Source organism: Bradyrhizobium sp. UFLA05-89, assembly GCF_059803475.1.
This window is the reverse complement of record NZ_JBANBA010000001.1, coordinates 1-57,671: the sequence shown is the minus strand read 5'-3', so window position 1 is coordinate 57,671 and position 57,671 is coordinate 1. Positions and strand designations below refer to the sequence as shown.

The window sequence follows — 57,671 nt, the reverse complement described above, 5'->3', positions numbered from 1 at the left end:
GCACGCACCACATCCGTTCCCCTTTCCGATGGCGAACGGCGTCACGACCTATCCTCAATGGCTTTACGGCAACGAGATTACACCGGACCCACAGCGGATGACCATGACGCGCTGGGTCATGGGCACGGCGGCGCCGACGGAGCAGCTCGATGTCGCCACGGTGTCGCAGCACTGGCTGTACGGCAGCAATGCCGTACGCTTCTTCCTGACGCGCAACGACAAATTCGACGTGCGTACCTATCGTCCGGAAGACTTTCGGGCCCGCGTCGAGGAAGTGTCGAAGATCCTCGATTCCACCGATCCGGACTTGTCGGCCTTCTTCGCCCATGGCGGCAAGCTGATCCTGCGCGAGAACATGGCCGACCTCGCACAAAGCCCGCTCGCCGGGATCAACTATTTCCAGTCCGTCGTGGCGCGGCTTGGTGAGGCGACGGTCGAGGCTTCAGCACGGCTCTATGTCTCGCCCGGCTCGACCCACACGGGGCAAGGCACGAGCGTGCTGGACGGCTCCGCGATCCCGACCATGGTCGACCTGCTCGAACCGCTCGACCGCTGGGCGAGCGACGGCGTCGCGCCGGCTGACGCACTGGTCCAGACGTCGAAGGAGCCGGCGCCACCCTTCACGCTGAAAGCAGCCCGGCCGATGTGCCGCTATCCGAACTATCCGCACTATACCGGCGGCGAGAAGGCGGCGGCCGAAAGCTACATCTGCAAGGTATCGACGCCCTGACAAACGGGCGGGCGGCGATCGGCCGCGGGCGCCTTCTCGCTCTAGTCATACCGCCGCCGGCGCGCTCTACCTGGCGTTGACGCAAAGTTTGCACGGGCATATGCTACGATATGTAGCGCTACTTGATGTGACGCGCCGAACCACGAGAGACGTCAGATGTCACCTCGTCCCCTGATCCCGCGCCGAAAGCTGTTTGGCAATCCGACCTACGTCGGCGCCAAGTTATCGCCGGATGGCAAATTGCTGTCCTGGCTCGCCCCTGTCGACGGCGTTCTCAACATCTGGGTCTCGCCCGTCGATAGCATTGCGGCAGGACAGCCCGTGACGCGCACCAGGGGCAGACCGATCAACTGGCAGGATTGGAGCCCGGACGGCCGCTACATCATGTTTCTCAACGATGAGAACGGTGACGAGAATCTGCACCTGTTCGTCGTCGATCCCAACACTCTGGAGCTCAGGGATCTCACGCCCTTTGCCAATGTCCGCGCTTTGCCGACCTATTGGTCGCGCGTCGTCCCCGACAAGATCGCCATTGGTCTCAATGATCGCGACGTGCGATGGCACGATGTCTTCCTGCTCGACCTTGCAACCGGCGAGCGCACCCTAGTCTGGGAAAATCGCCAGGAGTTCGACCACGTGGGGCTCGACTGGCAGTTGAGGCCCCGCCACGGCCGCAGCAACGCGCCCGACGGAGGCACGCGGCTTTGGCGCCTCGATGACGGGAAACTCACGCATTGGCGCGACGTCCCGTTCGAGGCCTTTGCGAGTACGCGGCTCTGGACGTTCGATGCTGCCGGCGGCCACCTTCATATGAGCTCGAGCCTGGAGCGCGACAAATCGGCGCTGGTGCGGATCGACTGGGCGACGGGGGAAGAGCGCGTCCTGTTCAAGAGCGACAGCGCCGACGTAACCGGCGCCATCTTCAACGCCCGAACGTTCGAACCGGAAGCGGTTTGCATCGACCCCGGCCGGCAGGAATGGACGGCCTTGACACCGGCGGTGACGAGCGAACTCGACCTGATCCATGCGGAGCTTCCCAGGCATGCATTTCACCTCGAGAGCCAGAGCATTGACGGCCGTCGGTGGATCGTGGGCAGTCATGCACCGGAGCAGCCGGTCACCTATCATCTCCTTGACCGCGACAGGCAATATCTCACCGAGCTGTTCACCGCGCGGCCGGAGCTGAAGTCGTATCGGCTGGCGCCGATGCAGGCGGTGCAGGGCAAGTCGCGCGACGGCCTCACCCTGGTCTCTTACCTAACGCTGCCCGCGGATATCGACGGCGACCGCCCACCCCGGCCGCTGCCGATGGTCCTCGTCGTCCACGGCGGTCCCTGGGCTCGCGATATCTATGGCTATCGTCGCGATCACCAGTGGCTGGCCGATCGCGGTTACGCCGTGCTGTCGGTGAACTATCGCGGCTCGACCGGCTTCGGCAAGGCGTTCGTCGCAGCCAGCGAAAAAGAGCACGCCCGCAAGATGCACGACGATCTCATCGACATGGTCGATTGGGCGATCGCGGAGGGCATCGCGCAGAAGGACAAGGTCGCGATCTTCGGAATGTCCTACGGCGGATTGGCTTCGTTCGTCGGCGCGACCTTCACGCCGGAGGCGTTCTGCTGCTCCATTCCGGTCGTCGGCATTTCCAATCTCAAGACGCTGCTGGAATCGATGCCGCCCTACTGGGCCGGCTTCGCAGAATTCATGTATCGCAGCTACGGCGATCCGCGCACCGAGGAAGGCCGCAAGCTGCTTGCGGAGCGCTCGCCGATCAACAAGGTCGACAACATCAAGAAGCCGATGCTGATCTTCCATGGCGCCAATGACGTGCGATGCAAGGTGGCCGAAAGCGACACCATCGCCGCTGCCATGCAGGCCAAGAACATTCCGGTGACCTACATCGTCTATCCCGACGAGGGACACGGCTTCCAGAGACCCCCCAACCAGTTTTCCCACCTCGCCATCACCGAGGCCTTTCTCGCACGCCATCTCGGCGGCGCCTGCGAGCCGGTCGGGCAGGATTTCGAAGGATCAAGTCACGAGGTTCGCGCGGGGGCTGATATCCTCTCCGATCTGGGCGTGGCCTGAAGAAAAGCGGCCGGGCGACATGGCGCCACCCGGCCGCGATCATGCTGGCTAGTGCCTACTCCGCAGGCGCTGCCGACATCTCCGGATGTGAGGCGTAGTGTTCACTTGTACGCCGGCTGAGAGCATAAAATCCAGCCGCCACTACGGCATAGGAGAGCGCGACTGCCGGCGTGACGCCGAAGCCGCCGCCAACGCCGACGGCCTCGCCGTGCATGAAGCCGAAATAGGTCAGGACCGCACCGACGAATGCGAAGGCTGACGCCTTCTCGAAGTCGCGCTCGATGATGAAGACGCCGATCGCCCCCAGGATCAGGCCCGCGAGGATCGAGCCGCCACCCATTACCTCGAGGCCGTGATAGAAAACGCCCTGCTGCGGCAGCGCGGCGATTGCGGCGGCCTTGACGGCGTCCGCCTTGTCGCCGGCCATGCCGCCGACGGTCGCCGCCGCCGTCATGGTCGAGGCCAGCATCGTGTCGATCTGGAGTTTTGCCCAGGCGGCCAGATGCGGCGTCAGCGCCAGCACGATCGCAGGCGCATGCTTGACTGGCGTGGTCTGAAACGCCTGCGCACCGATGAGCATGCCGATATAGAGCAGGATCGGCGAGATCGCGACCACAGGCACCAGCGCCAGCAGCACCGAGATGATGCCGAACCACGACAGCACGACGACCATCACGCCGGTCGCGGCGGAATAGCCGATGCGCCCACCCATCGCCTTCCAGCCGGGATGACCGATATAGACCGCGTTGATGAAGGGATTGCCCATCAGGCAGCCGATCAGGCTGACGACGCCATCGGCAGTGAGCACACGCGTGGTCGGATATTCGTCTCCGGCGGCCTCCGCGCTCTCGACATTGTCCATGGCCTCGACGAGGTCATAGATGCCGAATGGAATCGCGGTGACGAGGATGACGCCGAGAAACTCGAAGCCGGAGAACACGTGACCCACGGCAGGAAGTGGCACCGAGAAGCCAAAATTGGCGAAGGCATCGCCGACGCCCTTCACACTCAATCCGCCGAGACCAAGCCCGAACAGGTTCGAGCCCCAGGCGATGACCATGCCGACTGCGATGGCGACGAGGCCTGCCGGAATGCCGCGCGGATATTTCACGCCGCCGAACCAGCTCACCAGGATGATGGCGAAGCAGACAAGACCAATCTGCGGCGTCATGTACATCTCGAGTGCCGGACGCATCGAGATGAAGGTGATGGAGACGCCGGCGAGCGTGCCGAGCAAAGCCGCGCGCGGCGTGATCCTGCGGATGAACGGCGCGATGAAGCCGCCGATCATCAGGATAAAGCTTTGGAAAAACACCCAGACCAGCCCCGCCGACCATCCCTTCAGCGGATCGCCCGTCCGAAGCGTGATCGGCAGCATGATCACGAAGGTGACGATGAACATGTGCGGCACGCTGACGCCCGAGGGCAGCGCGCAGACGTCGCGACGACCGCTCTTCTGCGCCAGGCGGTAGGCGAGGAACGCGTAGTAGAAGGTCGACAGGCACATCATCAGCCCGAGCGCGGGCAGGATGCGGCCGAAGACGAGGCTGTCCGGCATCTTCAGCACGAAGCGCAACAGGCCAGTGAGCACGAGCATGTTGACGAGGATGTTGGTGCCGAAGCCGAAAAACGCGTTCCAGTCGCCCGGTGTCCATAGTGCCGGCTTGAACTCGGACTTATCGATCTCAGACTTGCCGGCCGTCCCCGTCAATGTGCTCATGGTGATCCCCTAAATGGTCGAAGTCTTCAACGCCTCCAGTACTGCGGCAGAGTCAGCGACCCAGCCGAAGATTCCGCCCTGGGCCTTGATCATCTTCAGGCCCATCTCGTGAAACTCGGGGAAGTAGGACGCGCAGCCGTCCGAGATGACGACGCAGCGATAGCCGCGGTCATTGGCCTCGCGCACGGTGGTGTTGACGCAGACTTCCGTCGTGACGCCGCACACAAGAAGATTCTCGATGCCGTATTTCTCCAGCACGTCGCTGAGCTCGGTGGCGTAGAATGCGCCCTTCCCGGGCTTGTCGATCACGACCTCGCTGTCGAGCGGATAGAGCTCGGAAATGATGTCGTGGCCGGCCTCGCCGCGGATCAGGATGCGGCCCATCGGGCCGGGATCACCGATGCGCAAAGACGGCGCACCGCGCTCGATCTTCGCGGGTGGCGCGTCGGAGAGGTCAGGCAGATGGCCCTCGCGAGTGTGGATGACCAGCATGCCGCCCTCGCGCGCCGCCGCAAGCACCGCGCCGATCGGCTTCACTGCGCGCGCGAGCTGGGAGACGTCGTTGCCAAGCGTCTCGCCGAAGCCGCCCGGCTCCATGAAGTCGCGCTGCATGTCGATGATGACGAGTGCCGTAGTCGACCAGTCGAGCTTGATCGGCGCGGGCTCGGCGTCGATGACGCCAAGTGTCGGCTTCGCTGAGTTCAACATGCACGTCCCTCGCGAGAACACCCGTTGCCAGGAGTTCTGCAAGCGCCGTGCCATTGTGTACAATAGCGACGGTGCGGGATGAGTGCAGGATTTTGTTGCGCTTTCAGTACGTTATGAGAGAAGCCGAGGTCTGCCCATTCCCTGTGCGGCGGCTTTGCGACGGGCATCTGCTCAAGGCTTGGGCGGAGGAACGCTCCACTCGTCATTCCGGGGCGACGCGAAGCGTCGAGCCCGGAATGACGAGCGGAGGGATTGGCGCCTATCGCGCGCTCCCATACAACCGCCGATACTCTTCCTCATACGGCGCGTACGAGTCCTTGATCGTCGCCATGTTGAGCAGCATGGTCGCGACTATCGCATTCGCCTTGTCGAACACGCGGGTCTTCACCCAGGCGCTCTCGGTGCGGCGGCTGGCGGAGAGCGCGACCACCTCGCGTTCGACTTCATAGTCTTCGCCGACGAAGAGTGGGCCCTTGATCAGCCGGATCTCCTGGTCGGCGAACAGCCCGACAGCCGGGCCCTTCGACGGGAGCGGATCGTCCTTCGCACGGTACTGGAAGAGCACGCTCAGCATCTCCATCGGGATGATGGCTTTCTGCCAGGGATTCTCTCCGCTCGAATAGAACGCCGAGTTCTCCGTGATCACCGCGAGCTTCTGCCGCAGCGAGAATGGATAGAGGTCGCCCATGTTCTGGTCGAGGCCCATTCGCACGGTCTGACGCTTGCCGGTCTTCGCCACCTTCACGTCGCGCAGAATCACGGGATCAGCGAGTGGCTTGAGCTCAGTGAGGCGCGTCTCGAGCGCGGTCGCAACCTGCGGATCGCCGACCGAGGCCGAGCCGCGCAGCACTTCCGTGCCGTCGCGCTTGACCATCTGGATCTGGCACTGGCTCGTACCGGGGAGAGGCTTCGACAGGATCGCCTGCACCTCCTCGCCTTCGAAGCAGGCGTTGCGATAGTGCGCGGAGAGGCAACCCGTTTCGAACCACGTCCGTCCCCACAGCCGCGCGCCGAGCGGCGCGAACTGGCTGAAGTGGGTCGGGCCTTCGATGGTGCCGCCCTTGAAGCCGAGCTTTTGCGCGGTAGCATCATCGTGGATCGAGGCATGCGCATCGTAGACTTGCGCCTGCAACATCTGGCGCGGCTGGCGCCATGGCCCGATCAGGGCGCTGTCGGTTTCAGTGATGTCGGTGTCGAACGCTTGTGCCGTCATGTTTTCCTCCGCAACAAGATATCAGTGGGAGACCGAGGCCGCAGCAGCACTCGGCGTGACCACCGCGCCCTCCGCCAGATGCCGACCCGCAATGTACCCGAACGTCAGCGCGGGCCCCAGCGTGATGCCCGGGCCGGGATAGTTGCCGTTCATGATCGAGCCCATGTCGTTGCCGCAGGCGTAGAGGCCGGCGATCGGCGTGCCGTCCTCGCGCAGCACGCGGGCGCGGGCGTCGACCTTCATGCCGATGGCAGTGCCGAGATCAGCCGGATGGATGCGAAGCGCGAAGAACGGCGCGCGCTCGATCGGCGCGACGCACGGATTGGGCTTGTGGCTGACATCGCCGAGATGGCGCTGATAGACGGTACTGCCGCGGCCGAATTCGGGATCGCGGCCCTCGCGCGCATGGGCGTTGTAATCGGCGATGGTCGCGGCGAGCGAGGATGGCACGACGCCGATCCGCTCACCGAGACGCGCGATGCTTTCGGCCGCGATCAGCTCGCCGCTCCTGACGTAGCGGCGGTAATTCCAGGTGAACGGCTCGATGCGGCCGAGGCCGTAGGTCCACAGGAAGTCGCGGTCGCAGATCAGATAGAAGGGCCGATCAGGCTCGCCATTGCCGTCGCGGAGCATGCCGAGCACGAACTCGTGGTACGACAGCGCCTCGTTGACGAAGCGCCGGCCGGCCGCGTTGACGGCGATCACGCCCGGCTTGGCGCGGTCCGTCACCGTGTGCGGGAACACGCCGCGGCTGCCATCGGCGCGGCGGAACAGCGAGGCCGGCACCCAATTGGCCGGGCTCGTCGCGTCCGCGTTCAGCGCGGCTCCGCCTGCTATCGCAAGCCGGAGCCCGTCGCCGGTGCCGGCCGGCGTGGTCGCCGAGACATATCCTGCGGCGGTGGGAAAGAAGCGCTTGCGCAAGGGCGCATCGTGCGAGAAGCCGCCGGTCGCAAGCACCACGCCGCGGCGCGAGGCGATCAGGCGGTCGCGCGAGCCATGGCGGAGGGTCACGCCACTGACACGGCCGCCCTCGACGACGAGGTCCTCGACATCCGTGCTGAAGAGGATTTCGACCTGCCGCGCCAGCAGCGAAGCGTAGAGCCGCGCCGCGAGCGCGTTGCCAAGATGCAGCGTCGTGCCGCGTGGGCTGCCAAGCCGCTGCAGCGCATATTGCGAGATCAGGCGCAGCGACCGCAGCGTCGAGCCAACGGACTTTCCAATCTTGCGCAAATGCGGAATGTCGAGCCGGTTGACCATCATGCCGCCGAACAGCATGAATTCCGGCAAAGGCGGCCGCAACCGGGCGAAATGAGCACCCAATCTGGTGCCATCGAACGCCACCGGCTCCAGCACGCGCCCGCCCGCCGTCGCGCCAAGCCGCTCGGGATAGTAGTCGGGATAAGCCTTCACCGGCTGGAGGCGCACTTCCGTGTTCGCTTCGAGATAGGTAATCGCCTCCGGCCCGCGGGCGAGGAACGCCGCACGCAGGCCGGCATTGGCGGGCTCGGGTACGGTGCTCGCGAGATACTGGACGGCATCAGTGACGTTGTCGGAGAGCCCCGCCTCTTTCATCTTGCCGTTGGCAGGAATCCAGACCATGCCACCGGACCAGGCGGTGGTGCCGCCGACGAACGCGGTCTTTTCGATCACCAGCACACGCAAGCCCTCGGCGGCAGCGACGGCCGCCGCCGTCATGCCACCGGCGCCGGCGCCGATCACGATGACGTCGTAGATCTCATGCGCCGGCATCATGCGGCGGGGTTTTCCGGGCAAGGCATGACGCAGTCATACTCGCCCGGTTGGTCCCAGGCTAGCGCGCCGGCTTGCGCTCGATGGGGTCAATGTCGATCGCTCGCAGGCGCCCGAGGCGCAGCACATCCATGGCGAGCCGCCGGCCGATCCGGTCGCGGTCGAGCACGCGGATCAGATCGTCGACGCCGTTGATTTCGACGCCATCGAGCTTGATCACGACATCGCCGGGGAGCAGCCCCGCCTTCGCCGCCGGCCCGTCCGGTTCGATCTGGGCGAGCAGCGCGCCCATCTCGTTCTCGACGCCGGCAAGCACAGCATGGCGCCGCGGGATCGGCGCGGTCTGGCCGGCGACGCCGATATAGGCGCGGCGGACATAGCCGTGACGGATGATCTCCGACAGCACGAACTGCGCGGTGTTGCTCGCAACCGCGAAGCAGATGCCTTGCGCGCCGCTGATGATCGCGGTGTTGATGCCGATCACCTCGGAATTCGACGAGACCAGCGGCCCGCCCGAATTGCCGGGGTTGAGCGCGGCGTCGGTCTGGATCACGTCCTCGATGGTCCGGCCACTCACCGAGCGGATCGAGCGGCCGAGCGCCGAGACCACGCCGGCGGTCACGGTGGACTCGAAGCCCAGGGGATTGCCGATCGCGATCACGAGCTGGCCGCGCCGCAGGCCCTTCGAATTTCCGAGCGAGGCATAGCGGAGGTCGCGGGCGCCGTTGGCGCGGAGCAGCGCCAGATCCGTGTCGGGATCGACGCCGAGCACTCGGGCGTCGCCGACATTCCCTTCGATATCCCGCAGCCGGATCTCCTTGGACGAGCCGACGACGTGGCTGTTGGTGAGCACCAGTCCATCCGGCGAGATGACGATGCCAGAGCCGAGGCCGCCGCGCTCGCGGCCGTTCGGGACCTTTGGCCCGGTCTCGACACGCACCACGGCCGGCCCGACGCGCTCCGTCACGCCAATCACGGCATTGGAATAGGCATCCAGCAGGTTCTGGTCGTCGACCGGGGTGGATTGGATAGGTTGCGATGACAGACTGGCATCGCTGAGATCTGAGGTAAAATCTAACATGGCGAAATTCCTTCGCGCGTCAGATGGTTACCTCGAACTTATAATGCAAGCCGGCCGCTCTTCACGAACTGCTTAACTGACCTGACGCATCGCGTGAGCTCGGTCCTTGACCGGGTCGAGCAGCGACCAATCGCCGTCCTCCAGCACGTGCCCTTTCGGGAAAGGCGCGCGCGGCTCGAGCCCCAGCGAGCGCAGCACGCGGTCGTCGCGGTAGTAGCATTGCAGCACGACGCGGACGAGCGTTGCGGCCGGCGCGCCGCCCTCGGCGCGGAATGTGCTGATCACGCTGTCCCGCGCCGCAGCATCGAGTTCGGCGAGCGGCATGCCGGCAAGCCGCGCGAGATGATCGAGCGCGGCTGCAACGAGCTTGGCATCGCGGCCGAGGGTCGCGAGGATGTCGGCCTGGATGAGGTCGTCATCCGCGCCCGGCACACGGTACTCCTCGCTCGCCGGGATGATCATGGCGGCAATGGTGCGCAAGTCCTGGCGCTGTCGCGACGTGAGGGTGATCTGGTCGGGCATGAGATCCTCTAATCGAACAAATTGGCGAGGCGCTGCTTCATCTGGTCGGCGACGTAGAGCGCGATGGCCTGGATGGTGGAGGTCGGGTTGACGCCGCCCGAAGTGACGAAGACGCTGCCGTCGACAATGAACAGGTTCTTGACGTCATGCGAGCGGCCCCATTCGTTGACGACGGAGCGCTCGGGGTCGGTGCCCATCCGCGCGGTGCCGAGCAGGTGCCAGCCGCCCCAGGGGATCGGACTGTTGACACAGATGTCCGTGGCCCCCGCGGTTTCGAGAAACTCGCGGCCGCGAGCCAGCGCATGCTCCATCATCTTCCGGCTGTTCTCGCTGATGGTGTAGTCGATCCTGGGCGCGGGAATGCCATGGCTATCCTTGAGCACCGGGTCGAGCGTGACGCGATTATGCTCTTCCGGCAGGTCCTCGCAGATCGCGGAGAATCCCAGCCGATGGCCGTTGAGCTTGCGGAACACGCGGTGATGATCGGCACCCCAGGGAAGAATGCCTTTCTGCTCGCTCACGACCGCCTCGAACACCGGTCCTGCGCCGCGCACGAACTGGACACCGTAGCCCCGCACGAAGCCGCGGGACAGGTCGGTGTCGTAGAACTCCTTGCTCCACAAACAGGTCGGCGGCGCGCGATTACTGTCAGTCGGCTCCGTGACATAGCCGTAGATCTGCGCGTAGGGGTGGAACATGAGGTTCTTGCCGACGAGCCCTGATGAATTGGCAAGGCCATTCGGGAAACGCCCCGACGCGGAGTTGAGCAGCAAGCGCGGCGTGCCAACGCCGTTGCAGGCGATGATCACGACATGCGCGCCCTGGAACTGCTCGACGCCGTCCTTGTCGTAATAGACCACGCCCGAGGCCATGCCGTTCTCGTCGGTCGTGATCTCGCGCACCCGGCAATGGGTGCGCAGCTCGACGCCGGCGCGGATCGCCTGCGGCCAATAGGTGATGTCGGTCGAGGCTTTGGCACCTTGCGCGCAGGCCGGGGTGCAATGGCCGAGATTGATGCAGCGCGCCCTGCCCTCGTAATCCATCGTCGCGACCGTGGTGTCCGACGGCCACCAGTGCCAGCCGAGCTTGTTCATGGCCTTGGCGACGAGGGGACCGGAGAGCCCAAGCGGCTGCGGCGGCATCGGCGGATGCGTCAGCGGCGAGAGCGGATCGCCTGATAGTCCCGATGTGCCCATGATCCGGTCGTTCTCCTCGAAGAACGGCACCAGCCTGTCGTAGTCGATCGGCCAGTCGTCGGCGACGCCGTCCAGCGTCTTCACCTTGAAATCGGACGGATGCAGCCGCGGCCAGTGCGCGGTGTACATCACCGTCGAGCCGCCGACCGCGTTGAAATTGACGACCTTGATCGGCGAGTTGTCGTCGTTGATCGGATAATCCTCGGGCCGGCCGCGGATGTTCGGACTGGTCGACCATTCACCGTAGAACCTGGCCTCCCAGTCCCGACCGGTGCTTGGATAGTCCGCCGGCTTCATCCAATCGCCCTGCTCGAGGCAAAGGATGTGCATCCTGGTCTCGGCGAGTGACCAGGCAACCGCGGCTCCGGAGGCGCCGGCGCCGATGATCAGGACGTCCACGGGTTCGTTTGCCAAAGTCATCCTCCCGCTCTCGCCGCTTCCCGGGCGATTGAGCCTTGCGTGCAGCGTCAAACGATAGGGTCAGAGCGGCGGGCGAGTAAAGCTGCAGGGAACGAATGTCAGGCTTCGCTGGGCGCAGACCATTGGTGTTGCAATGTCGAGATGCTAGAGAACCCTCGCGAAAGAGCCAATCGATAGCGAGAACGTATGTCCTTCCAAGATTCCTTTGCCGCCGCCCGCGCCGCCGCGCTCGTCTTGTTTCTCGCTATCCTCGGCTGTGTCGCCGATACCGAGCCCAGCTTCGCCATAGCGGCCAGCGCAACGGTGCGGGACGGCAACTCGATCCAGCTCGGCGATGCGACTTACCGTCTCGACGGAGTCGATGCGCCGGAACTTGACCAGGTCTGCATCGACGACCACGCCGATCCCTGGACCTGCGGGCTCGAGGCGCGCGATCAGCTTGCAAAGCTGATCAACGGCCGCAACGTACGCTGCGACGATGTCGGGCCGGAGAAGAGCTTTGGCAAGCGTCACCGCGCCATCTGCACGGCCGAGGGCGACAAGACGAGCCTGAACGAGCAGCTCGTCGGCCTCGGCTTCGCCGTCGCGCGCGAGCCGATCAAGGCGAACGTCAAGCCGGCCGCCGCCGAGGCCCAGACGAATTCGGCCGGCATCTGGAAGGGCTGTTTTGTTGCACCGCAGGAATTCCGCACCGGCAAGAAGGACGGCACACTGCTCGGCGCCGCCTGCCGCGCCGACCGCGACAAGGAGATCCGCGCGGTGCTGTTTCCTGACGAGCTGACCATGCCGCCGAATTGCAGCATCAAGGGCAAGCTCGCGGTGCGCGCGCGCGTCACCGGCAATATCGGCATCTATCACTTGCGGGGCTGCCCGAGCTATCCGGCGACGACGAAGCCGGACCGCTGGTTCTGCTCGGAGGACGACGCGTTGGCCGCAGGCTTCCGCAAGGCGTACAATTGCCGCCGGCCGAAATGATCTGAGCGAGGGGGCGGCCTCTTACTGCATCCGCATGATCTGGTCCATCGCCGGCATGTTCTCATTCAAATGCGACATGATCCAGACCGAGCCGCCGACCACCAGGAAGACGATCAGGAGGCCGAACGCCAGCGCCAGCACATTGTTCGTGTTGTCGGGGCCGGTGGTGATGTGCAGGAAGAACACGAGATGCACGCCCATTTGCGCAATCGCCAGCACGATGATGGCGATTGGGATCGAGGGCTGCCAGACCAGGTTGGTGCCCGCGATGAAGAACGACGTCGCCGTCAAGAGCAGGGCAAGGACCAGGCCCACGACATAGCCGAGAATCCGCTCGCCGACGCTGTGTACCTCTTCCTCGCCGGGTGCGAGGTCATGTTCGACCGGCTGGTGCGTCAGATCGCTCATACGCCACTCCCAAGCAGGTAGACGACGGAAAAGACGGCGACCCAGATGATGTCGAGCGCGTGCCAGAACAGCGCAAAGCACATCATGCGGCGCAGGATGTCGGCGCGAAAGCCCTTGGCGAAGACCTGGGCCATCATCGTGAGCAGCCACAGCACCCCGGCCGAGACGTGCAGGCCGTGGCAGCCGACGAGCGAGAAGAAAGCGGTCAGGAACGCGCTGCGCGATGGTCCATAACCGCGGGAAACCAGGTCGGCGAATTCGCGGAACTCGATGCTGAGGAACGCAAGCCCCAGCACGCAGGTCACCGCCATGCCGAGGTAGAACCAGAGCCGGTTTCGGACGTCGGCTGCAATGCTCGCCATGCCGCATGTGAAGCTCGACAGCAGCAGGCAGACTGTCTCGATCGCCACGTTCCGCTGCTCGAAAATCTCCGAGCCCTTCGGGCCGTCGGCGGTTTGTCCGACCAGCACCGCATAGGCCGCGAAGAAGCAGGAGAACATCACGATGTCGGAGAGCAGGAAGACCCAGAAGCCATAGGCCGTCACAATTCGTTTCGACGCAGGTCCGGGATGCTCGACAACGAGTCCGATGTGATGGGGATCGGCATGCGCGTGGCCAACGGTCGCGGTCATCGCCATCAGACCACCCCCGCCATGCTGACGAGGTTGCGACGTTCCTCGATATTGATGCGATCGATGCGTGCGACTTCGGCCGCCGGAATGACGTATTCGTCATGGTCACGCCAGGCGAACACGACGAAGGTCGCCCACGCACCAATGACACCCAGAACGACCATCCACCAGATGTGCCAGATCAGCGCAAAGCCCATGATGGATGCAAAGAACGCGCAGACGAAGCCGGTCGGCGAATTCCGGGGCATCTCGATGTCCTCGTATTCAACCTCCTGGTGCTCGAACTGCTGCTGCTTGGCCTTCGCCTTCATCTCCCAATAGGCATCTTCGCCGCGCACATCGGGATGGAACGCGAAGTTGAACGCCGGCGGAGGCGACGACGTCGCCCACTCCAGCGACCTGCCATCCCAGGGATCGCCGGTACGGTCGCGGAGCTGCTCGCGGTTGCGGATGCTGACGACGAGCTGCATGACCTGGCAGGCCACCGCAACGCTCAGGAGCGCCATGCCGACCGCGGCCACGAGCATCCAGGGCCGCCACGCCGCAACGTCGTAATGCTGCATGCGCCGGGTCATGCCCAGCAGGCCCGCCGTATAGAGCGGGAGGAAGGTAACGTAGAAGCCGACGAACGTGAACCAGAACGCCGCCTTGCCCCAGGCCTCGTCGAGGCGGAAGCCGAACGCTTTCGGAAACCAGTAGGTGAACCCGGCGAAGGCACCGAACAGCACGCCGCCGATGATGACGTGGTGGAAGTGCGCCACCAGGAACAGGCTGTTGTGCAGGAGAAAGTCGGCCGGCGGCACCGCGACCAGGACTCCGGTGAGGCCGCCGGTGATGAACGTCACCATGAAGCCGACCGACCACAGCATCGGAGTCGTGAAGCGGATACGGCCGCCATACATGGTGAACAGCCAATTGTAGATCTTCACGCCGGTGGGCACCGCAATGATCATGCTGGCGATGCCAAAGACCGCATTGACGGTCGGCCCCGCACCCATCGTGAAGAAGTGATGCAGCCACACCATGAAGGAGATGACGCAGATCGCCATGGTGGCGAGCACCATGGAGCGATAGCCGAACAGCGGTTTTCCGGAGAAAGTCGACACCACTTCCGAGAAGATGCCGAAGGCCGGCAGCACGAGGATGTAGACCTCGGGATGGCCCCAGGCCCAGATCAGATTCATGAACATCATGACGTTGCCGCCGGCTTCGTTGGTGAAGAAATGGAAGCCGAGGTAGCGATCGAGCAGGAGCATGGCGAGCGTCGCCGTGAGGATCGGGAACGCCGCGACGATCAGCAGGTTCGAGGCAAGCGTCGTCCAGCAGAACATCGGCATGCGCAGATAGTTCATGCCCCGGGTGCGCAGCTTCAGAACCGTGGTGACCAGATTGATGCCGGCGACCAGCGTCCCCACGCCGGATATCTGCAAAGACCAGGCATAATAGTCGACGCCGACGCCGGGCGAGTAGGTCAGCTCCGAAAGCGGCGGAAATGCGAGCCATCCGGTGCGCGCGAACTCGCCGACCACGAGAGAGAGGTTGACTAGCAGCGCACCGGTGGCTGTCAGCCAGAAGCCGACCGAATTGAGGGTCGGAAAGGCGACGTCGCGCACGCCGAGCTGCAAGGGCACCACGAGGTTCATCAGACCGATCACGAACGGCATCGCCACGAAGAAGATCATGATGGTGCCATGGGCAGAGAAGATCTGGTTGTAGTGCTCCGGCGGCAGATAGCCCTGCGACTGGTAGGAGACCGCCTGCTGGATCCGCATCATGATGGCGTCGCTGCCGCCGCGCAGCAACATCACGGAGGCAAGCAGGACGTACATGACGCCGATGCGCTTGTGGTCGACGCTGGTGATCCATTCGTGCCAGAGATAGGGCAGATATCCCTTGACCACGACCCAGACCAGCACCGCGAGGATCGCAACCAGCACGACCCCGCCCGCGACAAGCGGAATCGGCTGGTCGAACGGGATCGCAGACCAATCGAGCTTACCGAGCATCGTGATCTCCACTATGCGGCCGCGAGGCATTCGAGGTCAGTTGCGGGCCTGGCCCCGGCGGGATGTGCTGGGTTGCGATCATGTCGAACAGGCGGGGATCTTCGAGCCGATAGATCGGCCTGCCGCGCTCGACGGACTGTTGCATCAGCTTCTTGTAGCTATCCTCGTTCAGCACCTGATCGGTCTTGGCTGTGCTCGCCACCCAGTCCGGAAAAGTGAGCGGCGAGATCACGTTGACGTCAAACATCATCTCCGGAAAACCATCGCCGGAGAAATGCGCCGACAGGCCCTGGAGCTTGCCCTCATTGTCGGCACGCAGATTGAGTCGCGTCACCATGCCGTTCATGGTGTAGATCATGCTGCCGAGCTGCGGGATGAAGAACACGTTCATCACGCTCGACGACGTGAGCTGGAAGTTCAGCTCGGCGCCTGCTGGGACCGTCAGCGAATTGACCGTCGCAATGCGCTGATCGGGATAGATGAAGAGCCATTTCCAGTCGAGCGACACCGCCTGGATGCGCACCGGGCTGCCGGTCCCGGGCACTGGCGCTCGGGGATCGAGCTGATGCGACCCGATCCAGGCGACGCCGCCGAGCAGGATGATGGTGAGCGCCGGGATCGCCCACACCACCATCTCGACGCGGCCTGAATAGACGAAGTCGGGTTGATACTTCGCCTGCGGATTGGAGGCGCGAAACCACCAGGCGAAGGCGAGGATGGCGACGATCGTCGGCACCACGATCGTCAGCATGATGAAAACGGAATCGACGAGAATCGTACTGTTGGCGACAGCAACAGGCCCTTGTGGATCGAGCAGATTCATCGGCAAGCCACTGGCGGTTGGGGAAGCCCCTAACGAGAGCCTAGCGCGGAATGGTACCGGCAACAAACGTCATTCGCGTGACCGGGTTCCGGCGCAATCACAGGTCATCGCGCGTCCGCACACTTTGGCTTGTTCAACGGAGCCATGCAGGTTTTGCGGGACATGGCGCGTTGCACGCGGGCATGCGGCGCAGCGCTGATCTTCTCCGATCCCTGGACGATTGCTATCGTGATGAAAAAGCAGGGAGAAAACGTCATGCGCTTGAAGAACAAGGTCGCCATCGTGGTGGGAGCCGGGCAGAGCCCCGGCGAGGGCATGGGCAATGGCCGCGCCACCGCGCTGACCTTCGCACGCGAGGGCGCGAAGGTCGTCTGCGTCGATCACAATCTCGAATCGGCACAGGAGACCGTCGCGATGATCGCGGCGCAGCAGGGCACGGCCAACGCCTTCAAGGCCGATGTGACCAGGACAGACGACATCAAGGCGATCGTGGCGGACGCGCAGGCGCGCTGGGGGCGGATCGATATCCTGCACAACAACGTCGGCGTCAGCCTCGGCGGCGGCGACGCCGAACTCCTGAAGCTGACCGAAGAGGCATTCGACCGCGTGGTCGCCATCAATCTGAAGAGCTGCATCCTTGCGGCAAAGGAGGTGATCCCGATCATGCGGACGCAAAGAAGCGGCGCGATCATCAACATCTCCTCGATGGCCGCGATCACCACCTATCCCTACGTCGCCTACAAGGCGACAAAGTCGGCGATGATCGCCTTCACCGAGCAACTCGCCTACCAGAACGCCGAATACGGCATCCGCGCCAACGTCATCCTGCCGGGCCTGATGAACACGCCGATGGCCGTCGACACCCGCGCCCGCGAATGGCACAAGACCCGCGCCGAAGTCGAAGCCGAGCGCGACAGCAAGGTGCCACTGCGCAGGAAAATGGGTACGGCATGGGACGTGGCGAATGCCGCGCTGTTCCTCGCCTCGGATGAAGCGAACTTCATCACCGGCGTGACGCTGCCGGTTGACGGCGGCGCGAGCGTGATCAGGGGGTAAGCTGAAACAAGCACGCTGTTCCTTCCCTTGCGGGAGAGGGTGCAGTGTCATCGCGCCGCGAATGTCATTGCGGCGTGTGAGTCACGCGCCAGATGGTGCCGTTGCCGTCTTCCGAGATCAGCAGCGCGCCGTCTTTCGCAACGGCAACACCGACCGGCCGTCCCCAGACGTCGTTGTCGTTGACGACGAAGCCGGTGACGAAATCCTCGTACTCGCCCGTCGGCTTGCCGTCCCTCATCCGGATACGGATCACCTTGTAGCCGGTGCGCTTGGACCTGTTCCATGAGCCATGCTCGGCGGCGAAGGCGTCGCCTTGATACTCGGCCGGGAAATTGCTGCCCTGATAGAAGGTCATGCCGAGCGACGCGGAATGCGACTGGAGCAGCACGTCGGGAATCGTGATCTTGTCCTTCAGGTCCGGCCGCGCGCCGGCGTGGCGCGGGTCTTGGTTGGCGCCGATATAGAACCACGGCCAGCCGTAAAACGCGCCTTCCCGCACGCTCGTGACGTAATCCGGCGCGAGATCGTCGCCGAGGCCGTCGCGCTCGTTGGTCGAGCACCAGGGCAGACCGCTCTGCGGCTCAATGGCAAGGCCGACGCAGTTACGGATGCCGGTGGCGTAGAGCTTTCTGTTCTTGCCGTCCGCATCGAAGGCCAGCACCGCTGCGCGCTCGGTCTCGTAGCCCCAGGACGCACCGAGAGCTTGCGCGCGTGACCATGCCTCGATGCCGCCGGGCGGATTGCCCATGCCTTCGCCGGCATTGCCGGCCGAGCCGACCGAGACGAACATCCGCTTGTTATCCGGCGTGAAGACGATGTCGCGGGTGGAATGGCCGGTGCCGTGCGCGAGGTTCGCGACCACCGCCTCGGGCTTGCCGGATGCCTTGAGATCGCCGCTGCGATAGGCGAAGCGGACGACGCTGTCGGTGTTGGCGACATAGACCCATTGCGGATTGTCGCCGTTCGGGAAGAAGGCGATGCCGAACGGACGGTTCAGCCCGCTGGCAAAGATCTCATTCGCCACGATCTTCGCGCCGTCCGCACGCAGCACGCGGATGCGCCCTGCCCGCGTCTCCGCGACGAAGATGTCGCCATTCGGCGCAACGCGCACGATGCGGGGGCCGGAAAGGCCCTCGGCCAGCAGCTCGATCTTGAAACCATCTGGCACGACCGGCGTCGCTTCGGCGGGCCGCGCCACCACGGACGACGTATTGGCGACCGATCGCGACGCGCCCGGCGCAGGAAGATCCTGCGGCCGGATCAACCTGACGGTGCCGGGCTTGTCGGATTGCCAGCTTCCGAAGGCCTCCTTGCCTTGCAGCACTGGTTCAGCCGACGCGGTCGTGCCGATGACAGCCGCGAGCAATGCGGATGTCAATGCGGGCCTGGCCGGGCGTCCAAGATGCTTCGTCACGAGTTCCTCCGCAGCCTTCGAGTGCCGAATCGCACATCAGCTCATGCCCGCAGGATGTGCAATGCGTAATGCCGTCCTGCTGGAAAATCTCGGCGATCGGTGCGACACATTGTAAGGGCGCGGCCGCCGGTTGCGGTCATCAAAGCTGCGGCATCGACGTCGCGACGGATGGGGTAAGCATGTGGGGATCCATCATCTCGGAATGGGCGAGCCTGCTCCTGCGCTGGCTGCATGTGGTGGCGGCGATCGCATGGATCGGCAGCTCCTTCTATTTCATCCATCTCGATCTCAGCCTGAAGCCGAAGCGCGACCTGCCTGATGGCGTGCAGGGCGAAGCCTGGCAGGTGCACGGCGGCGGCTTCTACCGGATCATGAAATATCTGGTGGCACCAAGCCAGATGCCGGAGGAGCTCACCTGGTTCAAATGGGAAGCCTATACCACCTGGCTCTCCGGCTTCGCGCTGATGGTGGTGGTCTATTATCTCGATGCCGATCTCTTCCTGGTCGACAAGTCGATCCTCGACCTCACGCCGATCCAGGCAGGCCTGTTCAGCTTCTGCAGCCTCGCACTCGCCTGGCTGCTATACGAGATCGCCTGCCGCACGGGCCTTGCCCAGCGCGAGCTCGGCTTTGCGATCGGTGGCTATTTGTTCCTGGTCGCGCTGACCTACGCCTTCACCCACGTCCTGAGCGGGCGCGGCGCGTTCAACCAGATCGGCGCGATCATCGGCACCATCATGGTCGCCAACGTCTTTGCGGTGATCATCCCGAACCAGAAGAAGATCGTAGCTAGCCTGATCGCGGGGCAATCGCCCGACCCGAAGCTCGGCAAGACCAGCAAGGAGCGCTCGGTCCACAACAACTATCTGACGCTCCCCGTCGTCGTACTGATGATCAGCAACCACTATCCCCTGCTCTACGCAACGCGCTTCAACTGGATCATCGTCGCGATCGTGCTGGCGCTGGGGCCGGTGATCCGGCACTTCTTCAATGAGCGTCACGCTGGACGCAAATCGCCGTGGTGGGTGTGGGGCGTGGCGGCAGCCGGCGTGATCGCGATCGGCCTTCTCTCCGCTGCCGGCCCGCGCGAGGTGAAGACCGGCGCGCTTGCCGCGCAGCCGACGCTTGCCGATGTCGAGGAAATCGTGATGTCCCGCTGCAGCATGTGCCATGCCGCAGAGCCCGTGTGGGCCGGCATCGTCACCGCGCCAAAGGGCATCCTGCTCGATGCACCCCAGCATATCCAGCGCAACATCAGGTTGATCGGACGCGTCGCTGCATGGTCGAGCGCGATGCCGCCGGGTAACATCACGGAAATGACCGGCGAGGAACGCGCCGTGCTGGCCGCCTATATCACGCAGGCCGAACGCTGACGCCAAATCGCTGTGACGCGTCCATGCGATCTTTTGCGGAAGGATATTCCGCAATCGCAGACCATTTCAAAATGACTTGAGCGCTGCTCCGGCGTAGATAGGGAAACCCTGCGGCCGCTCGCTCCGGCCCGCAAGTCGTTTTTGGAGACGTCGTATGGATTTGACCCGCCTGGAAATCAACCGCCGCACGGCGCTCCTGACCTCGGCGGCAATCGCCGCCAACGTCATCAACCCGATGCGGGCGTTTGCGCAGGAGACCCCGAAGAAGGGCGGCGTGTTCAACGTCCATTACAATGCCGAACAGCGCCAGCTCAATCCGAGCATCCAGGCGTCCACCGGCGTCTACATCATCAGCGGCAAGATACAGGAAAGCCTGGTCGATCTAGATGCCGACGGCAAGCCGGTCGGCGTGCTCGCCGAGAGCTGGGAGTCCTCGCCCGACGGCAAGACCATCACGTTCAGGCTGCGCAAGGGAATCACCTGGCACGACGGCAAGCCTTTCACATCCGAAGACGTCGCGTTCACCGCGATGAACATGTGGAAGAAGATCTTGAACTACGGCTCGACGCTGCAGCTCTTCCTCACCGCCGTCGATACGCCGGATCCACAGACGGCCGTATTCCGCTACGAGCGGCCGATGCCGCTGAACCTCTTGCTCCGGGCGCTGCCCGATCTCGGCTACATCTCCGCGAAGCATCTCTATGAGAGCGGCGACATCAGGCAGAATCCGATCAATCTCGCACCGATTGGCACGGGCCCGTTCAAGTTCGTCAAATATGAGCGCGGCCAGTACATCATCGCCGACCGCAACCCCGACTACTGGCGACCCAACGCGCCCTATCTCGACCGCATCGTCTGGAAAGTGATCACCGATCGTTCAGCTGCCGCAGCCCAGCTCGAAGCCGGTGAACTGCAATACTCCCCGTTCTCGAGCCTGACGATCTCCGACATGGCGCGATTGGCGAAGGACAAGCGCTTCATCGTCACCACCAAGGGCAACGAAGGCAACGCGCGCACCAACACCATCGAGTTCAACTTCCGCCGCAAGGAATTGTCCGACATCCGCGTGCGCCGCGCGATCGCGCATGCGATCGACGTGCCCTTCTTCATCGACAACTTCCTGGGCGATTTTGCCAAGCTCGGCACGGGTCCGATTCCGTCGACCTCGACCGACTTCTATCCCGGCGCAGGCACGCCGCAATATCCGTTCGACAAGGCCAAGGCGGCCGCGCTTCTTGATGAGGCCGGTTACAAGGCCGGCGCCGGCGGCGCGCGCTTCTCGCTGAAACTGCTGCCGGCACCGTGGGGCGAGGACATCTCGCTTTGGTCGACCTTCATCCAGCAGTCGCTGAAGGATGTCGGCATCACCGTCGACATCGTGCGCAATGACGGTGGCGGCTTCCTCAAGCAGGTCTATGACGAGCACGCCTTCGATCTTGCCACCGGCTGGCATCAATATCGTAACGACCCCGCCGTCTCGACCACGGTGTGGTACCGCTCGGGGCAGCCCAAGGGCGCGCCCTGGACCAACCAGTGGGACTGGGAGGACAAGCAGGTCGACCAGACCATCGACAATGCGCTGACCGAGCTCGATCCCGCCAAGCGCAAGGCGCTCTATGCCGAGTTCGTCAAGGAGGTGAACACGGAGCTGCCGGTCTGGATGCCGATCGAGCAGATCTTCGTCACCGTGATCACGGCCAAGGCCCGCAACCACTCCAACACCCCGCGCTGGGGCTCGTCGAGCTGGCACGATCTTTGGCTTTCCGCGTGATCCGTTTTTCGTCAAGATGATGCCATGCGCATCATAGGCCTTGCGGGGCGGCGGCTCGCCGCCTCGATCCCGACACTGTTCCTGATCCTGATCGGCGTCTTCCTGCTGCTGCAGCTCGCACCGGGAGACACCGTCGACGCGCTGATGGCGCAGATGGGCGGCGGCGACGCCGCGACCGCGCGCGAGCTGCGCAAATTCTACGGGCTCGACCTGTCGATCCCGGCGCAGCTCGCCAACTATCTCTGGCACCTGGTGCGGCTCGATCTCGGCTTCTCCTCGATCTACGGCAAGCCGGTCGCGACCGTGATCATGGAACGGCTGCCGCCGACCATCCTCTTGATGACGGCATCGCTGTCCTTCGCGTTCTTCTTTGGCCTGGTGTTCGGCGTGATCGCCTCGCGTGCCGTCAACAAATGGCCGGATACGCTGATCTCGACGCTGGGCCTGATCTTCTACGCCACGCCATCGTTCTGGTTCGGCCTCATGGCTATCGTCGTGTTCTCGATCTATCTGCAATGGCTTCCCGCCGGTGGATTCGAGGATATCGGCGAGGTGCGGACCGGCATCTTCCGGATCATCGATATCGCGCGACACCTCATCCTGCCGACGTTGACGCTCGGGCTGATCTTCCTTGCGATCTACCTGCGCATCATGCGTGCCTCGATGCTGGAGGTGCTGAACCTCGACTATGTCCGCACCGCGCGGGCCAAGGGCCTCGACGAGACCCGCGTCGTCACGGGACACGTGCTGCGCAACGCGCTGCTGCCGATGGTGACGCTGATCGGCCTGCAGGCCGGCACCATGCTCGGCGGCTCGGTGGTCGTCGAAAGCGTATTCTCGCTGCCGGGCCTTGGGCGGCTCGCCTATGAATCCGTGATCCAGCGCGATCTCAACACGCTGCTCGGCATCGCCTTCGTCTCGGCGCTCTTGGTCATCGTCGTCAACTTCGTCGTTGATCTCCTCTACGCGCGGCTCGACCCGCGCATTTCGGCGGAGGGCTGAGATGAACGCCGCAAAGCGTTATTTCCGCAGCCCCGCGGCCGTGATCGGCCTCGTGCTCCTGCTCGCCGTGATCGCGATGGCGATCTCGGCCGGCGTGCTCTATCCGCGCGATCCCCTGGCACTCGCCGGCCGGCCGCTGGTGTGGCCGTTCACCAATCCGCGCTTCCCGCTCGGCACCGACAATTCGGGGCGCGATATCGCGGCACAGATATTCTATGGCGCGCGGATCTCGCTGCTGATCGGGGGCGTCGCCACCGTGATCGCCGTTGCGATCGGCACGCTGATCGGGGCGTTTGCCGGCTATTACGGGGGCTGGATCGACAATATCCTGATGCGGATCACCGAAGCCTTCCAGACGCTGCCGAATTTCGTGCTGCTCTTGGTGCTCGTCGCCGTGTTCGGTTCGACGCTGACGACGGTCACGATCGCGATCGGCATCGTGTCCTGGCCGGCGCCGGCGCGACTGACCCGCGCCGAATTCCTGTCGCTGCGCAACCGCGAATTCGTCCAGGCCGGGCGCACGCTCGGCATGAGGGACCTTCAGCTCATCCTCGGCGAGATCCTGCCCAACGCACTGCCGCCGGTGATCGTCTATGCCAGCGTGGTGATGGCGCTGTCGATCCTGCTGGAGAGCGCGCTCGCCTTCCTGCGGCTCTCCGATCCCAACGTGGCATCCTGGGGCAACCTCATCGGCCTCGGGCGCGACGTGCTGCGCGTGCAATGGTACGTCTCCGCCATTCCCGGCATCGCCATCCTCGTCACCGTGCTTGCGGTCTCGCTGGTCGGCCAGGGCCTGAACGACGCGCTCAATCCGAGGCTGAAGAGCCGATGAGTGAGCAGCCGGTCCTCTCACTGGAAGGCCTCAGCGTACGGCTGCCCAAGGGCGCCGATCGTACGCATGCGCTGAACGACGTGTCGCTGTCGATCGCCTCGAACGAGATCCTCTGCGTGGTCGGCGAATCCGGCTCCGGCAAGTCGATGATGGCCAATGCCATCATGCGACTGTTGCCGGGGGAAGTCAGGATCGAGGCCGGCCGGATGATATTCGACGGTCGCGACCTCTGCACGACCGATCCCGCCGTGATGCGCGAGGTGCGCGGCGCCGGCATCGCCATGATCTTCCAGGAGCCGATGACCGCGCTCAATCCCCTGCGCACCGTCGGCGACCAGATCGCAGAGATGTTCCGCATCCATACCGATCTCGCCAAGGCGGAGATCGGCGCGCGGGTGGTATCGCTGCTCGAAGACGTCCGCATCCCCGATCCGAAAGCTGCGGCCAAGGCCTATCCGCACGAGCTCTCCGGCGGCCAGCGCCAGCGCGCGATGATCGCGATGGCGCTGGCGCTCGACCCAAAGCTCCTGATCGCGGACGAGCCGACCACCGCACTCGACGTCACCACGCAGGCGCAGATCCTGAAGCTGATCCGCGATCTCCAGCAGCGCAAGAAGACGGCGGTGCTGTTCATCACCCACGATTTCGGCGTCGTCGCCGAGATCGCCGACCGCGTCGTGGTGATGCAGCACGGCAAGATCGTTGAGCAAGGCACGGCCGATGACGTGCTGAACCGCCCGACCCATCGTTACACGAAGCAGCTCATCGCCGCCGTCCCGCCGCTGACGGCGCCGCCGCCGCGGCCGCTGTCATCAGACAACGTCCTCAGCATCACCAAGGTCGCCAAGACCTATCGCACCGGCGGCTTTCTCGGCCGCGGTGCGCGCATCACCGCGGCGGTCAAGGATGCTTCGTTGACGCTGCCCAAGGGCGCGACGCTCGGCATTGTTGGCGAATCCGGCTCGGGCAAGTCGACGCTGGCACGCTGCATCGTGCGACTGATCGATCCCGACCATGGCGCGATCCTGCTCGACGGCAAGGATTGGGCGAAGCTGCCGCGCAACGAGATCCGCCGCGAGACCCGTCACATCCAGATGGTGTTCCAGGACCCCTTCGCGTCCCTCAATCCACGGCGCAAGGCCGCCGAGCTGGTCGCGCAGGGCCCGATCGTCCACGGCACGCCGCGCGCGACCGCGATGACTGAAGCCAGGGAGCTGTTCGCACTGGTCGGGCTCGATCCATCCGCCGGCGACCGCTTCCCGCACGAATTCTCCGGCGGCCAGCGCCAGCGCATCGGGCTCGCACGCGCGCTCGCGCTGAAGCCGGATGTGCTGATCGCGGACGAGCCGGTGTCCGCGCTCGACGTGTCCGTGCAGGCGCAGGTGTTGAAACTGCTCGGCGAATTGCGCGAACGGCTCGGGCTCTCGATCGTCTTCATCACCCACGATCTGCGCGTTGCCGCGCAGGTCTGCGACCTCGTCGCGGTCATGAAAGACGGCGAGATCGTCGAGCACGGGTTGGTGGCCGACGTGTTCGGCCGGCCGCAACATCCCTACACCAAGGCGCTGCTTGCCTCGGTCCCGGGCGGCGCGTTCGCACGGGGGCATCAGACGGCCGTGTAGCGTACTTGCGTCATTTGGCCGCGGCGCTTCAGCCCAATGCCGGCGCCGGAGCGGCCTTTCCGATGCGCGCGGTCTCCTCGGCCAAAGGCAGGGTGAACTGGAACGCCGCTCCCCGCGGTTCGTTCGCGCCGGCCCACATCTTCCCGCCATGCGCCTCGATGATCGAATGGCAGATGGCCAGCCCCATCCCCATGCCTTCAGACTTGGTGGTGTAGAACGGCTCGAACATGCGGCCCACGCTCTTCGGATCGAGCCCCGGGCCAGAATCCCGCACGCTGATGACGACGCCGTTCGTATCGTTCCTGCCGGTGGAGATGAACAGCTCGCGCGCGCCTTCGCGGACGTGGCTCATCGCCTCGACGGCATTGATGATCAGGTTGAGAACCACCTGCTGGAGCTGGACTCGGTCCGCTTGAACCGGCGGCAAGCCTTCGGCGAACTGCATCCGCACCGTGACGTCGTGCTTCAGCATTTCGCTGTGCGTCAAGGTCATGACCTCGCGCACCAGCTGATTGATCTCAAGGTCCTCCATCTGCGGCGGGGCGTTCTTGATGAGCGCACGGATCCGGCTGATGATCTCGCTGGCCCGCATGCCGTCGCTGATGATCCAGCCCAGCGTCTGCCCAACTTCGTCGAGGTTTGGCGGCCGGGCGCCGAGCCAGTTCAATCCAGCTCGCGCGTTCGCCACGGTAGCGGCGATCGGCTGGCTGATTTCATGCGCGATCGAGGCCGTCAGCTCGCCCATGGTCGTGACGCGGTTGGTGTGCGCGAGTTCCATCAGGGCCTCGCGGTAGCGCCGCTCGTTCTCTCGCGCCTCGGCCTCCACCCGCTTGAGTTCGCTGAGATCGAGAACGAAGCCGACGCCCTGGCTTCTGTTGTCTTCGAACATTGCCCCGCCGATCAGGACCGGCACACGGCTGCCGTCCTTGCGAAAATACTCCTTCTCGAACGGCTGGACGGTGCCGATCCGCTCGAGTTCGGCGACGTGCTGCGCGTCGTGGCCATGCCATTCGGTCGGTGTGAGCGTGGCGCGATGCAGACGGCCCGCGGCGAGGTCTTCGCGGTCATATCCGATGATCCGCAAGAACGCATCATTGGCCTCGAAAATGCGACCTTCGAGATCCCAGATGATGATTCCGATGATGTTGGAATCGAACAGCCGCCGGATCTTCCTGTCGCGCGCCAGGAGGTCGCTCTGGAGCTGGACGTTCTCCTCGGTCGCCATCCGCCGCCGTCTCGCCTCGATGCGCGCCAGCGCCAGTGCCGCACCGGCCAACGCGACGACGAAGACGACAGTCGCGATGGTGAGCCGGGTCCTCCGCTGCTCGAGCTCGTCAGCGGCTTTGTCGAGATCTACCTGGCGGAGCCGTTCCTGATCAACCATGAGGTCGATTTGCGACCGGATGTCCTCCATGCCTCGGATCATCGCCAGCGCCGCCAACCCGGATTCGCGCGCTGCCGTCTTGACGATGTCGTCGATCTCCTTGAGCTTCGCCGAAAGGGTCAAGGCAAGATGCTCGGCGCGCAGGCTCTGCAACGGGTCTTTCACGACGAGCGCCTGGAGCGCCTCGGCCTGCCGTCGCACGCTTTCGTCGGAGACGCCGTAAGCCTTCAGATAGGCGGGATCGAGGGTGAGCAGATAACCGTGCCTTTCGGCCTCCAGGTCGGCGATGATCGCCTTGAGACGATCGAACGTCTCGAACACGTTGCGGCTGTGCGCGAGCGAAACATTGAGCGCCTGCCGATCGCGCCAGTAGTGCAGGCCGAGAACTCCGGTCACGGCGAGCAGAGCGACGAGCCCCGCAACCACTGGGATCAGCGGCCGCGCAAACCATCGCAAGCTATGGCCCGAAGCAAGGATTGACATTGGCGTTAAGTCTTCCATGCTCGCGGGCGCATCTTCAGGAGCCTACGCCAGAGCATGGCTAGAATGATAGCATGAACCGGCCCGCATTGGAGAGCCGGAAACTCAATATTCTCCGCATGTTACTCCGGCTTCGGAGTTGATCATTCGGCTTTGACGAAGCCGGGGCGCGTCACAGGTTGTGTGTTGTGAACGACTGACCACAACGAGGAGCATCAACATGGCGCCAAGAGAAAAATCACAAAGCGACAAATCACAAAGCGAAAAACCGCAACGTGAGAACTCGTGTAACGGGCGAGCGCCGACCAGCCGGCGCAGCTTCATCAAGACATTGGGCATGGCAGGTGCCATCTTGCCGACCCTCACGGCGTGGCCGGGCAGCAGCCTCGCCGAGGAGGCCAGCGCGGTCTTTGCCAACGCCAAGATCGACTGGAAGCAATCTGCGGGGCAGACCATCTCGCTGATGGGCGCGATCCATCCATGGTCGAGCGCGATCGCGCCACTGCTGCCGGAGTTTACCAAGCTCACCGGCATCAAGGTCGTCACCGACTTCCAGCTTGAGACCACCTATTTGAGCGCGATCCCCGTTCTGCTCGCGCGCGGCGGCAATACGCCTGACGTTTTCATGTTCACGACCTATGGCCAAGGCATCTCGGGCGGATGGCTCGAGCCGCTCAACGCCCATTACGCGGACAAGTCGCTGACCGATCCCGCCTGGTATGACGAGAGCGATCTCCTCAAGACCGCGCGCGCCTTTCCGGTGTGGTCCGACGGCGAGCGCTACGCCGTTCCCATCACCTCCGAGGCGATGACCCTGTTCATCAACACCGATGCGCTGGCGGCCAAGAACCTGCCGGTGCCGCAGACCTTCGACGAGTTGTTCGCGACCGCCAAGGCGGTCAAGAGCAGCGATATGGCTGGAATTGCGATGCGGGCGCAAGCCGGCGGCAATTCGACCCCGCCGGCGATGGGTTTCGTGTTTTCCTACGGCGGGTCCATGGTCAACAAGGATGGCACCGCGGCCTTCGGCAGCGCCGAGGCGATCGAGGCCATCGACATGTATGCGCGGCTGCTCAGCCAGGCAGGACCTGCCAATGTGGGCACCTATGAGTGGTACCAGGTGCTCGACGATTTCCTCCAAGCGAGAACCGCAATGGCGATCGACAGCAGCAACTTCGCCACCGACATCTCCAATCCGGGGAAGAGCCGCGTCGCCAGGCAAGCGGGGTTCGCACCCTTCCCGCACCTTCCCGGCAAGACGCCCGTCCCCTTCATGTCGCACTGGCAGGCCTGCGTGAATTCAAAGTCGCAGAACAAGCGGGCCGCGTTCCTGTTCCTGCTCTGGGCGACGAGCAGGCCGACCTCGCTGCAAACCGCTGCTGCCGGGCTTGCGACAACTCGCGTCTCCGCCTGGTCGAGCCAGGCCTTCAAGGATGCGTTCGGCGCGCAGGCCGCCGAGGCCGCGCTGGCGAACCTGCAGGACGCCGATGTCGAGCGCGCCAAGGCGATCCTGTTCCATCCGCAACAGCGGCGCCTCCTCGACGCCTTCATGATCGGCGTCAATGAAGTGGTCTCCGGCAACAAGACGGCGAAGGCGGTGATGCCTGTCGCCGCCGAACGCGCGAATGCGGCGATCCGCGGATAGCAGCCGCAACGAAAGTGGCGCGCTCCAGCTCTTCATTTGCGCATGATCTTTTCGGAAAGCCGCTGCACACTTTTCCGGATCATGCTTTTAGATCTCGCGCGCGTCGCGGCGCCGGTAGACCAGCAGCATCAGCGGCGCGAGCTTGCGCATCAGACCGTGCGCCGGGATCGGCACCGGATTGGTGAACGGCAGTGCGAGCTCGCTGTCCGGCACGCCACGCACGGCTTTGGCGAGCTGGTCGCCGAGCGGGATCGTCAGTGCCACCGCGCGGCCGTTGCAGCCGGTCCAGCCATACGCATCCGGCCCGAGCCTGTGGATCCGCGGCAAAAAATCCGAGGTCATGCCGACGTAGCCGTTCCAGACATAGTCGAAGCTGACCTCACCGATCTGCGGCCAGAGCCGCTGCAAACGCTCGGTGACGCGCGCCTTCAGCCGCCCCGCCTTGTTGCCGGGCCCGATCACCGCGCCGCCGGTGACGAGGCGATTGCGCGCGTCGTAACGGGCAAAATAAAGTTCGCCGTGGGTATCCGACATCGCCTGCCGCGCGGGGATGATGGTCTTCCTGGCATTGTCCGAGAGCGGCTGCGTCGCCATCTGCCAGGACAGCACCGGCATCACCTCATGCGCGATGTCGGGCACGAGTCGCTTGGAGAACTCGCCGCTATAGGCATTGGTCGCCATCACCAGTGCACGGCCGGAAATCTCACCCTTCTCCGTCTTCACCACCCATCTGTCGTTGCGCCGCTCAAAACTCACGGCCGGGGAGCGTGCGTAGATGCGCGCGCCGAGGCCGAGGACGCTGCGCGCCAGTCCGCGCGCCAGCGCCAGCGGATTGATGTGGCCGCCGGTGCTGTTCCAGAAGCCGCCATACCAGGCATCCGAGCCCAGCATGTCCCTCACCTGCTCGCGCGACAGCAGTTCGACGGGCGCGCCGAATTTCGACCATTGCCGCACCCGCCGCTCCGCGATCTTGATGCGGCCCGGCGAATGCACCGGCTGCACCCAGCCGGCCTGCTCCTGCTCGGCCTCGATACCGTAACGCCGCGCCACGTCGAACAACGCCGATGCGCTGTCGCGCAACAGGTGGACGAAACGCTCGCCCACCGCGCCGTGTCGCGCGATGATGTCCTCGGGATCGGGGCGCGACAAAGTCGGGATCACCTGGCCGTTGTTGCGGCCGGAGGCGCCCCAGCCCGGCTCGGCCGCCTCCACGATCGCGACGTCGACACCGGCTTCGCGCAAGTGCAACGCCGTAGACAGCCCCGTGAAGCCGCCGCCGACCACGACCACATCCGCCTTCTCAGCTCCAATCAGCTCCGGCAATTCGGGCCCCCGCGGCGTGACCGCGGCCCACAGCGAATGCGGCCAGGCGACGGATGAACCACTCATCATCAATCTTTCCAAATTGTCCCAAGCGCCACGAGATACCGCATCTGCGGCTGTCGCAGTTGACAGCCGCTTGCAGGTGCGTTGTCGTCCTCCGCAGCCTAATCCACCCATTCATGCCGAGGAAATCAAGTGGCCCTCAAAAACGTCATCGGAATCGACCACGCCGTGGTCATGGTGAAGGATCTCGACAAGGCCGCGGAAAACTACAAGCGGCTCGGCTTCACCGTCTCGCCGCGCGGCACTCACAGCGCACATATGGGATCGGGCAATTACACCATCATGTTCGACCCCGACTATATGGAATTGCTCGGAGTGCTCGCGCCGACAGAACAGAATGCTCCGGCACGCGCCTTTCTCGAAAAGCGCGGCGACGGCATCGAGCGCATCGCCTTTACCGCGGTCGATTCCACGGCCGGCGCGGAGGAGATCCGCGCGCACGGATTTCCACCGGTCGGCCCGGTTGACTTCGAGCGGCCGGTGACGCTGCCAAACGGCACTGTGTCGGCGGCGAAATTCCGCGTCTTCCAGTGGCCCGTCGCGGAAGCGCCGGGCGGCGTGCGCATCTTCGCCTGCCAGCACAAGACACGCGAGACGGTATGGATTCCCGAACTGATGACGCACCCCAACGGAGCGAAGCGGTTGAAGCAGGTGCTGATTGCAAGCCCCGAACCCGCAAAGGACGCCGCGCACCTGTCACGCCTGATCGACCGCGAGCCAAAAGCAGAAGCCGACGGCGCGGCGACCGTGCCCTCCGGCGGCGACCGCGCCGACTTCGTGTTCTTGACGCTCGACCAGCTCGGGAAGCGCTATCCTGGCGTTCCGCTCGCAGGTCTTGCCGAACGCGGTGGTGCAGCACTTGTGCTGGTCAGCGGCGATCTCGCGGCGACCGAGAAGGCCCTCGGTGCAGCCGCCATGCGCAGCGGCGCTGCGATCTGCGTAGCGCCGGCCGCCGCCAACGGCACCTTGCTCGCCTTCGTTGCCGGCTGATTTGAAGTAATTCTTTAGCATGCGTTTACTCCGGGGGCCTTAGGGTCCCCGGCAGATCAAGCCGCAGGGCTCACGCGCATGTTTAGAGAAAGCTCGCCGATCGCCTATGATGCGCCGGCCGAACTGAAGAAGTGGCCATCGCTGAAGGGCCAGCGCCTCAAGGACCGAGGCCCGCCCTATCTCGTCTACAACGGCACGCTCGCCGAATGCGTGCGCGAGCTGATGGCAAAGCCCATCAAGGGCATCTCGCTGTACGACATCATGACGAGGCCGCAGCCGGCCTTCGACCAAACCGTGCTGTCGCCTGGCGATGCCGCCGAGATCGCAATGCGCAAGGACTTTCCCAAGGACTAGCCGCGCCTCCGTCTGGGGACGACGATTGTCTTGCAAGTAGGCTACATCCGCGAGCTCTTTGCGAGCGGCCTGTTCTGCGCAGGCGTTGTCGCTTCTCCCGGCCGGTCCAGAAACGCCACCGGCGTTCCGCGCTTGATGTTCGCACTGAGCGCCAGCGCATCCCAGTTGGTCAGCCGGACGCAACCGTGCGAAGCCGACTTGCTCACCTTGCCGGGATCGGGGGTGCCGTGAATGCCATAGCCTTCGGCGGACAGGTTGATCCAGGTCGAGCCGACAGGGTTGTTCGGGCCGGGCCTGATCGTGAAAGGCCTTCTCGATTTCACGCCCTTGAACCTGTAATCCGGATTGTAGCGATAGGTCGGATTTTGATTGATGGCCGTCACTTTCAGCGTGCCGCTCGGCGTCGGCTTCTCTGAACTGCCGACTGTCGCAGGATAGAACGCGAGCAGCTTTCCGCTGGCGTCGAACGCCCTCAGCGTCTGCCGCGCCTTGTCGATCTCGACGCGTGCGACCGGCATCGCATTCGGCTGCCCAATGACATTTGCAACGGCGATCATCTCGCCCGCCTTGTCGAACTTTTCTCCGGGGTTGATCGCGCTGAGCAACGCCTCGCTCATGTGGAATTTCTCCGCGAGCGCTTCGCGCGGACTCGTGTAGTTCAGCGCCGCGAGACTCTTCATGGCCTCCATCTTCGCCGGCAGCTTCTTGAGAAACGGTCCCTTCACATCTGCTTCCGTGATCCTGTAGTCGACGATGACCGGGCCGTCGCTCGTCGCCGTGAGCTTGTCCCAGAGATGCGGCGTGATCGTCTTCTCGAGATTTAGCTCATTTGCTTCGGCAAAAGCGGACAACGCCTTCTGCGCGTTCTCGCCGAGCTTGCCGTCGATCTCGCCGGGCGAGAAGTGCGCCCGGTCGAGCAGGATCTGAAGCTTGACGACGGAGCTGCTCGGCTTATCGGAGCCTGTCGGCTTCGCGGGCATGACCGCGTCGTTGATCGCAGCGGCATCGAGGCCACCTGCGATGACAGGCGTCACCGCAAGGAACGAGAGCACCACGGCGGCAAGCGTTCGCAACATGCTGCATCCTCAGCCAGGGACTTCTCCGTAAAGTCACGGAACGCGACGAAGTTCCAGAGCGAGGAAAATACGGTGTTCCTGCACGGAACAGCAAAGATCGCAGCTTCGCCGCAATCGACTCGTCAAAAAGTCCCTATCCGCAGCGCATTTGCGGCCAACCCAGCTACAATTGAGGCTCACCCAAGCAATGCGATTTGTTTTCGCGGCGCTCGCCGCGTTCCTCGTCCTGATGCTCGACCTCGATGGACCGGCCAATCCGCCATCGAGCGCCAACACTCTCCTCATCGCAATCAGTCCATCCGAACAAATCTCCACCGCCTTCGCAGCGCTGTTTGAAAGGGCCAAGGCCGACGAGCAGTCGAATGCGACACCCGCACAAGAGAATTCTGCCCCGTCAGACGCGCCGGCGGATACCAGCACCGAACGCAAGGCGGAAGGGTCGCCGCACGATGCATTCTGTCACGCACTGCGCGAGGCCGCCGAGAACAGCGAAATCCCGGTCCCGTTCTTTGCACGCCTGATCTGGCAAGAGAGCCGCTTCCGCTCGAACGAGGTCAGCCACGCCGGGGCGCGAGGCGTCGCGCAATTCATGCCGGAAACCGCAGCCGAAGTCGGGCTCGACGATCCCTTTGATCCGTTCAAGGCGCTGCCCGCGTCCGCAAGGCTGCTGCGCAAGCTGCGTGATGATTTCGGCAATCTTGGCCTCGCCGCAGCCGCCTACAACGCCGGCAGCGGCCGCATCCAGAAATGGCTGGCGAAGCAGAGCGCACTTCCGCGCGAGACACGTGATTACGTCCGCATCATCACCGGCACCAGGGCGGAAGACTGGATCGAGGACGCCGACATGCTCGCGATCCGAATTGATCTTCCCAGCGAAGCGCCGTGCGAAGGCGTCGGCGGGTTATCCAAGACCAAGGAGGTCGCGTTCGTCTCGGCCTCACCTGCAGCAAGTGTCACGGCACTAATCCAGAAGGCGCAAGCCGCGGTGGCCACGGCAAAGCTCGCCGCGTACCAAGCACGCAAGCGGCTCGCACTGGTGCTCAAGAAAAGCACACCGTCGGCCAGTGCTACGCGGCTCGGTAAGGCGCGCAGCATGATCGCCGCACGCGCGGCGAGAAGCGCAAAGACCCACGCCGTTCGCATCGCATTGCGCGAGCGATCTTCGAGCTGATACGGAAGCCCCTCGACGATCTTTTGCTGGCTTCCGACCTGTGTTGAAATGCACGCAAGACGGACAGGCCACGGAACCTGCGATGTCGTTGAAGAGTGCCGGGATCATCGCCTATCGGATGCGGCCATCGGGCATCGAGGTCCTGCTCGTACATCCCGGCGGGCCATTCTGGCGCAACAAGGATCTGGGTGCCTGGTCGATCCCGAAGGGCGAATATCTTGAGGGCCAGAACGCCGAGGCAGCCGCGCGGCGGGAGTTCGCCGAGGAGCTCGGATTCGAGCTGACGGTGCCGCTGCTCGAGCTCGGTCAGGTCAAGCAACGCGGCGGCAAGATTGTCACGGCGTTCGCCACGAAGTTCGATATCGATCCGCAGTCTATTCGCAGCAACACGTTCGAGATCGAATGGCCACCGCGCAGCGGCAAGCGGCGGCGCTTTCCCGAGGTCGACCGCGCCGAATGGTTCGTGCTCGATACGGCACACGAGAAGATCAATGCGGGCCAGCGTCCGCTGCTCGATCGGCTGGCGCAGCGCGTCGACGGCGGCTCGGGATAGCTCGCGTTGGCGCGCCGCGCCAACGCCTCAGGGCAAAATCTCGAAAACAACCCCATGCAAAGTAGCCGGATGTCGCCGGCATGATCGACTTCGTCTTTTACGAAATCATTTGACACGTCGGGCAAATCAGTGGCAAATTGCCATCATCTCGAAATCCCCAGGACGCCCATTCCCTTCCGGTACTGCCCGCTCAGACCGGCTTCTCGTCATCCGTCACCGGCGAGGTGACCACCAGGAACACGAGATCGACCAGGCCTGAGTTGGAAATCGCGTGTTCGACACCAGGCGGCAGGAAGATGACGTCGTGCTTGCGCACGACACGGTTCTTGCCCGCGATCTCCATCAACCCCTCGCCTTCGAGGACGTGGTAGACCTGCTCCTGCACCTTGTGATGGTGGCGGGCGACATGAGCCATCGGCTGGTACATCGAGATACGGTAGTCGATGTGACGCGAGCCCGAATTCTCCGGCATCACCAGCGGTTTCGACAAGGCGCCGCCGAAATGGTTGGGGAATTCGCGCCAGGGCACTTCGGCGATGTTACGGATGAAGGCGCCGTTGGTTTCATCTGCCATGATCGAACTCCCTTCCGGATCAGTTCACGAGCGCGCCACCATCGACATAGACGATCGATCCGGTGGCGAAGCCGTTGACCATGAAGCTCAGGATCTGCTGCGCGATGTCTTCGGCTGCGCCGACGCGGCCAACCGGCAGCGCGGCGGCCGTCTTCGCCAGCATCTCGCGCCGCGCCGCTTCCGGCATCGCGGCGCGGATCGGCGTGTCGACCACGCCCGGCGACACCGCATTGACGCGCACCGGCGCAAGCTCCAGCGCGAGGGCTCGTGCCAGCGATTCCAGCGCACCGTTCGCGGCGCTGATGATCGCCGAGTTCGGACGCGGCCGCACGCTGAGAAAGCCGGTGACCAGCGTGAGCGAGCCGCCAGGCCTGATCTCTGCCTCGCGCGCCACGCGCCAGGCACCCCAGAACTTTCCTTCCATCGTGCCGCGCACGTCGTCCATGGCGACCGTCTTGAACGGACCCGTCTTGAGCTGTGCCGCGGTCAGAACGACGTGATCGACCGCGCCGGTGCGTCGGAACAGATCGGCGACGCTCCCATCGCTGGTCACGTCGGCCGGGATCGCAATCACATTCAGCCGCTCGGCGACGGCGTCGAGCTTCGCAGCATTGCGTGAGGCGATGATGACGTCCGCGCCCTGCTTCTTGGCGAGCTCGGCTGTGGCAAGCCCAATGCCGGAGGAGCCACCGACCACCACGACCTTCCTGCCTGCGAGCGTCATTCCCGTGTCCCCTGATGTTGCGTCTTGAAAGTCGCGTCGCGCGCGATCAGCCCGGCTGATAGCGCGTGCCGATGCCCGCCTTGCTTTGGCCGAGGCCCGGCAGCTCCCACACGCCGGCCCCGGCCGGGTTGACGTCGGCGGCGATATCAACGTCGATGAGATAGGGCTTGTTGGCCGCGATGCCCTTGCGGATGGCCTCGCCGATATCTGCGGCGCGATCCACCCGCACGCCCTCGACCCCGCAGGAGCGCGCCATCGCCGCGAAATCAGGATTGTAGCGCTGGCCGCTGACAGGGTCCTTGAAGTCCGTCGCGAGCTCGCGGCCGCCGAGATAGCCACGCTGCAAGCCGCGGATCGAAGCATAGGCGTAGTTGTTCCAGACCACCCACACCACGGGCAGATCATATTCGACGGCGGTACCCAGCACGTTGGCATGCATGAAGAAGGCGCCGTCGCCGCACACCGACACACAGGGCCGATCGGGCGCGGCGAACTTCGCACCCATCACCCCGGCGACGCCAAAGCCCATCGGACCAAACCCCATCGAGCCGATCAGCGAATCCGGCCGCTTCGGCTTGCAGAAGCCCAAGAGCCAGTTGTGGTGCACGCCGATGTCACTGACGAGGATGGCGTCCTCCGGGAGCGCCTTGTCGATCTCGGCAGCGGCGCGCTGCGGGTTGATCGGGGTAGTGTCGTCGGAAAAGCCAGGCGCGACGAACTTGTCCCATTCCCTGCGGTAGCCATCGATCTGCGCCAGCCATTTCTTGCGCGCATCGGACTTCCTGAACAGGTTGTCGCGACGATCGAGCTCGGCATGCACCTGCCGCAGGAAGGTGCGGACGTCGGCCATCAGCCCGAGCGCGACCGGATAGTTGCGGCCGATCTCCTCGGGGTCGATGTCGACGTGGATGAGCCGGGTCGGCGGGATGGTGAAGGAATAACCGGGAATCCACGAGCTCGAGGTGCGATCGTCGAAGCGAACGCCGAGGGCGAGCAGCACATCGGCCTGACGCGTTGCGTGATTGGCCTGATAGTGCCCGGCACGCGCGACGAGACCGAGCGCCAGCGGATGACTGACGTCGAGCGCGCCGAGACCAGAGGCTGACGCCGCAACCGGAATCTGCAGCCGCTCGGCGAGCCAGCGGAGCTCGTCCGCAGCACCGCCGTAACGCACGCCCTGCCCGACCAGCATCACAGGGCGCTCGGCAGCGAGCAGCATATCGACCGCCTTGACCACGCCTTCGGGATCGGCGCCGCAGCGGCTGGAGATATTTGCGTTCCAGTCGATCGCCTTCGGTGCTTCTTCCGCGGCCGACTCCATGAAGACATCGAAGGGGACGTCGACCACCACCGGCCCCGGCCGTCCCGTGATCATGGTCTTCCAGGCCTGCCGCACCGCAAGCGGCACCATCTCGCCGCGCGTCGGCTGAAACACCTTCTTGCAGATCGAACGCACCGTGGAGGGAAAATCGGCCTGATGGTGCCGGTACATTTCCTGGAACGCGCCGCGATTGAACTGGCTGGTCGGCACGTTGCCAGTGATCGCCATGAACGGCACGGAATCGAGAAAGGCATTCGCAAGCGAAATCGGCAAATTGGCCGACCCTGGCCCGCAGGAGGTGAAAGTCGCAGTCGGACGCCCGGAGACGCGGTAGTAAACGTCGGCCATGAAGCCGGCGACGCTCTCATGATGAACCGAAATCGTCTTGATCTCGGACGAACGCTCATACAGCGCGTCGATAAACTGGATATTGCCGTGGCCGCACAGCCCGAACACCTGCGGCACCTTCTCCTGGATCAGGTAGTCGACAATGACCTGGGCGCCGTTGAGCATGTTTCGCGACATTCAACTCGTCTCCCTGCGGCCCGACGGCTTCTTTTCGATGCGGCGGCCATCGTTGAGCCGCCGGCACCCTATTTCTCATAATGCTGTACGTCAATTTATATTGTGATAACCTTCGTTCCAGGGAAACGCGCGAGGCTCCGCTGCCAATCGCGTGTTAGTGTCAGGACTCGAGCCATGATGGATTCATCGAAGGGGGCATTTTCCTTGAGATCGCGCACCACGCCCGGCACTCGTGAAAAGCCCGCAAGCCCGCGCAAGGCGGCCATAGCAGAACTGGTCCCGCCGACACCGACGGATGGCGACGACGCCGAGGACAAGCAGCGCGGCGGCGGCGTGCAGTCGCTCGGCCGCGCCTTCTCGATTCTGGAAGAGGTTGCACGGCATCGCGAAGGGATTGGCCTCGCCGAATTGAGCAAGCTCGTCGGCCTGCACAACTCGACCACTTTTCATCTCGCCAAGACGCTGGTCTCGCTCGGCTATCTCCGGCAGGAAAAGGCCAACAAGCGCTATCGCATCGGCCGTCCACTGTTTGCGCTCGCGGCATCCGCGCTCGACGAGATCGAGATGGTCAATGTCGCAACGCCCGTGCTGGAGGATCTGTCGCGGGAGACCAGCGAAAGCAGCCATTTTGCCGTGCGCATGGGCGATGCCGTCATCGTCATCGCGCGCACCAGCGGGCCGGGCGCGTTCCAGCTCACGGACCGTGTCGGCGTGGTACGGCCTGCGCATTGCACGGCACTGGGCAAGATCATTCTTGCCTCGCTGCGTCCCGAACAGCTCAAGCGTTTCCTCGATCGCGCCGAGCTGAAGCCGTCGACGCCGAAATCCATCACCGATCCTGGCGTGCTGATGCGCGAGATCGCCGAGGTGCAGCGTACCGGCGTCGCCTTCGATGATGGCGAGTTCAATTCGGAAGTGCGCTGCGTCGCCGTGCCGGTTTTGGATTTCACCGGACAGGCGATCGGGGCGCTCGGCATTTCCGGACCGATCTGGCGACTGTCCAACCAGGCGCTGCATGCGAGCGCGCAGGTCGTCCAGGTCGCGGCCAACCGTCTCTCCGCGGAGTTCGGCGCCAATACCACGACATCCAAGCCAGCAGCGAAAAAAGTCTAAGTGGCGCGCAAGCGGCGATTTTGCCGGTTGACACCGGCAACCGCGTTCGGGATTATCCTCCAGCATTAAAAAAGCATCTCTCACAATATCGCATAGTCGATACTGAAGGGGGACACCGCGATGCACCGGGGAGGAGGCTTTGAGATGATCCGCACCAGCCGACGGACATTGCTAAGGGCGAGCGCGGCGTTTGCCGGCGCATCCGCGCTTGGATTTCCCGCCATCGCGCGCGCCCAGGTGGAGAAGATCAGGATCGGACACCTGACGCCGCTGACCGGCTTTCTCGGCGTAATCGGCGGCTATGCCCAGCTCGGCGTGAAGCTCGCCGCCGACGAGATCAACCAGTCCGGTGGCATCCTGGGCAAGCAGATCGATCTGCTCTCCGAAGACTCCGTCAACCCCGCGACCGCCGCGACCAAGGCGCAGCGGATGCTGGAACAGGATGGCGCCGTCGTGCTGCTCGGGGAGATCTCGTCGGCGTCCTCGCTCACGATCATGCAGGTCGCCGAGCGCAACAAGAAGGTGTTCTTCTCGACCGGCGCGCGCTCCGACGCGCTGCGCGGCAAGAACTGCAACAAATATTCCTTCCACTGCGACATCCCCAACACCGTGATGGTCAATGCGGTTGGCACCGCGCTGTCGCAGAAGGGCATGGTGAAGGGTAAGAAATTCTTCACGCTCACCGCCGACTACATCTTCGGTCATGACCTGTTGAAGGCGGCCAAGGCCTTCTTCGGCACGCACGAGGCCAATCTGATCGGCGACGAGCTGATCGCGACCGACGTCACCGATTTCAGCCCGTATCTTCTGAAAGCGCGTCAAGCCAAGCCCGATGTGGTGTGCTGCAACCTCGCCGGCAACCAGGTCACCAATCTCGTCAAGCAATATGCCGAGTTCGGCCTGCCCTATCCGCTGGTCGGCTTCAATCTCAACACCGGCGATGCCTGGGCGGCGGGCGCCGGCAATCTCAGCGGCACCTGGCCGACAGTCTGGTATCACACGCTGGACAATCCGACCTCGAAGGCGTTCGTCACGGCCTTCAGCAAGAAGTACGGCAAGCCGCCGGAAAACCACGCCTGGATCGACTATGTGACGCTCAAGCTGCTCGCGGAGGCGATCAACACGACCAAGTCGACCGACAGCGGCGAGCTGATCGGCTATTTCGAGAAGCAGTCCGAGTTCGACATCGGCAAGGCGCGCAAGGCCTATTTCCGCTCCTGGGATCATCAGCTCGTGCAGGAGGCCTATCCGTTCACGGTGAAGCCGAAGGAGCAGATGAAGGACCAGTGGGACATGCTGGTGCTGGGCGACGCCGTGCCGGCGGCGAACGATCCTCTCGAACAGATCTATCCGACCAGGGAACAGAATCCCTGCGAGATGAAGGCCTGACGCACGCTCTCGCGCAAAATGGTCAGTGGCGCCAGCGGCGTCGGCAGAGCAGCCGGCGCCGCTTTGCCAGGGTGATGGACGCAACATGCAGTTCGAGTTCTTGCTGGAACAGGTGGTGAATGGCCTCGTGCTCGGCGGCTATTACCTGCTCATCGCGCTCGGGCTGTCGCTGATCTTCTCCGTCGGCGGCATCGTCAATCTCGCGCACGGCGCCTTCTATGCGCTCGGCGCCTATGTCTTCGTCGAGTTGACGCATCGCCTCAGTTTCGGCGCGTCAGTGGTGATCTCGCCACTTGCCGTGGCGCTGCTCGGCATCCTCTTCGAGCGCTTCATCCTGCGCCGTTTCTATACGTCCGACCCGATCCTCAGTCTTCTTGTGACCTTCGGCCTTGCCATGGTTGCCGAGCAGGCGATCCGCATGATCTGGGGCGCGGCGCCGGTGTCGGCCGAGATCCCGCAAAGCTTTCGCGGCTCGGTGATCGTCGGTGATTTTCTGTTTTCGCGCTATCGCCTGCTGATCTTGGCGGTGGTGGCAGTGGTGCTCGTCGGCATCTGGCTGCTCCTGCACAAGACCTCGTTCGGACGCGTGGTGCGCGCCGGCATCCAGCGGCCGGACATGGTGGCCGCGCTCGGCATTCGGCTTCAGCCCTACATGACCGCAATCGTCATGCTCGGCGTCGGCATGGCCGCGCTCGGCGGCGCGTTCTTCGCGCCGATCACGACCGTGCATCCGGCGATGGGCGCCGAGATCATGACGGTCGCCTTCGTCGTCGTCGTGATCGGCGGCCTCGGCAGCTTTTGGGGCGTCGTCATCGCCGCCCTGCTCGTCGGCGTCGTGCGCGGCATCGCCATTCATTTCGAGCCGGCCGCGGGCGAAGCCTCGATCTACATCCTGATGTTCCTGGTGCTACTGGTGCGACCGCGCGGCCTGCTCGGCGAACGCATCGAGAAGTTCGAATGAGGCGGGCGTCCACCTTCGACAAGCTGAAACCGCTGCTGATCGCGGCGATCGCAGTGATCGCACTGCCGTTCGTGCTGAGGGCCCTCGGCCTGTCACTCAACACCGGCACCTGGGTGATCGGACTTGCGATCGCCACCATGGGGCTCAACCTCTGCATCGGTTACACCGGCCTCGTCTCCTTCGGCCACAGCACCTGGTTCGGCGTGGGCGCGTACGCGGCAGGCCTGATCCAGCTCCGCTTCTTTCCGGGCGAGATCTGGCTGCCGCTGCTGCTCTCGACGGTTATCGTCGGCGCGGCATCGGCGGTCGTCGGCGCGCTGATCCTGCGCCGGCGCGGCGTTTATTTCTCGCTTTTGACGTTGGCGCTCGCGGCACTGGTCTATACGACGGCGTTCCGCTGGACGAGCCTGACCGGTGGTGAGGACGGTCTCGGCGGGCTGAAGCGCGGCCACGTCGGCCCGCTCGATCTCGACAATGCGGTGGCCTATTACGCCGTCGTCGCCACGATCGGCCTCGTCGTCCTCTACCTCCTGTTGCGCCTGGCGCGCTCGCCGTTCGGCCATGTGCTGGTCGCGATCCGCGAGAACCAGCTGCGCGCGACGTTCCAGGGCTATCCGGTCGAACGCTACAAGCTCGCGGTCTTCGTGATCTCGGCGGTAGTCACCGGCATTGCCGGCGCGCTGATCGCGTTCCTGAACTATCTCGTCTCGGCGGAGGCCGTCTCCGTCCCGTTTGCCGGCGAGCTTCTTGCGATGGTCGTGATCGGCGGCATGCGCAGCATGCTCGGCCCCGCATTAGGCGCGTTGTTCTTCATCCTGTTCCGCGAGTTGTTCTCGATCTGGACGTCGGACTGGTTGCTCTGGTTCGGCATCACCTTCGTCGCCTTCGTGATGTTTTCGCCCGGCGGCCTCGTCGGCATCGGCGCGCTGATCATGCGTCGCATCCAGCCTGCCAGCGAAGAGTCGGCAGCGATGAGCCGGCGCAAGATCTATGATGGCCTGCCGCTGCCGGCCTTCCTGCGGACCGAGGCGCTGAAGGGCACGGTGCTCGAGGTGAGCGGCGTCTCGAAAAAGTTCGGCGGCATCCGTGCCGTGCACGATGCGAGCATCAGCATCAGTGCCGGCGAAATCCACGCGCTGATCGGGCCGAACGGCGCCGGCAAGACCACGCTGTTCAACCTGGTCTCCGGCCTTTACGCGCCCGACCAGGGCAGCATCCGCCTCAACGGCCGTGAGGTTGCGGGCGTACCATCGAACCTGATCTGCCATCGGGGGCTGGCACGCTCGTTCCAGATCACAAACCTGTTCCGCGGCCTCACCATTTACGAGAACCTAAGGCTCTCGCTTCAGGCGCGCCGGCCGATGCGCTTCAACATCTGGAACGACATCGACGCGTACGAAGAGATCCACGCCGAGACGGCTGAGCTGATCAAATTCCTCGGGCTCGAAGGCATCGAGGAGATTGAGGGCGGCGAGCTCTCCTATGGCGGGCAGCGACTTGTTGATTTGGGCATCGCGCTCGGCTGCAAGCCGCAGGTGCTGCTGCTCGACGAGCCGCTCGCGGGCCTTGCCGCCGCCGAGCGCGAGCGCGTCTCCAACCTCGTCAAGAACATCGCCGCCAACATCCCGGTGCTGATCGTCGAGCACGACATCGACCGCGTGCTCGGCTTCTCAGCCGTCGTCACCGTGATGAACCAGGGCGAAGTGCTGATGTCGGACTGCCCCAATGCGGTGCGCGCAGATCTGCGGGTGCAGGAGATCTACACCGGCACGGGCATCCCCGCCGTCGCGCATCAGCGCAGCGATGATGCCGCAAGCGCGACAAAGCCGATCCTGCGCTTCGAGCACGTCAACACGTTTTACGGCAAGAGCCACATTCTGAACGACGCCTCGCTCGACGTGCGCGAGGGCGAGATCGTCGCGCTCCTGGGTCGCAACGGCGCCGGCAAGTCGACGCTGCTGAAAACGCTCGCAGGCCTCGTGCCCGCGGCATCCGGCAGCATCGACTATCGCGGCGAGGACATCGTGCACCTCGACGCGCCCGACATCGCGCGCCGCGGCATCGGCTATGTGCCGCAGGGCCGCGGCCTGTTCGCCGGCATGACCGTCCGGGAGAACCTCGCGCTCGGCCGCCTCGCACGCAAGACCGACGGCAGCGACGGCGTGGTCTGGGACGAGGCGCAGATCCTGCGCACCTTCCCGCGACTGAAGGAGCGCATGAACGTCGCGGCAGATTATCTGTCCGGCGGCGAGCAGCAGATGGTGGCGGTCGCCCGGGCGATGTCCGGCAATGTTCGCCTGCTGCTGCTCGATGAGCCCTTCGAGGGGCTTGCACCGGCGGTGACGCTCGAGCTCTTCAAGGTTTTCGACCAGCTCCGGCGACACACGTCGATCGTGATCGTCGAGCACAATCTCGACCTCGTGCTCGCGCTCGCCGATCGCGTCTTCGCGCTGGAGCGCGGCGCGGTATTCCACCAGGGCCCAGCCAAGCCGCTTCTGACTGACCTCAGCTATCGCAAGCAGATCCTGTGGCTTTAAGCTGCGAGGCGCGCCATGTCAGGCCGGTTTGGCCAGCCCCATCAAAACTCTCGAAGACAACCCCGATGCAAAGTAGCGGGGACGGGAGGCACAGGCCTTACGATTTTACGAAATCCTTTGACACGTCGGGCAAATCACCGGCATAATGCCATCATTGCCAAATCCCTGAAGCGACCCACGGCGTGCCCGGCAACGGCGCGTCGCGACACCTTGCGCGCAAAACATCCTCAACGACATCAGCAATCGGTCCGGCGGGCCGCGGACAGGCGATCGGCCTGGCGCGCATCCACCCACGCGCCTGCGCCGACCCAAGGAAGCAGCGACATGACGCCCTCTTCGAACCACAACACCGCGGCAATCGCAGCAGGCGATCGACCGCAAACGACAGAATTCCCGAGGATCAAGTTCTCCAAACGCGGCTTTGAGATCGACCATCCGGATCTGGAGACGGGCGAACGGCTGATGGCTGAGACGTTCGGGGTCGCCGACAGCGACGCCATGTACGGCATTCTCAAGCAACTGGTGAAGGCGAGCGTGAACGGCAACAAGCTCGACCACGCCAACCTCGCCTTCATGATTTCGATGATGCAGGGCATCAAGCCCCGGGATGCCATCGAGGCCATGCTGGCGGCGCAGATGATCGCCGTGCACGTTACCGCGATGCGAAGTGCGCATCATCTCGCCAGCGCCGGCGACATCCAGTGCCAGGACAGCGCCGCCCGTGCGCTCGGCAAGCTCGTACGTACGTTTCCGGCCCAGATCGAGGCGCTCAACCGCTACCGGAACAAGGGCGAGCCGGCCATCACCGTGCAAAACCTGTCGGTGCAGGACGGCGGCAAGGCCATTGTCGGCAACGTCACGCAGCACGCGCGCATGATCGTGTCGGAGGCGAGCCCGGTAGCCGCGCTAGCGAATGCGCGGACGGTCCCGATGACACCTGTCGGCGGACGGGACCCCGTCGACGCAAGCCAAGATGCCTCCGCATGAGCGGCGGTCACGCCCGCACCACGAGCGCGATGCTGGCAAGCCCGCGCTGCGGCGCCAGAACGCGCAGCGGCGGCATCTGTCGCGCACCGGCAACGCAGGGTAAGAGGCGCTGCCGAATGCACGGCGGCGCGGAGAGATCGGGCGCGCCACGGGGAAACAGGAATGCCCGGAAGCATGGGCTGTTCACGAAGAAGGCCATGGCCGAGCAAAAGCAAATTCAGGAATTGTTGAGTGAGACGCGGAGACTGCTCAGGGAGCTCAAGTGAGACTGGCCGATTGCTCCGAGCGGGCGGCCCTTTTCGTCCTGCATTGACCCTTGATGTCACCATTCAATGGACTGCGCGCCTCCGCGGAAGAGGCGATTATCGTTGCTATCCGGCTGCCTCGCAGGCGATGCTCTCCCAACGGGTTCACTCGGTCGCCCGAGCGACACACAGAGGGGAGACAACATGAACTTCGCTTCTGCCGCCGCATTGACACTTATCGGCTGCCTCGCCGGCTTCAATTCAGCAAACGCACAAGGAGCCGCTATGAAAACGACGCCGACGACCAAAATTCTCGCCATCGGGACAATCAATCCCGGTTTTGAACAATCGCAGGTGTTTGCTGTCCTACCGGAGGAAGTTCGGGAAACTGTCGACCTTTACCTCGATGGCAAGATCGAGCAGTGGTACTCGTTACAGGGAAAGCCGGGCGTGGCGTTCATCATCAACGTCACTGATCCGGCGGTCGCTCACGAAATGCTCGAAAAGCTGCCTTTGGGTAAGGCACATATGATGAGCTTCGAACTGATCCCCATTGGCCCGCTCAACCCGCTTCGCTTTTTGCAGGGCATGCAGCCGAAACCTTGAGATATGCAGGGCCTTACTCGGACGTCATCTCGCTACCGCCGACGACGCCAGGGCTCTGCATGCCATGCTCTAAAAGCAGATGAGCGAGACTTGCTCGGAGTCACTTGGCGGCAATGGTCTCCTTGAACAGTTCGACCTTGCCGCAGGCGTTGTCGGTCACCGCAAAGACCTCGAACAGATCGATCTGCGGCTTCATGCCGTAGCGCTGGATGATGCCCTCGAGCCACGGCCCGGAGTAGAACGCCTTGGCGTCCTCGATGCGCTCCCACTGGTACACGCCGCCCGCCCAGCCGCTCTCGGACCAGATGAAGTGCTTGCTGATCAGCCCTGTCACTTCGCGGAAGTTGGGTGCGATCTTGTGAAAGTGCTCGCGACACGCCGCGTAGTCGATCTGCGGCGGCAGTTTGTATCGTACAACGGCGGTAATCATGCGACCTCCTTGCAAGGATGCCCCGGCGCAACATTGATGACATTCCCGCAATCGAGCAAGTGAAGCGAAGGGTCGACATGGATCAAGGGCGCGAAACCCAACCGGTAGCTTGCCGCGAGTAGGTCAACACGATTGACGAGAGCCTTGATCGTCGCGCAGCTATCTCCTTCCAATTTTTTGCGTTAGTGTGAAACGCTTCATACCAGTGCAGCCGACGGGCTCGGATGATGCCCAAAGCAAGAGAGGCGAGCTAAGGCCCCACAAAGCGCCACCCGGTTCCGATGGGTTTTTTCCATTCACACGCGAGTTTGGGAGCAACACATGGAAAAGCGCGAAATTGACAACAGCTTGACGCAAGGTCTGTCCGAGGCAAAGCGAGGTGCCCTCTCTCGCCGCTCGGTGCTCACCTTGGTTTGCACCGTCGGCGCCGCGGCGCCGTTTGGGATGTTCGGAGCAGCTCGCGCGCTGACGGCATCCGGGACTGGATCGCTGTCTGATATTCCGGCCGAGCCCTTTATTTGCCGCGTCGCAGCGAGCAGCGAAGAGCTGCAGGGCCCGCCCCGCCAACTCAAGATCGCCTGGAACGCGAACGCGGCCTGCACAGTCGCTGCGCCAGTCGCCAAGGAACGGGGTATCTTCGCCAAGCACAACCTCGATGTCGATTTCGTCAATTTCGGGGGTTCGACCGACCAGTTGTTGGAGGCGATTGCAACCGGCAAGGCGGATGCTGGTCTAGGATTGGCCCTGCGCTGGCTCAAACCGCTGGAGCAAGGTTTCGACGTTCGGATCACCGCCGGGGTGCATGGCGGCTGCATCCGGCTCCTCGGCTCCAAGGCCGCGAACATTGACAGCCTGGAGTCCCTGCGCGGCAAGGCGATCGCGATCAGCGATCAAGCGAGCCCCGCGAAGAACTTCTTTTCGATCTACTTCGCCAAGAAGGGCATCGATCCGGCCCAAGAGGTAGAGTGGCGCCAGTACCCGGCCAATCTGCTCGCGCTTGCCGTCGATAAGGGCGAAGTGCAGGCGCTGGCCGAGATCGATCCGCTGCCCTATCTGTGGCTCAAGGACGGCAAGCTCAACGAGATCGCGACGAACTTGACGGGTGAATTCGTCGATCGAACCTGCTGCGTTCTCGCGATACGTGGCAGCCTCACCCGAAACGAAATGCCGGTGGCGGCCGCTCTCACACGATCGATACTGGAAGCGGCAGACCGAGTTGCCACCGATCCCGCCGATGCCGCAGCAATCTATTCGGGCTATGGCGGGAAAGGGTCCGTAGAGGATCTCGCCACGATGTATCGCAGCCATACTCACCACAATCATCCCGTCGGCGCGGTGCTCAAGAAGCAGCTTTTACAGTACACCGATGAACTCAAGGCAGTGAACGTCATCAAGCGAAGCACTGATCCGGCCAAGTTCGCCGAACGGATCTATCTTGACGTTCTAAGCTGAGCCGATTGGGAAGATTCGCAGTGAGCTCGGTCATCGACGAAGTGCCGAGGCCATCAGAGAAATCGGGTTTCGGCGTTTTTGAACGTTCAACCACTGGGCCGTTAATCGGCGGACTATCTGTGGCCGCCGCATGGTCTGTGGTTGCCGCGCTCACTGCGTTCTGGCCGGATAGACCCGAAAACGATTGGATCTACACGGACGGCCTCGCCATTGCTTGTGGAGCATTGGCCGTTGCCCTTGCCTTGGCGGCCGTTGCCGGCGTTCGTTTTTCTGCTTTTCAGCGTCTCAAGCGGCTTTTCCCCTGGCTGTTCGCGCTTGCGCTGTTTTTGGCTGCCTGGGAGGTCGTGACAGCAAAGCTCGGATTGCTTCCGTTGCCGTTTTTTCCGCCGCCGCAGGCCATCGTCGAAGTCGTCATCGACGACTGGGGGCGGCTGGTTGAAGGCATCTTCGCCTCGGCTCGTCTGCTCGCGACCGGTTATCTTATCGGTGCGGCGGTGGGGTTTGTGACCGGCGTGGCGATCGGCTGGTCGCGGCTCGTCGGCTATTGGATCCACCCAGTCTTGCGATTCATCGGGCCGCTGCCCGCGACGGCCTGGCTGCCGCTCGCATTTTTCGTTTTCCCGTCGAGCTTCAGCGCCAGCATTTTCCTGATTGCGCTCGCCACCGGATTCCCGGTCACCGTGCTCACCTGGTCGGGTGTCGCCGGCGTGAAGAGCGCCTATTACGATATCGCGCGGACATTGGGAGCGACTCAGCGTTTCCTCGTGCTCAAGGTCGCCATTCCGGCGGCAATGCCGCATGTCTTCGTTGGCCTGTTCATGGGCCTCGGCAACTCGTTTGCGGTTCTCGTCGTTGCCGAAATGCTGGGCGTGAAGGCGGGGCTCGGCTGGTATCTGCAATGGGCGCAGGGTTGGGCGGCTTACGCCAACATGTACGCCGCGCTGCTGCTCATGGCGTTCCTATGCTCCGGACTGATCACGTTGCTGTTCCGCTTGCGGGACCACCTGCTATCCTGGCAGAAAGGTCTGGTGCGGTGGTAGCGGCGATCGCAAGCGAAAACCCGGTCCGCGGATCCGCGCTGACGCTCCGCGAAGTAAGCCATCGCTTCGATCTCGAAGGGCAACCGCTGCCGGTATTGGACCGCATCAGCCTGCAGGTCGGCCGCGGCGAATTCGTCGCTCTCCTGGGACCGAGTGGGTGCGGAAAATCGACCCTGCTGCGGCTGGTTGCAGGGCTCGACACACCAACAGCCGGCTCCCTGCTAACGGAGGGAAAGGAGATCGAAGCGCCCGATCCGTCGCGCGTCGTCGTTTTTCAAGATCCCACGCTTTACCCATGGCGGACGGTTTGGAGCAACGTTGCTCTGGGCCTGGAGGCACGCGGGTTGCTGCGTTCCCATCGAGGACGTATTGAAGACGCCCTGCGCCTGGTCGGGCTCACGAGTTTCGCCAATGCCTACCCGCACCAGCTTTCCGGCGGCATGGCGCAACGCGCGGCTCTGGCGCGCGCGCTGGTCAACGACCCGAAGCTGCTCATTCTCGACGAGCCATTGGGCCAGCTCGACTCGCTGACGCGCATCGCGATGCAGGCGGAACTTGTATCACTTTGGCAGCGCTCAAGCTTCACGACGCTGCTGGTCACGCACGATGTCGAGGAGGCGCTCTTGCTTGCCGGCCGCGTCGTCGTGCTGAGCGACCGACCAGCACGGATCAAGGCCGAGATCGTCAACAGCCAGCCCTATCCACGCCACCGGGGCGATCCACGCTTCGTTGAGCTTCGTCGCGAAGTGTTCGAGCATCTCGGCCTCGATGAGGCATGGTAACCGTCAAAGGAGCTCGCCGAGTCCAGAAATCGAGCGAGCGCACGGAGACTTCGATGACCTCCGAATTCAACGTCCACAACGCCGCGGGCTATGAGCAGCTCATGGGCCGCTGGAGTCGACGACTCGCGCGGCTATTCATCGACTTCACAGGGGTTGCCGACGGCGAAAGGATTCTCGACGTCGGCTGCGGCACCGGGAGCTTGACCTTCGCGCTCGCCAAAACCGCTGACCTCGCCGAAATCGCCGCAGTCGACTATTCGCCGGTCTTTGTCGAAGAGGTGATCCGGCGCAACACACACCCGCGAATAAACGTCCGGCAAGCGGATGCCTGCGCCCTGCCCTTCGAGGACGGCGCGTTCGACCGCGCTTTGGCGCTTCTCGTGCTCCACTTCGTTCCCGAAGCCGGCAAGGCAGTAGCCGAGATGCGCCGCGTCGTTCGGTCGGGCGGCGTGGTCGCGGCAGCGGTGTGGGATCATCTCGGCGGCATGCCCGGCATGCGCATGATGGTCGACACGGTGGCGGCACTCGGTGAAAGCGGGCGACAGCTGCGCAGTCGCTATTGCTTTCAACCGATGATGCAGCCGGGAGAACTGAGGCGGAATTTTGTCGAACAGGGTCTCGTGGACGTGGCGGAAATGGAGCTGATGATCCGCATGGACTACCAAAGCTTTGCCGACTATTGGGCGCCGATTGCCGCTGGCGAAGGGCCGCTCGGCAAATATGTGGCATCGCTCGACGCTACGGAGCGAGCGCGCACCGACGCCGCCGTGCGCGATGCCTACGAGGCTGGCCGGCCCGATGGCCCGAGGTCCTTTGCAAACGTCGCCTGGGCCTGCCGTGGCATCGTTCCCTAGCTCGACCCGCCTCAAGAAGTTCCGCACCGCGAATTCGCTAGAGCATGGTCCGGAAAATGTATGAAGCGGTTTTCCCTCGCGACAAACGCGGAACACGGCGTCACATCGTCGTTCATCCCTGTGAAGTACAGGCGACGATGATACGCGAAGGTCCAGCCGAACCGCCGCAGCTCAACGTCGCCGGGACGACGGAAGGCAGGTGGGCTCGTCCCTATGGCATGCTGTTTACGGCGCTGGTCTCGGCCGCGGTCATCGTCATCGCGATCTATCTTGTCGCCACATAATCCGAGCAGGCCACGTCACGCATCCGACGCCCTGCGTAGCCGGGGATTTTTGGTCGCGTACGCGGAGCGTCCATCATCTACTCCTCTTTTGTTGAGTGCCACGCCGCCCTCCCCGCCGGCAGAACGTCTCCATTGCCCGATCGTTGCTTCACAAAATGCGTGTCCTTCGTCGCCAATGAAACCTGCGCCGAAAACCATCCTGTTCCGCATCGCGGTGACGATGAGTTTTGCTCCGCTTTACCCACAGGACCTCCGACGCGTATCCCCTCCGTTCCGCTCACCGCGAAACTCTGCCTGAAATCCGCATGCCGGCCGTTGAAGATCGAAGAACAGGACGCGGAACTGGGATGAACAACGCCATGGTTCACATCGGCGACGTCAGGGCGACCTTTGTGACCGCCGTGAGCCATCACGCGTGTGGCCGTCTTGCTGAGGCGGGGGCGCTGTGCCGTGCCATCCTGGCGAAAGACCATCGCCATCGGGATGCCATGGTGCTGCTGGCGGTGGCGCTCTGCCTCGACGGCACGCCCGAAGCGCGCGCTGAGGCGATCGAGCTGCTGCAGCGCGCCTTGGCGATCCGCCAGAACGATGCGCAGGCACTTGAGATTCTCGGCGACGCCTTCACGGTCGACGGCCGCCGCGTCGATGCCATCGCGTGTTATCGGCGCGCCATCCGATTGGCGGCGGCTCGCGCCCAGCTCCATTCCAAGCTCGGTATTGCCCTCAACGACAGCGGTCAGCACGCCGAGGCGGTCGAGGCCATGCAGCAGGCCGTGACCCGCGATCCGAACTCGGCCGTGATTCACTTCAATCTGGGCGTGGTGCTCAAGGATGCCGGCCGGCCGGATGCCGCCGTGGATGCTTACCGGCGGGCGATCGAACTCCGTCCCGACGGAGCCGATGCCTACGTCAATCTCGGCCTTGCGCTCGAGGAGCTCGGTCGCCACAACGAGGCAATCGTGTGCTACCGCAAGGCGCTGGTCCTCGATCCCGCGAACGTTGAAGCTTCCATTAATCTCGGTGCTGCCCTCGAAGAGCTTGGCTGTCGTGATGAGGCGGTCGCGGCATGCCGCCAGGCGCTGGCGCTCGATCCCGCGCATGTTGACGCACATATCAATCTCGGCGTTGCCCTCCAGGGGCAGGACCAGCTCGACGCCGCGATCGCATGCTATCGGCAGGCCCTCGTGCTGGATCCAGAGAACGCGAAGGCATTGTCCAATCTCGGCGTCGCCCTCCAGCAACAAGGTCGCGGCGAGATTGCGCTCGACGTCGTTCAGCGAGCTGCGGCGCTGGCACCGAGCTCTGGCAAGATCCGGTTCAACCTGGCAATCAACCTGTTACGGCACGGCAAACTTGACCAAGGCTGGGACGAATACGAGTGGCGCTGGCGCGGCGGCGTTCGCAACCTCAGCGCGCCGAACCTGCCGCAACCGCTCTGGCAAGGCGAAGATCTTGCTAACCGCACCCTGCTTGTGCGCTCTGAGCAGGGGCTCGGTGACGTCCTGCAATTCGTCCGTTATCTTCCGCTGCTGGCGCGCGCCGGCGCCCGCGTGATCCTGCTTGCGCCCCGCGGGCTCGAGCGGCTGCTGCGCTCATCGCTCGCCGGAGTAACGGTGATCGGTGAAGACGCGCAACGGCCGCACTTCGACTTTCATATTCCGCTCATGAGCCTGGCGCGGCTATTCAGGACCGATCTCGACAACATTCCGGCCGAAATCCCCTATCTTGTCGCTGATCCGGCGGCAGTCGCGGCCTGGCAGCAGCACCTCGGTGCCGACGGCGACCTCCGTGTGGGGGTCGTCTGGTCCGGGAACCCCAAACACAGGGGTGATCGCCAGCGCTCGATCGCCGCGGCCGCTTTGCTACCCGAACTGCTTACTCCCGGAGTACGGCTCTATGGCCTGCAGAAAGATGTCCGGCCTGCGGATCATGCCGCATTGCTCGAACTGTCGCACGCCGTTACCGATCTGTCGCCGCATTTGAACGATCTCGCAGACACGGCGGCTGCCCTGTGCGCCCTTGATCTGCTGATTTCGGTCGATACGTCGGTCGTGCACCTTGCCGGCGCACTCGGACGCCCGGTATGGACCCTGCTGCCGTTCACCCCCGATTGGCGCTGGCTCCTCAAGCGTGAGGACAGTCCGTGGTACCCGACCGCGAGACTATATCGGCAGGAGCGGCGAAACGACTGGAGTGGCGTCTTCGAGCGGCTGCGCGCCGACCTGCGGCGGCGGGCTATGCATCAAGTGTCGGCGTTGCCGGTCTCCGGATTACCGTGGCACGAGGAGACCGGCGCGATGCAGCGGATGCAAGTTTCGGATGGGTACAACACCAACGACATCGGGGCGATCTGACGTCACCCTGTGGCTCGTTCTCATGTGACCTAGATCATAGTCCGTGTTCGCCGGGCAGACTATGCTGGTACGTGAGCATTAGCTCGCTTTGCCGCGCCCCACGGGCGGTTCCTCCCTAGACTTGGCCGATCGCTTCGAACAAGCGAAGCGATCGGCTCGTTCGTCGCGCGTGGACCCTCAATATGGCGGCTGCCAAAGCTTTGAGGCTCGCCTCCGACCCCGACGACGCAAGGGATCACCAACAAATCCTGACGTGATTGCTGCGCGGTTTGCGCGTCGGAGAAATGCGTGATGAAGGCCGTGAAAGCATCGTTTCGTGTTGCGGTCACGGTGCTGACCCTGAGCCTGTCGCTCGGTGTGCCATCATACGCGGGACAGGATGAGGCCAGCAGCCTCGAACAGCAAATCAATCTGGAATAACGGGGCTGTCTTTCCCGCAGTTGGCACCCTTCCCCCAATCGTGTAACGCCACCGAAAAGCTTTATCGGGATAGGACGCTCGTGACTGCGGTGACCACGGAGGAAACGGGAGTTGGCACCCGCGCTCTGATCCTTGCGCTGATCGCGCTCGCCTGCGGTCACATGCTCTCGACCTTGCTGCGCACCATCCCGGCGGTCAGCATCGATCTGATGGCGGCGGATTTCGGCATCAGGCCGCAGGCGCTGGCCAGCCTCACCTCGGTCTATCATTTCGCCTTTGCCGCAGCCCAAATTCCGGTCGGCGCGGCCATGGACCGCTTTGGCGTGCGGCCGGTGTCGCTCAGCCTGCTCGGCGGGACCGTGGTCGGCGCCACGGCTTCCGGCTTTGCGACCGGGCCGGAAAGTTTCGCGTTCGGTCAATTGCTGCTGGGCGTCGCCACCTCCGGCATGCTGATGTGCCCGATGACGTTGGCTGCCAAACAACTCTCGACGGCGCGGTTCGGCCTGTGGTCGGGCGCGATCCTCTCGATCGGCAATATCGGCATGCTGCTATCATCGAGCCCGCTCGCCTTCGTGGTCGATCATTATGGCTGGCGCGCCGGGTTCTGGATCGCTGGGCTCGCGGGCATCCTGGTGGCGCTCGCCGTGTTCGTGCTTGTGCCGAACCAGCCGGCCGAGCACAAGGACGATTCCTCAGCCCTGTCGCAGATGATCGAGGTGCTGCGGCTCGGTCTGTCGCGTCCCCTGCGCGGGCTGATCGCGCTCGCACTGGTGTCGCTTGCGACCTCGCTGGTGCTGCGGGGACTGTGGGGCGGGCCGTGGCTGATGGAGATCAAGGGCTTGTCGCGAGTCGAGGCCGGCAACCAGCTCGGCGCCTTCACGATCGCGATGATCGCGGGGCCGCTTTGCATCGGCATGATCGATCGCAGGCTCGGCCGCCGCCGCGAGCTGGTTGCCAGCGCGCACCTCGTCGCCGCATTTCTGCTCGCGCTGATGGCGCTCGGCGCACCGCGCTTTGCGGTCTCTCTGCTGCTCGGCGTTCCCGTCATGCCGCCGCAATACGACCTCGTGCTGTTCGTGCTCATTGGCCTTGCGACCTCCGCACAACCGCTACTGTTCGGCATGTCCCGGCAGCTCGTCGACGCGCAAGTTGCGGGCAAGGCACTCGCCGCGGTCAACCTCGCCTTCTTCCTCGGCGCAGCCCTGATGCAGTCGACCACCGGCGCAGTGGCGGCGCTCGCGGGGCTGCCGGCGGTGCTGCTGTTCATGGCCGCAGCGCTTGCGGCGGGAACGCTGATTTTTCTGGCTTATACATCGCCAAGCTCGCCATCGCCGCGCATGAATCGATGAGAGAGCGCGCCGGGGCTTTCGCCCTGGCTGCCGACGTTCGGGGCGGGTTGAGGAAAGCTTGCGCACAACTTTCGGCACATTCTCGGCGAGACGAATTGTCGCGGGCGTTCGAAATTCGCTGCTGCCTGTGAATTCGCTCACAATGGCCCCTGCGGCAGCGAGCTAAAGTCGTCGACGGAAGTCGGCTTGCGAAATTTTCTGCGCAGGAGATTTCCATCAGGAAGCTGTTTGGACCGGAGCTATCGCGGGTGCCTTCGACGTAACCGTCGCAGCGGCTGCGCCTGCCTCCGTCAGACAGAAATGTTGGCTGCGCGCTCCAAGTGATAGCGAAGCCAACCGTGTTTCGATCACAGTTGATTTGAAGACTGCCCGCTAGCGAGGCGGCGGCGACGATGCGCGGGCCGGCCGATTTTGGAATCCGGAGATTGCGCCCATGAGCACGACCTACAATGCAACACGGTTGGACAGAAGGCTCGCTTCCGCCCGGCGCGTCGTCAGATTCCTGGAAAGACATTGGGAGGCGTTTCAAGAGCGGCGCAAGCGCGCGCGGCTGAGCGCCGCCTTGTCGAATCTCGCCGACCGGGAGCTGATGGACATCGGCATTTCGCGTGGCGAGATCGACTACGTCGCCTCGAACCCGAATATCGACCCGCGCGGTGCCCGATCGATTCCGCCAGCAATGCTCTGATATCTGCCTCCGACGCTTGAATTCCATCCGGCCGGGGAAGAGCCATCCAGGATATCGAGCTTCGCGCGAAGCCCATCTTGAAATGGATGATGGGCATCGCTTCCACCTTTGCCTCTCAGGCTTCGGCGGACAAGCCGCTTGACCCATCCTGCGAGCTGTCGCTTGATCCGGCTGGTGCGATCGGCGTACCCTGCAAAGAAAAATGCGGGATGGAAGCATGGCGCGCATCATAACGGCCGAGACCGGACTCTACCGGATCCCCCTCCCCGTCACCCTTTCCGACAGCACGCATGGCGAGATCAGGGCGTTCGAGCTCATCACCTGCCGCGTGCGCGATGCCGGTGGCGCGGAAGGAACGGGCTACACCTACACCGTCGGCCGCAATGGCGGCGCGATCGCCGATATCTTGAAACGTGAAATCCCCGAACTGATCGAAGGCTTTGAGGCCGACGACACCGAGGCGATCTGGCACCACGTCTGGTGGGGCCTGCATTATGGCGGACGCGGCGGCGCCGCGGTGCTCGCGCTTTCCGCGCTCGACATCGCGCTGTGGGACCTGAAGGCACGCCGCGCGAACCTGCCGCTGTTCCGCCTGCTCGGCGGTTTCGATGCCCGCGTGCCCTGCTATGCCGGCGGCATCGACCTTGATCTCCCGGTTGAGGCGCTTCTCAAGCAGACCGAGGCCAATCTCGCCAAGGGTTTTTGCGCCATCAAGATGAAGGTCGGTCGGCCCGATCTCAAATCCGACGTCGCGCGCGTCGCGGCGATGCGAGCACATCTCGGCGACGGTTTTCCGCTGATGGCGGATGCCAACATGAAATGGAGCGTCGAGGAGGCAATCCGCGCTGCCCGCGCACTGCAACCGTTCGATCTCACCTGGCTCGAGGAGCCGATCATCCCCGACGACGTCGCAGGCCATGCTCGTATCATCAGCTCCGGCGGCGTGCCGATCGCGGCGGGGGAAAATCTGCGCTCGCTATGGGAGTTCAAGAATTACATCGCCGCGGGCGCGGTGTCCTATCCCGAGCCCGACGTCACCAATTGCGGCGGCGTCACCGCGTTCATGAAGATCGCGCGGCTCGCTGAGGCCTTCAACTTGCCCGTCACCAGCCACGGTGCGCACGACATCACAGTGCACCTGCTCGCGGCCTGCCCGAACCGCTCCTATCTCGAGGCGCACGGTTTCGGGCTCGACCGCTATATCGAGCATCCGTTGGTGCTCGACCGCGGCATGGCGCTGGCGCCAATGCGTCCCGGTCACGGCATCAACTTCGACTGGCAAGGGCTGGCACAGCTTTCGCCTTGAGCGAAGCGCTTTGTTGCACGCGAGCCATTCCGGCATGCCGGATGTACGAGCCGGAGATTCGGCTATGGTGGCGGTGCCGGCACCATCCGAAAGACACCTGCCTTGACACCTGACCTTCACCAGAAACTGACCGCGTGGCGCCAGCATCTGCATGCTAATCCCGAGCTGTCCTTGCAGGAGAAGGCGACGTCGGCCTTCGTGCAGGACAAGCTAGCCGAGCTCGGCATTCCCTTCGAGGCCGGCATCGGCGGCCACGGCATCGTCGCGACGCTGACGCGCGGATCCGCGCAAGGCCGCGTCGGCTTGCGCGCCGACATGGATGCGCTGCCGATCACCGAGGAAACGGGGCTTGCCTACGCCTCGCATCATCAAGGTGTCATGCATGCCTGCGGCCATGACGGCCACACAGCATCGCTGCTCGGCGCGGCCGCGCTGCTCGCAGCAGATCGGAGCTGGAGCGGCACGATCGATTTCATCTTCCAGCCGGCCGAGGAAGGTTTTGGTGGCTCGCGCGCGATGGTCGCGGACGGCCTGTTCGAGCGTTTTCCGATGACGCGGATTTTCGGCTTTCACAACTGGCCGGGGCTGGACGCCGGCACCATCGCGGTCCACGACGGCGTCGTCATGGCGTCCGGCGGGCGCGTCACGCTCACGATCGAGGGACACGCCGGTCACGCCGGCATGCCACATCTGACGCGCGATCCGGTCGTCGCCGCCGGCCACCTGATCGTGGCGCTGCAATCGATCGTGGCGCGCAATGTCGATCCACTCGACACCGCCGTGCTGTCGCTGTGCGCGATCGAGGGCGGCACGGCGGCGAACCAGATCGCCGGGCGCGTGGTGATCCGCGGCACGCTGCGCAATCATCGCGGCGCGGTACGCGATACCATCGTCGAAGCCATCGAGCGGACCTGCGCCGGCATTGCGACGAGCTTTGGCGTCAAGGTCACGCCCGACATCACCTTCGGCGTCGGCACGGTCGTCAACACGCCGGCGGAGGCGAGCCTTGCGCGCATCGCCGCGGAGAAGGTGCAGGCACCGCAGCGCCGCGACCTCGCCCCGAGCATGGCCGGCGAGGATTTCGCCTTCTATCTCCAGCATTGCCCCGGCGCCTTCGTCTGGATCGGCAACGGGCCCTTGCGCGACGGCGCCGAGCTTCACAGCCCGCGTTACGATTTCAACGACGCGATCCTGCCGGTGGCATCAAGCTGGATGGCCGAGGTCGCCAAGATAGCGCTATCCGCGAATTAGCCGTCGACGGCTGGCCACACCGCTAAAGCGTGATGGCATTAAGTTCGATAGCCTGAATTTTTGAGGTAGTTGGCGCATTCCTCGGGGGTGAAGGCATCG

General features: G+C 63.9%; 51 protein-coding genes (1 of these 51 running past the window's edge). 32 read left to right on the top strand and 19 right to left on the bottom strand.

Going from position 1 to position 57,671, the window contains the following annotated elements:
* Both SO139_RS00255 and SO139_RS00250 read left to right on the top strand, forming a co-directional pair.
* Positions 1-730 carry the final stretch of a tannase/feruloyl esterase family alpha/beta hydrolase gene (locus SO139_RS00255; RefSeq protein WP_474798179.1) on the top strand. The gene continues 1,016 nt to the left of window position 1, outside the view, so 730 of the gene's 1,746 nt are visible here — the last part of the coding sequence; its start codon lies off the left edge, out of view; the stop codon is at positions 728-730.
* 156 nt (positions 731-886) lie between these two features.
* Entirely contained in the window at positions 887-2,818 is a 1,932-nt protein-coding gene (locus tag SO139_RS00250; protein WP_449383795.1) for a S9 family peptidase, read from the top strand.
* 55 nt (positions 2,819-2,873) lie between these two features.
* Here the strand turns inward: SO139_RS00250 and SO139_RS00245 are convergent, their stop codons facing one another.
* The 7 genes from SO139_RS00245 to SO139_RS00215 all read right to left on the bottom strand — a co-directional run bounded on the left by SO139_RS00245 (position 2,874) and on the right by SO139_RS00215 (position 11,427).
* A complete protein-coding gene (locus tag SO139_RS00245; RefSeq protein ID WP_449380258.1) occupies positions 2,874-4,538 on the bottom strand; it encodes a regulator in 1,665 nt (554 codons plus the stop codon).
* Positions 4,539-4,547: 9 nt separating this feature from the next.
* Positions 4,548-5,246 (bottom strand): cysteine hydrolase family protein, encoded by a 699-nt coding sequence (locus SO139_RS00240; protein ID WP_449380257.1) that lies wholly within the window; start codon positions 5,244-5,246, stop codon positions 4,548-4,550.
* Between the two features lie 259 nt (positions 5,247-5,505).
* Positions 5,506-6,459 carry a hypothetical protein gene (locus SO139_RS00235; protein WP_498539483.1) on the bottom strand — a complete coding sequence of 318 codons (954 nt, stop codon included), beginning with the start codon at positions 6,457-6,459 and terminating at the stop codon, positions 5,506-5,508.
* A gap of 21 nt (positions 6,460-6,480) precedes the next feature.
* The gene (locus SO139_RS00230; protein ID WP_498539482.1) at positions 6,481-8,211 is read right to left on the bottom strand and encodes an FAD-dependent oxidoreductase; all 1,731 of its coding nucleotides are present in this window, start codon (positions 8,209-8,211) and stop codon (positions 6,481-6,483) included.
* 58 nt (positions 8,212-8,269) lie between these two features.
* Entirely contained in the window at positions 8,270-9,289 is a 1,020-nt protein-coding gene (locus SO139_RS00225) for a S1C family serine protease (RefSeq protein ID WP_449380254.1), read from the bottom strand.
* 72 nt (positions 9,290-9,361) lie between these two features.
* On the bottom strand, positions 9,362-9,811 hold the full coding sequence (locus SO139_RS00220; protein ID WP_449380253.1) for a hypothetical protein: 450 nt from the start codon (positions 9,809-9,811) through the stop codon (positions 9,362-9,364).
* An 8-nt stretch (positions 9,812-9,819) separates the two neighbouring features.
* Complete coding sequence (locus SO139_RS00215) at positions 9,820-11,427, bottom strand: GMC family oxidoreductase (RefSeq protein WP_449380252.1); 1,608 nt, start codon at positions 11,425-11,427, stop codon at positions 9,820-9,822.
* A gap of 186 nt (positions 11,428-11,613) precedes the next feature.
* On the opposite strand from SO139_RS00215, the gene SO139_RS00210 reads away from it, so the two are divergent.
* Positions 11,614-12,402 (top strand): thermonuclease family protein, encoded by a 789-nt coding sequence (locus SO139_RS00210; RefSeq protein WP_449380251.1) that lies wholly within the window; start codon positions 11,614-11,616, stop codon positions 12,400-12,402.
* Between the two features lie 21 nt (positions 12,403-12,423).
* Here the strand turns inward: SO139_RS00210 and cyoD are convergent, their stop codons facing one another.
* The 4 genes from cyoD to SO139_RS00190 are packed head-to-tail and all read right to left on the bottom strand — an operon-like array spanning position 12,424 to position 16,271.
* Positions 12,424-12,810, bottom strand: coding sequence for a cytochrome o ubiquinol oxidase subunit IV (cyoD, locus tag SO139_RS00205; RefSeq protein WP_449380250.1), 387 nt, complete (start codon positions 12,808-12,810; stop codon positions 12,424-12,426).
* The gene (locus tag SO139_RS00200; RefSeq protein WP_449380249.1) at positions 12,807-13,448 is read right to left on the bottom strand and encodes a cytochrome (ubi)quinol oxidase subunit III; all 642 of its coding nucleotides are present in this window, start codon (positions 13,446-13,448) and stop codon (positions 12,807-12,809) included. Before SO139_RS00200 ends, cyoD begins: the two co-directional genes overlap by 4 nt.
* Positions 13,448-15,448 carry a cytochrome o ubiquinol oxidase subunit I gene (gene cyoB, locus SO139_RS00195; RefSeq protein WP_449380248.1) on the bottom strand — a complete coding sequence of 667 codons (2,001 nt, stop codon included), beginning with the start codon at positions 15,446-15,448 and terminating at the stop codon, positions 13,448-13,450. Before cyoB ends, SO139_RS00200 begins: the two co-directional genes overlap by 1 nt.
* Positions 15,438-16,271, bottom strand: coding sequence for a cytochrome ubiquinol oxidase subunit II family protein (locus SO139_RS00190; protein ID WP_449380247.1), 834 nt, complete (start codon positions 16,269-16,271; stop codon positions 15,438-15,440). The genes cyoB and SO139_RS00190 overlap by 11 nt, the downstream gene beginning before the upstream one ends.
* Positions 16,272-16,526: 255 nt before the next feature.
* Between SO139_RS00190 and SO139_RS00185 the strand changes: the two genes are divergently transcribed.
* Complete coding sequence (locus tag SO139_RS00185; RefSeq protein ID WP_449380246.1) at positions 16,527-17,327, top strand: SDR family NAD(P)-dependent oxidoreductase; 801 nt, start codon at positions 16,527-16,529, stop codon at positions 17,325-17,327.
* Between the two features lie 64 nt (positions 17,328-17,391).
* On the opposite strand, the gene SO139_RS00180 is transcribed toward SO139_RS00185, so the two are convergent.
* A complete protein-coding gene (locus SO139_RS00180; protein WP_449380261.1) occupies positions 17,392-18,705 on the bottom strand; it encodes a PQQ-dependent sugar dehydrogenase in 1,314 nt (437 codons plus the stop codon).
* Between the two features lie 215 nt (positions 18,706-18,920).
* Here SO139_RS00180 and SO139_RS00175 point away from each other — a divergent pair, with 215 nt between their 5' ends.
* From SO139_RS00175 to SO139_RS00155, 5 genes are all read left to right on the top strand, one after another.
* A complete protein-coding gene (locus SO139_RS00175) occupies positions 18,921-20,114 on the top strand; it encodes a urate hydroxylase PuuD (RefSeq protein ID WP_449380245.1) in 1,194 nt (397 codons plus the stop codon).
* A gap of 154 nt (positions 20,115-20,268) precedes the next feature.
* Positions 20,269-21,885: an ABC transporter substrate-binding protein gene (locus SO139_RS00170; protein WP_449380244.1), complete on the top strand. Its 1,617-nt coding sequence runs from the start codon at positions 20,269-20,271 to the stop codon at positions 21,883-21,885.
* A gap of 24 nt (positions 21,886-21,909) precedes the next feature.
* The gene (locus SO139_RS00165) at positions 21,910-22,887 is read left to right on the top strand and encodes an ABC transporter permease (protein WP_498539481.1); all 978 of its coding nucleotides are present in this window, start codon (positions 21,910-21,912) and stop codon (positions 22,885-22,887) included.
* Position 22,888: 1 nt separating this feature from the next.
* Positions 22,889-23,719, top strand: coding sequence for an ABC transporter permease (locus SO139_RS00160; protein WP_449380242.1), 831 nt, complete (start codon positions 22,889-22,891; stop codon positions 23,717-23,719).
* On the top strand, positions 23,716-25,341 hold the full coding sequence (locus tag SO139_RS00155; RefSeq protein ID WP_449380241.1) for an ABC transporter ATP-binding protein: 1,626 nt from the start codon (positions 23,716-23,718) through the stop codon (positions 25,339-25,341). Before SO139_RS00160 ends, SO139_RS00155 begins: the two co-directional genes overlap by 4 nt.
* A 28-nt stretch (positions 25,342-25,369) precedes the next feature.
* On the opposite strand, the gene SO139_RS00150 is transcribed toward SO139_RS00155, so the two are convergent.
* Positions 25,370-27,208 (bottom strand): ATP-binding protein, encoded by a 1,839-nt coding sequence (locus tag SO139_RS00150; RefSeq protein WP_474799713.1) that lies wholly within the window; start codon positions 27,206-27,208, stop codon positions 25,370-25,372.
* Positions 27,209-27,425: 217 nt separating this feature from the next.
* Here SO139_RS00150 and SO139_RS00145 point away from each other — a divergent pair, with 217 nt between their 5' ends.
* Positions 27,426-28,850, top strand: coding sequence for an ABC transporter substrate-binding protein (locus SO139_RS00145; protein ID WP_449380239.1), 1,425 nt, complete (start codon positions 27,426-27,428; stop codon positions 28,848-28,850).
* Between the two features lie 87 nt (positions 28,851-28,937).
* Here the strand turns inward: SO139_RS00145 and SO139_RS00140 are convergent, their stop codons facing one another.
* Positions 28,938-30,239, bottom strand: coding sequence for an NAD(P)/FAD-dependent oxidoreductase (locus SO139_RS00140; protein WP_449380238.1), 1,302 nt, complete (start codon positions 30,237-30,239; stop codon positions 28,938-28,940).
* A gap of 129 nt (positions 30,240-30,368) precedes the next feature.
* Between SO139_RS00140 and SO139_RS00135 the strand changes: the two genes are divergently transcribed.
* Together SO139_RS00135 and SO139_RS00130 are read left to right on the top strand one after the other, a co-directional pair.
* Positions 30,369-31,226, top strand: coding sequence for a VOC family protein (locus tag SO139_RS00135; RefSeq protein WP_449380237.1), 858 nt, complete (start codon positions 30,369-30,371; stop codon positions 31,224-31,226).
* Positions 31,227-31,304: 78 nt separating this feature from the next.
* Positions 31,305-31,580, top strand: a complete 276-nt coding sequence (locus tag SO139_RS00130; RefSeq protein WP_449380236.1) for a hypothetical protein — start codon at positions 31,305-31,307, stop codon at positions 31,578-31,580.
* Positions 31,581-31,621: 41 nt separating this feature from the next.
* Here the strand turns inward: SO139_RS00130 and SO139_RS00125 are convergent, their stop codons facing one another.
* Complete coding sequence (locus SO139_RS00125) at positions 31,622-32,656, bottom strand: L,D-transpeptidase (RefSeq protein ID WP_498539480.1); 1,035 nt, start codon at positions 32,654-32,656, stop codon at positions 31,622-31,624.
* 187 nt (positions 32,657-32,843) lie between these two features.
* Here SO139_RS00125 and SO139_RS00120 point away from each other — a divergent pair, with 187 nt between their 5' ends.
* Positions 32,844-33,827 carry a lytic transglycosylase domain-containing protein gene (locus SO139_RS00120; protein WP_449380234.1) on the top strand — a complete coding sequence of 328 codons (984 nt, stop codon included), beginning with the start codon at positions 32,844-32,846 and terminating at the stop codon, positions 33,825-33,827.
* Positions 33,828-33,909: 82 nt separating this feature from the next.
* Positions 33,910-34,380: an NUDIX hydrolase gene (locus tag SO139_RS00115; protein WP_449380233.1), complete on the top strand. Its 471-nt coding sequence runs from the start codon at positions 33,910-33,912 to the stop codon at positions 34,378-34,380.
* Between the two features lie 190 nt (positions 34,381-34,570).
* On the opposite strand, the gene SO139_RS00110 is transcribed toward SO139_RS00115, so the two are convergent.
* The 3 genes from SO139_RS00110 to SO139_RS00100 are packed head-to-tail and all read right to left on the bottom strand — an operon-like array spanning position 34,571 to position 37,524.
* Positions 34,571-34,954, bottom strand: coding sequence for a cupin domain-containing protein (locus SO139_RS00110; RefSeq protein ID WP_449380232.1), 384 nt, complete (start codon positions 34,952-34,954; stop codon positions 34,571-34,573).
* Between the two features lie 19 nt (positions 34,955-34,973).
* Positions 34,974-35,678 carry an SDR family oxidoreductase gene (locus SO139_RS00105; RefSeq protein ID WP_449380231.1) on the bottom strand — a complete coding sequence of 235 codons (705 nt, stop codon included), beginning with the start codon at positions 35,676-35,678 and terminating at the stop codon, positions 34,974-34,976.
* A 46-nt stretch (positions 35,679-35,724) separates the two neighbouring features.
* Positions 35,725-37,524, bottom strand: a complete 1,800-nt coding sequence (locus SO139_RS00100) for a thiamine pyrophosphate-binding protein (RefSeq protein ID WP_498539479.1) — start codon at positions 37,522-37,524, stop codon at positions 35,725-35,727.
* A gap of 174 nt (positions 37,525-37,698) precedes the next feature.
* Here SO139_RS00100 and SO139_RS00095 point away from each other — a divergent pair, with 174 nt between their 5' ends.
* The 7 genes from SO139_RS00095 (at position 37,699) to SO139_RS00065 (ending at position 45,362) form a co-directional block, all read left to right on the top strand.
* Entirely contained in the window at positions 37,699-38,637 is a 939-nt protein-coding gene (locus tag SO139_RS00095) for an IclR family transcriptional regulator (RefSeq protein ID WP_449380229.1), read from the top strand.
* Positions 38,638-38,781: 144 nt separating this feature from the next.
* A complete protein-coding gene (locus SO139_RS00090; protein ID WP_449380228.1) occupies positions 38,782-40,026 on the top strand; it encodes an ABC transporter substrate-binding protein in 1,245 nt (414 codons plus the stop codon).
* An 85-nt stretch (positions 40,027-40,111) separates the two neighbouring features.
* Entirely contained in the window at positions 40,112-40,987 is an 876-nt protein-coding gene (locus tag SO139_RS00085) for a branched-chain amino acid ABC transporter permease (protein ID WP_449380227.1), read from the top strand.
* Positions 40,984-43,524, top strand: a complete 2,541-nt coding sequence (locus SO139_RS00080; RefSeq protein WP_449380226.1) for a branched-chain amino acid ABC transporter ATP-binding protein/permease — start codon at positions 40,984-40,986, stop codon at positions 43,522-43,524. Before SO139_RS00085 ends, SO139_RS00080 begins: the two co-directional genes overlap by 4 nt.
* A 324-nt stretch (positions 43,525-43,848) precedes the next feature.
* The gene (locus SO139_RS00075; protein WP_498539478.1) at positions 43,849-44,511 is read left to right on the top strand and encodes a hypothetical protein; all 663 of its coding nucleotides are present in this window, start codon (positions 43,849-43,851) and stop codon (positions 44,509-44,511) included.
* Positions 44,508-44,777, top strand: coding sequence for an HGGxSTG domain-containing protein (locus tag SO139_RS00070; protein ID WP_498539477.1), 270 nt, complete (start codon positions 44,508-44,510; stop codon positions 44,775-44,777). Before SO139_RS00075 ends, SO139_RS00070 begins: the two co-directional genes overlap by 4 nt.
* A gap of 183 nt (positions 44,778-44,960) precedes the next feature.
* The gene (locus SO139_RS00065; RefSeq protein ID WP_449380223.1) at positions 44,961-45,362 is read left to right on the top strand and encodes a hypothetical protein; all 402 of its coding nucleotides are present in this window, start codon (positions 44,961-44,963) and stop codon (positions 45,360-45,362) included.
* Between the two features lie 100 nt (positions 45,363-45,462).
* Here SO139_RS00065 and SO139_RS00060 read toward each other — a convergent pair whose 3' ends face one another.
* Entirely contained in the window at positions 45,463-45,792 is a 330-nt protein-coding gene (locus SO139_RS00060) for a hypothetical protein (RefSeq protein ID WP_449380222.1), read from the bottom strand.
* Between the two features lie 321 nt (positions 45,793-46,113).
* Here SO139_RS00060 and SO139_RS00055 point away from each other — a divergent pair, with 321 nt between their 5' ends.
* The 11 genes from SO139_RS00055 to SO139_RS00005 all read left to right on the top strand — a co-directional run bounded on the left by SO139_RS00055 (position 46,114) and on the right by SO139_RS00005 (position 57,572).
* Positions 46,114-47,244 carry an ABC transporter substrate-binding protein gene (locus SO139_RS00055; protein ID WP_449380221.1) on the top strand — a complete coding sequence of 377 codons (1,131 nt, stop codon included), beginning with the start codon at positions 46,114-46,116 and terminating at the stop codon, positions 47,242-47,244.
* 104 nt (positions 47,245-47,348) lie between these two features.
* A complete protein-coding gene (locus SO139_RS00050; protein WP_498539570.1) occupies positions 47,349-48,284 on the top strand; it encodes an ABC transporter permease in 936 nt (311 codons plus the stop codon).
* Complete coding sequence (locus tag SO139_RS00045; protein WP_498539476.1) at positions 48,278-49,066, top strand: ABC transporter ATP-binding protein; 789 nt, start codon at positions 48,278-48,280, stop codon at positions 49,064-49,066. Before SO139_RS00050 ends, SO139_RS00045 begins: the two co-directional genes overlap by 7 nt.
* A 53-nt stretch (positions 49,067-49,119) precedes the next feature.
* A complete protein-coding gene (locus SO139_RS00040) occupies positions 49,120-49,920 on the top strand; it encodes a class I SAM-dependent methyltransferase (RefSeq protein ID WP_449380219.1) in 801 nt (266 codons plus the stop codon).
* A gap of 137 nt (positions 49,921-50,057) precedes the next feature.
* Entirely contained in the window at positions 50,058-50,204 is a 147-nt protein-coding gene (locus SO139_RS00035) for a hypothetical protein (RefSeq protein WP_449380218.1), read from the top strand.
* A gap of 392 nt (positions 50,205-50,596) precedes the next feature.
* Positions 50,597-52,558 (top strand): tetratricopeptide repeat protein, encoded by a 1,962-nt coding sequence (locus SO139_RS00030; RefSeq protein ID WP_449380217.1) that lies wholly within the window; start codon positions 50,597-50,599, stop codon positions 52,556-52,558.
* A 288-nt stretch (positions 52,559-52,846) separates the two neighbouring features.
* On the top strand, positions 52,847-52,978 hold the full coding sequence (locus tag SO139_RS00025) for a hypothetical protein (RefSeq protein ID WP_449380216.1): 132 nt from the start codon (positions 52,847-52,849) through the stop codon (positions 52,976-52,978).
* A gap of 80 nt (positions 52,979-53,058) precedes the next feature.
* Positions 53,059-54,327: an MFS transporter gene (locus tag SO139_RS00020; protein WP_498539475.1), complete on the top strand. Its 1,269-nt coding sequence runs from the start codon at positions 53,059-53,061 to the stop codon at positions 54,325-54,327.
* Between the two features lie 433 nt (positions 54,328-54,760).
* On the top strand, positions 54,761-55,015 hold the full coding sequence (locus SO139_RS00015) for a DUF1127 domain-containing protein (protein WP_449380214.1): 255 nt from the start codon (positions 54,761-54,763) through the stop codon (positions 55,013-55,015).
* Positions 55,016-55,232: 217 nt separating this feature from the next.
* Positions 55,233-56,321, top strand: coding sequence for a mandelate racemase/muconate lactonizing enzyme family protein (locus SO139_RS00010; RefSeq protein WP_449380213.1), 1,089 nt, complete (start codon positions 55,233-55,235; stop codon positions 56,319-56,321).
* Between the two features lie 102 nt (positions 56,322-56,423).
* The gene (locus tag SO139_RS00005) at positions 56,424-57,572 is read left to right on the top strand and encodes an amidohydrolase (protein WP_449380212.1); all 1,149 of its coding nucleotides are present in this window, start codon (positions 56,424-56,426) and stop codon (positions 57,570-57,572) included.
* Positions 57,573-57,671: the final 99 nt, after the last annotated feature.

Bases quoted from the DNA above. Each gene is read 5' to 3' on its own strand.
- SO139_RS00250 (WP_449383795.1), top strand. From the start codon at position 887: ATGTCACCTCGTCCCCTGATCCCGCGCCGAAAGCTGTTTGGCAATCCG.
- SO139_RS00245 (WP_449380258.1), bottom strand. From the start codon at position 4,538: ATGAGCACATTGACGGGGACGGCCGGCAAGTCTGAGATCGATAAGTCC.
- SO139_RS00240 (WP_449380257.1), bottom strand. From the start codon at position 5,246: ATGTTGAACTCAGCGAAGCCGACACTTGGCGTCATCGACGCCGAGCCC.
- SO139_RS00235 (WP_498539483.1), bottom strand. From the start codon at position 6,459: ATGACGGCACAAGCGTTCGACACCGACATCACTGAAACCGACAGCGCC.
- SO139_RS00230 (WP_498539482.1), bottom strand. From the start codon at position 8,211: ATGATGCCGGCGCATGAGATCTACGACGTCATCGTGATCGGCGCCGGC.
- SO139_RS00225 (WP_449380254.1), bottom strand. From the start codon at position 9,289: ATGTTAGATTTTACCTCAGATCTCAGCGATGCCAGTCTGTCATCGCAA.
- SO139_RS00220 (WP_449380253.1), bottom strand. From the start codon at position 9,811: ATGCCCGACCAGATCACCCTCACGTCGCGACAGCGCCAGGACTTGCGC.
- SO139_RS00215 (WP_449380252.1), bottom strand. From the start codon at position 11,427: ATGACTTTGGCAAACGAACCCGTGGACGTCCTGATCATCGGCGCCGGC.
- SO139_RS00210 (WP_449380251.1), top strand. From the start codon at position 11,614: ATGTCCTTCCAAGATTCCTTTGCCGCCGCCCGCGCCGCCGCGCTCGTC.
- cyoD (WP_449380250.1), bottom strand. From the start codon at position 12,810: ATGAGCGATCTGACGCACCAGCCGGTCGAACATGACCTCGCACCCGGC.
- SO139_RS00200 (WP_449380249.1), bottom strand. From the start codon at position 13,448: ATGGCGATGACCGCGACCGTTGGCCACGCGCATGCCGATCCCCATCAC.
- cyoB (WP_449380248.1), bottom strand. From the start codon at position 15,448: ATGCTCGGTAAGCTCGATTGGTCTGCGATCCCGTTCGACCAGCCGATT.
- SO139_RS00190 (WP_449380247.1), bottom strand. From the start codon at position 16,271: ATGAATCTGCTCGATCCACAAGGGCCTGTTGCTGTCGCCAACAGTACG.
- SO139_RS00185 (WP_449380246.1), top strand. From the start codon at position 16,527: ATGCGCTTGAAGAACAAGGTCGCCATCGTGGTGGGAGCCGGGCAGAGC.
- SO139_RS00175 (WP_449380245.1), top strand. From the start codon at position 18,921: ATGTGGGGATCCATCATCTCGGAATGGGCGAGCCTGCTCCTGCGCTGG.
- SO139_RS00170 (WP_449380244.1), top strand. From the start codon at position 20,269: ATGGATTTGACCCGCCTGGAAATCAACCGCCGCACGGCGCTCCTGACC.
- SO139_RS00165 (WP_498539481.1), top strand. From the start codon at position 21,910: ATGCGCATCATAGGCCTTGCGGGGCGGCGGCTCGCCGCCTCGATCCCG.
- SO139_RS00160 (WP_449380242.1), top strand. From the start codon at position 22,889: ATGAACGCCGCAAAGCGTTATTTCCGCAGCCCCGCGGCCGTGATCGGC.
- SO139_RS00155 (WP_449380241.1), top strand. From the start codon at position 23,716: ATGAGTGAGCAGCCGGTCCTCTCACTGGAAGGCCTCAGCGTACGGCTG.
- SO139_RS00150 (WP_474799713.1), bottom strand. From the start codon at position 27,208: ATGTCAATCCTTGCTTCGGGCCATAGCTTGCGATGGTTTGCGCGGCCG.
- SO139_RS00145 (WP_449380239.1), top strand. From the start codon at position 27,426: ATGGCGCCAAGAGAAAAATCACAAAGCGACAAATCACAAAGCGAAAAA.
- SO139_RS00140 (WP_449380238.1), bottom strand. From the start codon at position 30,239: ATGAGTGGTTCATCCGTCGCCTGGCCGCATTCGCTGTGGGCCGCGGTC.
- SO139_RS00130 (WP_449380236.1), top strand. From the start codon at position 31,305: ATGTTTAGAGAAAGCTCGCCGATCGCCTATGATGCGCCGGCCGAACTG.
- SO139_RS00125 (WP_498539480.1), bottom strand. From the start codon at position 32,656: ATGTTGCGAACGCTTGCCGCCGTGGTGCTCTCGTTCCTTGCGGTGACG.
- SO139_RS00120 (WP_449380234.1), top strand. From the start codon at position 32,844: ATGCGATTTGTTTTCGCGGCGCTCGCCGCGTTCCTCGTCCTGATGCTC.
- SO139_RS00115 (WP_449380233.1), top strand. From the start codon at position 33,910: ATGTCGTTGAAGAGTGCCGGGATCATCGCCTATCGGATGCGGCCATCG.
- SO139_RS00110 (WP_449380232.1), bottom strand. From the start codon at position 34,954: ATGGCAGATGAAACCAACGGCGCCTTCATCCGTAACATCGCCGAAGTG.
- SO139_RS00105 (WP_449380231.1), bottom strand. From the start codon at position 35,678: ATGACGCTCGCAGGCAGGAAGGTCGTGGTGGTCGGTGGCTCCTCCGGC.
- SO139_RS00100 (WP_498539479.1), bottom strand. From the start codon at position 37,524: ATGTCGCGAAACATGCTCAACGGCGCCCAGGTCATTGTCGACTACCTG.
- SO139_RS00095 (WP_449380229.1), top strand. From the start codon at position 37,699: ATGATGGATTCATCGAAGGGGGCATTTTCCTTGAGATCGCGCACCACG.
- SO139_RS00090 (WP_449380228.1), top strand. From the start codon at position 38,782: ATGATCCGCACCAGCCGACGGACATTGCTAAGGGCGAGCGCGGCGTTT.
- SO139_RS00085 (WP_449380227.1), top strand. From the start codon at position 40,112: ATGCAGTTCGAGTTCTTGCTGGAACAGGTGGTGAATGGCCTCGTGCTC.
- SO139_RS00080 (WP_449380226.1), top strand. From the start codon at position 40,984: ATGAGGCGGGCGTCCACCTTCGACAAGCTGAAACCGCTGCTGATCGCG.
- SO139_RS00075 (WP_498539478.1), top strand. From the start codon at position 43,849: ATGACGCCCTCTTCGAACCACAACACCGCGGCAATCGCAGCAGGCGAT.
- SO139_RS00070 (WP_498539477.1), top strand. From the start codon at position 44,508: ATGAGCGGCGGTCACGCCCGCACCACGAGCGCGATGCTGGCAAGCCCG.
- SO139_RS00065 (WP_449380223.1), top strand. From the start codon at position 44,961: ATGAACTTCGCTTCTGCCGCCGCATTGACACTTATCGGCTGCCTCGCC.
- SO139_RS00060 (WP_449380222.1), bottom strand. From the start codon at position 45,792: ATGATTACCGCCGTTGTACGATACAAACTGCCGCCGCAGATCGACTAC.
- SO139_RS00055 (WP_449380221.1), top strand. From the start codon at position 46,114: ATGGAAAAGCGCGAAATTGACAACAGCTTGACGCAAGGTCTGTCCGAG.
- SO139_RS00040 (WP_449380219.1), top strand. From the start codon at position 49,120: ATGACCTCCGAATTCAACGTCCACAACGCCGCGGGCTATGAGCAGCTC.
- SO139_RS00035 (WP_449380218.1), top strand. From the start codon at position 50,058: ATGATACGCGAAGGTCCAGCCGAACCGCCGCAGCTCAACGTCGCCGGG.
- SO139_RS00015 (WP_449380214.1), top strand. From the start codon at position 54,761: ATGAGCACGACCTACAATGCAACACGGTTGGACAGAAGGCTCGCTTCC.
- SO139_RS00010 (WP_449380213.1), top strand. From the start codon at position 55,233: ATGGCGCGCATCATAACGGCCGAGACCGGACTCTACCGGATCCCCCTC.